General features: G+C 62.9%; 46 protein-coding genes, 1 tRNA gene and 4 pseudogenes (2 of these 51 running past the window's edge). 22 read left to right on the forward strand and 29 right to left on the reverse strand.

All coding sequences use genetic code 11. The features are described from left to right. Nucleotides 1-32 carry the 5' portion of a hypothetical protein gene (locus tag CGUA_RS09335; protein ID WP_290195012.1) on the reverse strand. The gene continues 421 nt to the left of window position 1, outside the view, so the window shows 32 of its 453 coding nt (coding positions 1-32); it begins with the start codon at nucleotides 30-32; the stop codon falls past the left edge of the window. Nucleotides 33-761: 729 nt separating this feature from the next. Here CGUA_RS09335 and CGUA_RS09340 point away from each other — a divergent pair. Further along, the gene (locus CGUA_RS09340; RefSeq protein WP_290195014.1) at nucleotides 762-1,373 is read left to right on the forward strand and encodes a DUF1707 SHOCT-like domain-containing protein; all 612 of its coding nucleotides are present in this window, start codon (nucleotides 762-764) and stop codon (nucleotides 1,371-1,373) included. Between the two features lie 28 nt (nucleotides 1,374-1,401). On the opposite strand, the gene CGUA_RS09345 is transcribed toward CGUA_RS09340, so the two are convergent. Continuing rightward, on the reverse strand, nucleotides 1,402-1,566 hold the full coding sequence (locus CGUA_RS09345; RefSeq protein ID WP_290195016.1) for a hypothetical protein: 165 nt from the start codon (nucleotides 1,564-1,566) through the stop codon (nucleotides 1,402-1,404). 328 nt (nucleotides 1,567-1,894) lie between these two features. Between CGUA_RS09345 and CGUA_RS09350 the strand changes: the two genes are divergently transcribed. The 3 genes from CGUA_RS09350 to CGUA_RS09360 all read left to right on the forward strand — a co-directional run bounded on the left by CGUA_RS09350 (nucleotide 1,895) and on the right by CGUA_RS09360 (nucleotide 4,063). Continuing rightward, a complete protein-coding gene (locus CGUA_RS09350) occupies nucleotides 1,895-2,527 on the forward strand; it encodes an excalibur calcium-binding domain-containing protein (RefSeq protein ID WP_290195018.1) in 633 nt (210 codons plus the stop codon). 44 nt (nucleotides 2,528-2,571) lie between these two features. Next, a complete protein-coding gene (locus CGUA_RS09355; protein WP_290195020.1) occupies nucleotides 2,572-3,066 on the forward strand; it encodes an excalibur calcium-binding domain-containing protein in 495 nt (164 codons plus the stop codon). A gap of 94 nt (nucleotides 3,067-3,160) precedes the next feature. Beyond that, the gene (locus CGUA_RS09360; protein ID WP_290195022.1) at nucleotides 3,161-4,063 is read left to right on the forward strand and encodes a CE1 family esterase; all 903 of its coding nucleotides are present in this window, start codon (nucleotides 3,161-3,163) and stop codon (nucleotides 4,061-4,063) included. Nucleotides 4,064-4,085: 22 nt separating this feature from the next. Here CGUA_RS09360 and CGUA_RS09365 read toward each other — a convergent pair whose 3' ends face one another. Beyond that, on the reverse strand, nucleotides 4,086-5,225 hold the full coding sequence (locus CGUA_RS09365) for a trimeric intracellular cation channel family protein (protein ID WP_290195024.1): 1,140 nt from the start codon (nucleotides 5,223-5,225) through the stop codon (nucleotides 4,086-4,088). Nucleotides 5,226-5,325: 100 nt separating this feature from the next. Between CGUA_RS09365 and CGUA_RS09370 the strand changes: the two genes are divergently transcribed. Further along, nucleotides 5,326-6,186 carry a CE1 family esterase gene (locus CGUA_RS09370; RefSeq protein WP_290195026.1) on the forward strand — a complete coding sequence of 287 codons (861 nt, stop codon included), beginning with the start codon at nucleotides 5,326-5,328 and terminating at the stop codon, nucleotides 6,184-6,186. Nucleotides 6,187-6,209: 23 nt separating this feature from the next. Here CGUA_RS09370 and CGUA_RS09375 read toward each other — a convergent pair whose 3' ends face one another. From CGUA_RS09375 to CGUA_RS09395, 5 genes are all read right to left on the reverse strand, one after another. After that, nucleotides 6,210-7,391 (reverse strand): TRIC cation channel family protein, encoded by a 1,182-nt coding sequence (locus CGUA_RS09375; protein WP_290195028.1) that lies wholly within the window; start codon nucleotides 7,389-7,391, stop codon nucleotides 6,210-6,212. Between the two features lie 28 nt (nucleotides 7,392-7,419). Beyond that, nucleotides 7,420-8,457, reverse strand: coding sequence for an ABC transporter ATP-binding protein (locus CGUA_RS09380; protein ID WP_290195030.1), 1,038 nt, complete (start codon nucleotides 8,455-8,457; stop codon nucleotides 7,420-7,422). Further along, the gene (locus CGUA_RS09385; protein ID WP_290195032.1) at nucleotides 8,454-10,118 is read right to left on the reverse strand and encodes an ABC transporter permease; all 1,665 of its coding nucleotides are present in this window, start codon (nucleotides 10,116-10,118) and stop codon (nucleotides 8,454-8,456) included. The genes CGUA_RS09380 and CGUA_RS09385 overlap by 4 nt, the downstream gene beginning before the upstream one ends. Nucleotides 10,119-10,132: 14 nt before the next feature. Beyond that, nucleotides 10,133-11,182, reverse strand: coding sequence for an ABC transporter substrate-binding protein (locus CGUA_RS09390; RefSeq protein ID WP_290195034.1), 1,050 nt, complete (start codon nucleotides 11,180-11,182; stop codon nucleotides 10,133-10,135). Nucleotides 11,183-11,392: 210 nt separating this feature from the next. After that, nucleotides 11,393-11,563 carry a hypothetical protein gene (locus tag CGUA_RS09395; protein WP_290195036.1) on the reverse strand — a complete coding sequence of 57 codons (171 nt, stop codon included), beginning with the start codon at nucleotides 11,561-11,563 and terminating at the stop codon, nucleotides 11,393-11,395. Between the two features lie 145 nt (nucleotides 11,564-11,708). Between CGUA_RS09395 and CGUA_RS09400 the strand changes: the two genes are divergently transcribed. From CGUA_RS09400 to vdh, 4 genes are all read left to right on the forward strand, one after another. Further along, on the forward strand, nucleotides 11,709-13,049 hold the full coding sequence (locus tag CGUA_RS09400) for a PucR family transcriptional regulator (protein WP_290195038.1): 1,341 nt from the start codon (nucleotides 11,709-11,711) through the stop codon (nucleotides 13,047-13,049). 167 nt (nucleotides 13,050-13,216) lie between these two features. Next, a complete protein-coding gene (locus CGUA_RS09405) occupies nucleotides 13,217-14,803 on the forward strand; it encodes an FAD-binding oxidoreductase (RefSeq protein WP_290195040.1) in 1,587 nt (528 codons plus the stop codon). A 63-nt stretch (nucleotides 14,804-14,866) separates the two neighbouring features. Continuing rightward, on the forward strand, nucleotides 14,867-16,321 hold the full coding sequence (locus CGUA_RS09410) for a carotenoid oxygenase family protein (RefSeq protein WP_290195042.1): 1,455 nt from the start codon (nucleotides 14,867-14,869) through the stop codon (nucleotides 16,319-16,321). Between the two features lie 26 nt (nucleotides 16,322-16,347). After that, complete coding sequence (vdh, locus tag CGUA_RS09415) at nucleotides 16,348-17,817, forward strand: vanillin dehydrogenase (protein ID WP_290195044.1); 1,470 nt, start codon at nucleotides 16,348-16,350, stop codon at nucleotides 17,815-17,817. 57 nt (nucleotides 17,818-17,874) lie between these two features. On the opposite strand, the gene CGUA_RS09420 is transcribed toward vdh, so the two are convergent. Beyond that, nucleotides 17,875-18,588, reverse strand: coding sequence for a DUF6308 family protein (locus tag CGUA_RS09420; protein WP_290195046.1), 714 nt, complete (start codon nucleotides 18,586-18,588; stop codon nucleotides 17,875-17,877). 182 nt (nucleotides 18,589-18,770) lie between these two features. Here CGUA_RS09420 and CGUA_RS09425 point away from each other — a divergent pair, with 182 nt between their 5' ends. Then, complete coding sequence (locus CGUA_RS09425) at nucleotides 18,771-20,459, forward strand: chymotrypsin family serine protease (protein WP_290195048.1); 1,689 nt, start codon at nucleotides 18,771-18,773, stop codon at nucleotides 20,457-20,459. Here the strand turns inward: CGUA_RS09425 and CGUA_RS09430 are convergent. Then, on the reverse strand, nucleotides 20,456-21,856 hold the full coding sequence (locus CGUA_RS09430; protein WP_290195050.1) for an NAD(P)H-binding protein: 1,401 nt from the start codon (nucleotides 21,854-21,856) through the stop codon (nucleotides 20,456-20,458). The genes CGUA_RS09425 and CGUA_RS09430 overlap by 4 nt on opposite strands. A 334-nt stretch (nucleotides 21,857-22,190) precedes the next feature. On the opposite strand from CGUA_RS09430, the gene CGUA_RS09435 reads away from it, so the two are divergent. Then, complete coding sequence (locus CGUA_RS09435; protein ID WP_290195052.1) at nucleotides 22,191-22,607, forward strand: CPBP family glutamic-type intramembrane protease; 417 nt, start codon at nucleotides 22,191-22,193, stop codon at nucleotides 22,605-22,607. Nucleotides 22,608-22,711: 104 nt separating this feature from the next. Here CGUA_RS09435 and CGUA_RS09440 read toward each other — a convergent pair whose 3' ends face one another. The 4 genes from CGUA_RS09440 to rfbB form a co-directional block, all read right to left on the reverse strand. After that, complete coding sequence (locus tag CGUA_RS09440) at nucleotides 22,712-23,071, reverse strand: DUF6308 family protein (RefSeq protein WP_290195055.1); 360 nt, start codon at nucleotides 23,069-23,071, stop codon at nucleotides 22,712-22,714. Nucleotides 23,072-23,577: 506 nt separating this feature from the next. Further along, a complete protein-coding gene (gene rfbA / locus CGUA_RS09445; protein WP_290195057.1) occupies nucleotides 23,578-24,447 on the reverse strand; it encodes a glucose-1-phosphate thymidylyltransferase RfbA in 870 nt (289 codons plus the stop codon). Continuing rightward, a complete protein-coding gene (gene rfbD, locus CGUA_RS09450; protein WP_290195059.1) occupies nucleotides 24,447-25,757 on the reverse strand; it encodes a dTDP-4-dehydrorhamnose reductase in 1,311 nt (436 codons plus the stop codon). Before rfbD ends, rfbA begins: the two co-directional genes overlap by 1 nt. Nucleotides 25,758-25,760: 3 nt before the next feature. Then, nucleotides 25,761-26,756: a dTDP-glucose 4,6-dehydratase gene (gene rfbB / locus CGUA_RS09455; RefSeq protein WP_290195061.1), complete on the reverse strand. Its 996-nt coding sequence runs from the start codon at nucleotides 26,754-26,756 to the stop codon at nucleotides 25,761-25,763. 515 nt (nucleotides 26,757-27,271) lie between these two features. Between rfbB and CGUA_RS09460 the strand changes: the two genes are divergently transcribed. Then, complete coding sequence (locus CGUA_RS09460; protein WP_290195063.1) at nucleotides 27,272-27,595, forward strand: transposase; 324 nt, start codon at nucleotides 27,272-27,274, stop codon at nucleotides 27,593-27,595. Nucleotides 27,596-27,626: 31 nt separating this feature from the next. Then, a complete protein-coding gene (locus tag CGUA_RS09465; protein ID WP_353959850.1) occupies nucleotides 27,627-28,112 on the forward strand; it encodes a DDE-type integrase/transposase/recombinase in 486 nt (161 codons plus the stop codon). A gap of 480 nt (nucleotides 28,113-28,592) precedes the next feature. Here CGUA_RS09465 and CGUA_RS09470 read toward each other — a convergent pair whose 3' ends face one another. The 3 genes and pseudogenes from CGUA_RS09470 to CGUA_RS09480 form a co-directional block, all read right to left on the reverse strand. Beyond that, nucleotides 28,593-28,904, reverse strand: a complete 312-nt coding sequence (locus CGUA_RS09470; RefSeq protein WP_290195069.1) for a transposase — start codon at nucleotides 28,902-28,904, stop codon at nucleotides 28,593-28,595. Nucleotides 28,905-29,100: 196 nt separating this feature from the next. Continuing rightward, nucleotides 29,101-32,094, reverse strand: a complete 2,994-nt coding sequence (locus tag CGUA_RS09475; RefSeq protein WP_290195071.1) for a glycosyltransferase 61 family protein — start codon at nucleotides 32,092-32,094, stop codon at nucleotides 29,101-29,103. 179 nt (nucleotides 32,095-32,273) lie between these two features. Further along, nucleotides 32,274-32,514, reverse strand: a pseudogene (locus CGUA_RS09480) (NAD-dependent epimerase/dehydratase family protein); the annotation flags it as partial. Nucleotides 32,515-33,348: 834 nt separating this feature from the next. Here CGUA_RS09480 and CGUA_RS09485 point away from each other — a divergent pair. From CGUA_RS09485 to CGUA_RS09495, 3 genes and pseudogenes are all read left to right on the forward strand, one after another. Next, a complete protein-coding gene (locus CGUA_RS09485) occupies nucleotides 33,349-34,050 on the forward strand; it encodes a hypothetical protein (RefSeq protein WP_290195073.1) in 702 nt (233 codons plus the stop codon). Next, entirely contained in the window at nucleotides 34,050-36,296 is a 2,247-nt protein-coding gene (locus CGUA_RS09490; RefSeq protein ID WP_290195076.1) for a glycosyltransferase, read from the forward strand. Before CGUA_RS09485 ends, CGUA_RS09490 begins: the two co-directional genes overlap by 1 nt. Nucleotides 36,297-36,394: 98 nt before the next feature. Further along, nucleotides 36,395-36,766: pseudogene (locus tag CGUA_RS09495) on the forward strand (transposase); the annotation flags it as partial. Between the two features lie 42 nt (nucleotides 36,767-36,808). Here CGUA_RS09495 and CGUA_RS09500 read toward each other — a convergent pair. Next, complete coding sequence (locus CGUA_RS09500; RefSeq protein WP_290195078.1) at nucleotides 36,809-37,006, reverse strand: integrase core domain-containing protein; 198 nt, start codon at nucleotides 37,004-37,006, stop codon at nucleotides 36,809-36,811. A gap of 465 nt (nucleotides 37,007-37,471) precedes the next feature. Here CGUA_RS09500 and CGUA_RS09505 point away from each other — a divergent pair. Beyond that, a pseudogene (locus CGUA_RS09505) lies at nucleotides 37,472-38,713 on the forward strand (IS256 family transposase). Between the two features lie 54 nt (nucleotides 38,714-38,767). Here CGUA_RS09505 and CGUA_RS13200 read toward each other — a convergent pair. The 3 genes from CGUA_RS13200 to wecC form a co-directional block, all read right to left on the reverse strand. Further along, nucleotides 38,768-39,220 carry an IS3 family transposase gene (locus CGUA_RS13200; RefSeq protein WP_353959862.1) on the reverse strand — a complete coding sequence of 151 codons (453 nt, stop codon included), beginning with the start codon at nucleotides 39,218-39,220 and terminating at the stop codon, nucleotides 38,768-38,770. Beyond that, a complete protein-coding gene (locus CGUA_RS09510; RefSeq protein ID WP_290195080.1) occupies nucleotides 39,111-39,542 on the reverse strand; it encodes a transposase in 432 nt (143 codons plus the stop codon). The genes CGUA_RS13200 and CGUA_RS09510 overlap by 110 nt, the downstream gene beginning before the upstream one ends. A gap of 261 nt (nucleotides 39,543-39,803) precedes the next feature. Beyond that, entirely contained in the window at nucleotides 39,804-41,057 is a 1,254-nt protein-coding gene (gene wecC / locus CGUA_RS09515; RefSeq protein WP_290198366.1) for a UDP-N-acetyl-D-mannosamine dehydrogenase, read from the reverse strand. A 619-nt stretch (nucleotides 41,058-41,676) separates the two neighbouring features. On the opposite strand from wecC, the gene CGUA_RS09520 reads away from it, so the two are divergent. Next, nucleotides 41,677-43,287: a glycosyltransferase family protein gene (locus CGUA_RS09520; protein WP_290195083.1), complete on the forward strand. Its 1,611-nt coding sequence runs from the start codon at nucleotides 41,677-41,679 to the stop codon at nucleotides 43,285-43,287. 95 nt (nucleotides 43,288-43,382) lie between these two features. Here the strand turns inward: CGUA_RS09520 and CGUA_RS09525 are convergent, their stop codons facing one another. Together CGUA_RS09525 and CGUA_RS09530 are read right to left on the reverse strand one after the other, a co-directional pair. Continuing rightward, nucleotides 43,383-44,201: an ABC transporter ATP-binding protein gene (locus CGUA_RS09525; protein WP_290195085.1), complete on the reverse strand. Its 819-nt coding sequence runs from the start codon at nucleotides 44,199-44,201 to the stop codon at nucleotides 43,383-43,385. Beyond that, nucleotides 44,191-44,898: an ABC transporter permease gene (locus CGUA_RS09530; protein ID WP_290195087.1), complete on the reverse strand. Its 708-nt coding sequence runs from the start codon at nucleotides 44,896-44,898 to the stop codon at nucleotides 44,191-44,193. Before CGUA_RS09530 ends, CGUA_RS09525 begins: the two co-directional genes overlap by 11 nt. Before the next feature lie 401 nt (nucleotides 44,899-45,299). Between CGUA_RS09530 and CGUA_RS09535 the strand changes: the two genes are divergently transcribed. After that, the gene (locus CGUA_RS09535) at nucleotides 45,300-46,244 is read left to right on the forward strand and encodes an alpha/beta hydrolase family protein (protein ID WP_290195089.1); all 945 of its coding nucleotides are present in this window, start codon (nucleotides 45,300-45,302) and stop codon (nucleotides 46,242-46,244) included. Here CGUA_RS09535 and CGUA_RS09540 read toward each other — a convergent pair. The 5 genes and pseudogenes from CGUA_RS09540 to CGUA_RS09580 form a co-directional block, all read right to left on the reverse strand. Beyond that, nucleotides 46,231-47,406, reverse strand: coding sequence for a glycosyltransferase family 4 protein (locus CGUA_RS09540; protein WP_290195091.1), 1,176 nt, complete (start codon nucleotides 47,404-47,406; stop codon nucleotides 46,231-46,233). The two genes, CGUA_RS09535 and CGUA_RS09540, sit on opposite strands and share 14 nt — an antisense overlap. A 377-nt stretch (nucleotides 47,407-47,783) precedes the next feature. Beyond that, nucleotides 47,784-49,082: a glycosyltransferase family 4 protein gene (locus CGUA_RS09545; RefSeq protein WP_290195093.1), complete on the reverse strand. Its 1,299-nt coding sequence runs from the start codon at nucleotides 49,080-49,082 to the stop codon at nucleotides 47,784-47,786. Nucleotides 49,083-49,618: 536 nt separating this feature from the next. Continuing rightward, nucleotides 49,619-49,984: a DUF6640 family protein gene (locus CGUA_RS09550; protein WP_290195096.1), complete on the reverse strand. Its 366-nt coding sequence runs from the start codon at nucleotides 49,982-49,984 to the stop codon at nucleotides 49,619-49,621. Between the two features lie 41 nt (nucleotides 49,985-50,025). Further along, nucleotides 50,026-51,400: pseudogene (gene fmdA, locus CGUA_RS13205) on the reverse strand (formamidase). Nucleotides 51,401-51,539: 139 nt separating this feature from the next. Then, nucleotides 51,540-51,616 (reverse strand) — tRNA-Ile (locus tag CGUA_RS09580). 167 nt (nucleotides 51,617-51,783) lie between these two features. Between CGUA_RS09580 and CGUA_RS09585 the strand changes: the two genes are divergently transcribed. Beyond that, nucleotides 51,784-53,907 carry a beta-glucosidase family protein gene (locus CGUA_RS09585; protein WP_290195100.1) on the forward strand — a complete coding sequence of 708 codons (2,124 nt, stop codon included), beginning with the start codon at nucleotides 51,784-51,786 and terminating at the stop codon, nucleotides 53,905-53,907. 91 nt (nucleotides 53,908-53,998) lie between these two features. Here CGUA_RS09585 and CGUA_RS09590 read toward each other — a convergent pair whose 3' ends face one another. After that, complete coding sequence (locus tag CGUA_RS09590) at nucleotides 53,999-54,574, reverse strand: DUF6308 family protein (protein ID WP_290195102.1); 576 nt, start codon at nucleotides 54,572-54,574, stop codon at nucleotides 53,999-54,001. 76 nt (nucleotides 54,575-54,650) lie between these two features. Between CGUA_RS09590 and CGUA_RS09595 the strand changes: the two genes are divergently transcribed. Further along, complete coding sequence (locus CGUA_RS09595; RefSeq protein WP_290195104.1) at nucleotides 54,651-56,435, forward strand: alkaline phosphatase D family protein; 1,785 nt, start codon at nucleotides 54,651-54,653, stop codon at nucleotides 56,433-56,435. A gap of 168 nt (nucleotides 56,436-56,603) precedes the next feature. Next, nucleotides 56,604-57,671, forward strand: the 5' portion of a protein-coding gene (locus CGUA_RS09600; protein ID WP_290195106.1) for a DUF418 domain-containing protein. The gene runs 252 nt beyond the window's last position; 1,068 of the gene's 1,320 nt are visible here — the first part of the coding sequence; its start codon is at nucleotides 56,604-56,606; the stop codon falls past the right edge of the window.

The following is a 57,671-nucleotide window of genomic DNA, read 5'->3' on the forward strand; positions in this document are numbered from 1 at the left end:
GGGCGTGCTGGGACATGTGTAGGTGTCGTCACGACAGGTGTCCTTTCATGATGCGTAGAACGCCACCATCGAAATGATGAAGGTGACGTTCAAGACGAGGGTCGTCTTCCCCAACGGCCTCAGATCTTCGCGTCATGAACGGGATTTGCGGAGTGTAGGTCCGGTCATCCCGTTAGACACTTGCGATTCTGGTCCCTCGTGAATCACTCCAGCAACCGTCAAGTACTACTTGAAGCCCCCATTTGCTCAACCTTTACTTGAGGATTACGCCCGCGCAATTACGTCCGTGGCACCCGCCATCGGAAGGGACGGGAACGACCCTTCGCAGCGCACCGCTCCCCCGAGGGCGCGCAGAAAAGACCTCCGCCATTATGGGGGACATCTTCGCGTCGATAAGCCGCGACGCGCCAGCGGGGCTGAAAGAATTCCCCCGGGCCCCACCCAATCGGTCGTGGCCGCGATGGACAGGGACGTGGCGGCGCAGGAGGAACCACGTCAGCGCGACTCCGGTGAAGGCGGCGCCGGAAGCGAGGAGGTGGCGCACGGTGATCGCGGTGGCGTTCGGCGAGGGCGCTGGTCCCCTCGGCGTCGTCGCCTCATCCCCTCCCTCGCGGCTCGGGCAAAGACCGCTGGTCGAAGCTGTCGATATCTCGTTCTGCTGGTTAAGGCCGAGCCCTTTATCCAGCGGTCTTGTCCCCGCTGCCGCCGACCCCGGCCCACGTTACCCCCGGACAGCGCCGGTTCCGCGGTATCCTCACCGCATGACTGATGGCCAGATCTTCAACGCCGACCGCAAGCACGCGATGCGCTTCGTGGACCAGGCGCTCAACGAGGGTCGCATCGATATCGAGGACTACGACGAACTCACCAGGGCGATCGTCACCGCCAGCAGCCAGGCGCAGCTCGACTCGATCATCGAGCGCGCCCAGCGCCTGTCGACGACCGACGTCGCCCGCCCCATGCCGGCCCCGACCCGGCGCGCCACCGCTCCCCCGGCGGTTACCGAGCCAGAGATCATGTCGACGTGGTTCGGCAACCTGCGTCGCGAAGGCCGCTGGCTTGTCGTCGACGGTTCCTCCTACACGGTGTCGATGGGCGAGCTGCTGCTGGACATGCGCGAGGCCACCGCCTCGCACCCGCAGGTGACGATCACGACCAACGCCTACGGCGGCAACGTCTGCGTGGTCGTCTCCCCCGGCGTCGGCGTCGTCAACCGCATCGACACCGTCCTGGCGGAGAAAAAGGACAAGTCATCGCCCCATCAGCCGGGCATGGCCGTGATCACCTTGACCGGGAGCTGCGTGCTGGGCACCGTCAAGATCATCTCCCGCGAGCCCGGCAGGAAGCTGCCGTTCGGTTTCGTCAACCTGTAGTCGAAGGAAACCGTGAGCCCCTTCGGCATCACGTGAATCTCTTTGAGCTCGGGCCGGCGGACAGCTCGCGTGACGCATCGGTGGCCTGGATCTTGACGTTACCGGCGGCGAGGTCGACCACGCCCTCGCCCAGCCTGAGGGTGACCGCACCCGGAGTGGTGACGAGCGCGGATTCCAGCGCCCCCGGTTGCACGGCATCGCGCCACCACCAGCAACCCCCATGGGTATGAGTACGTAGTCTTCGCCCTACCCAGACGCGTTGTTCCCCGCTTTGCGATGAGATTCTTCTTCTGCTCGCGGGCACCTGCCTCGTTAATCGGATGTGCACTGGGGCGCTGCCTCCACCGACCCGCCCGGGCTTCCAATGACACTTCCCCGACGACGGGTAACCGCACCCTCCGCCGCCGCGCATCGATAAAACACGAAAATAACTTTATAAACAGCTGTCAGTAAACGGGGGTAGTTTTGCTTTTTCTGCATAAAAGCTTCGAAAAGGCTGTCAGCTGTGCCATATTTAGCTCATGCACAAGAAACTCCTCGCTTTGTCGCTTGCCGCGGCGCTGTCCTTCAGTGGCGTCACCCTCGCCCACGCAGAGTCGGCCGACTTCTCCAGCGGTTCGGCTGACTCCTTCTCCGAACAGTCCGCTGAACTGTCCTCCGCCGATGGCGCGTCATCAACGGAATCGGCGTCCGCCACCGAGGACGACGAGTCGATCGCCAGCTCCGATCTTTCGTCGCTGAGCTCCCAGGAGGACGCATCCGAGTCCACCAGCTCCGCCACCGGAGTCATCGGCGTCCTCGCGATCCTCGGTGCGATCGCCGGCGGCACCTACTGGGCCGTCACCCAGGGCTTCATCCCGAATCCGTTGCCCGGGCTCATCCCGTCCCCGCGCCAGGCCGCCGCACCAGCGCCGGCCCTAGCCCCTGTTCAGGCCGCTGCCCCGGCACCCGCACCGGCCCCGGCACCTGTTCAGGCGCCCGCCCCGGCACCGGCCCCGGCACCGAAGCCTGCCCCCGCTCCGACCACCACGTACGCCAACTGCACTGACGTGTGGAACCGCCTCGGTCGCCAGATCTACCCGCGCGACCCGGGCTACAACTACCGACTCGACCGCGACAAGGACGGCGTGGGCTGCGAACGCGACCCGCGCTAAATCCCCTCCCCCATCAACTCCTCGCACTTAGGACCCCTCACGTGATGAATCACAATCGTTTCTTCGGACAGTCTCTTGACCGCGGCAAATTGGGCGCGGTCGCCCTCAGCGCACTGCTCGCCGGTTCCCTCCTGACCGCATGCGGTTCTTCCGCCGCCGATGAGGTTCCTGTGACCGTGACGTCGACGATGACGGCGTCTCCGACCACGGTGTCCACCACCGTCACCGAAACCGTGACCAAGGTCAGCACCGTCACCGAAACCGTCACCGAAGAACCGGTTCCCGCCGGGGACATCGACGTCTCCGGCGCAGGTGCTGACGCCCTCGTGAACGAGAATCCGCCGGTGATCGCGGGCTTCGCGGCGGTCCCTGAGCCCGCCCCGGCGCCAGCGCCAGCACCCGTGCCGGCGCCCCAGCAGAGCACCTATTTCCAAAACTGCTCCGCGGCCCGTGCGGCCGGCGCGGCTCCGGTGTACCGCGGCAATCCCGGTTACGGTTCCCACCTGGATCGTGACGGCGACGGGGTCGGTTGCGAGTAGCCCGGATGAACCCCATCAGCATTCTTCGCTGATGGGGTCTATTTGTTACCTGAATCACCAGCGGGCACGTTTCGCCGCGGTTTAGGCTCGACCCATGACGCCACGCACTCGCGCCCTGTCCGCGGCCATGGCCCTTGTCGCCAGCGCAGCAATCGCGCTGAGCCCAGCCGTCGCCACCGCCCAGACCTCCAGCATTGACCCGCAGACGTCCTCGCAACTCCTAGCGCAGCTCCCCTTCCCTCCGTCGATTACCCGTTCCTTCACACAGGGCGCACACCACCGTGAGTACCACGTCGCCCTGCCCGCGAACTTCAACCCGTCTCGCAGTTACCCGATCGTCATCGGCTTCGGGGGGTACACCGACACCGCCGCCAGCTTCCGCGGTTATGCCGGGCTGGAGGGGGCCACCGGCGGGGAGGCGATCCTCGTGTTCGCGCAGGGCGTCAACAATGCCTGGGCCGGGGCGCCCTACTCCGCGACCACCCTGGCCGAGGACATCGAGTACACGCGCAGGGCGATCAACGACGTCGCGGCGAACTTCTCGGGTGACGCGGGCCGTGTGTATGCCACCGGCCTGTCCAACGGCGGGGGTTTCGCCGCCGCGTTGAGCTGCCACGCGCCCGAGCTCGTCGACGCCGTGGCCTCCGTCGCCGGCGCCTATTACGACCCGACCGTCACCGGCTGCAGTCACGCGGCGCAGGTGCCGACGCTGCTCATGCACGGCACCGCCGACGGCCTCGTCGCCTATGAGGGCGGTTACCGCCACAACGCCCATTACATGGGGGTGGAGGCCGCGCTGGCCGGGTTCGCCGCCCGCAACGGCTGCGCCTCGGGTCCGCTCAACCCGAGCTGGGAGTACGCCGGTTCGACCACCCTGCGCCCGGGTTCCTGCGCCACCGCCACCGAAATCGTGCGGGTTGAGGGCGCCGGCCACACCTGGTTCAACTCCCCCGCCGCGGAGTACGTCGCCTGGGACTTCTTCCGGGCGCACGGCTGATACCCCGGGGCACCTCCCCGGGTCAGCGGCGTTCGTCGAATTTGCGCTCCAGCCGCGCGATCAGCTCGTCGGTGAGTTTCTCGTTGGCGAGGATCCGATCAATGAGGTCCTCACTGAATTCCTCGCCCCCGGCGGTCTCCTCCGCCGCCTCCCTCAGCTCCGGGGTCGCGGTCGGGGTGTCCCGGCCGGTGTCCTCGTCATAGGAGTCGTAGGAGTGGCCCCCGAGGTCGAAACCGATGTTGTGCGTCACCGCGCTCGATCCCTCCTCCGGCGTGTCCACGCCCGCCGCCCCGGGTTCGCCGGTGATGTGGTCGAGCAGTTCCTGCGCCCGGGTCTCTGCCTCCACCGGGTGCATGCCCCGGCGCTGCTGCTTCTCGACGCGCCGTCGCAGCGCCTTCTCCATCTGGTGGTGGCGCCACTGGCGCAGCCCCCGGGGTTCCAGGCGGCGCGCCACGGATCGGCCGGCGCCTTCGGCGACCCTGACCGCGTCCTCGACCAGGGGCGCGGCCTTGTTCACCGGCGCCCACTCCGGGTCGACGCGCAGGCGCCAGCCGGCCCAGTAGCCGTACATCGAGAGGATGAAACTGAGGATGGGCCCGAGGATCATGCCCAGCCACAGCAGGCCGAACTGCTCGGAGATGAGCACCGTCGTGCCGGCGACGATCGCCGGGATCACCGCCGGCTGGTTGCCACCGAAAACTCCCGGGACGCGCCCGGTGACGATGTCGCGGATCATGGAGCCACCGGTCGCGGTGAAGACGCCCATCAGGATGCACGCCAGGACCGGCAACCCGTAGCTCATCGCCTTGACCGCACCGGTGGCGGCCCACAGCGCCGAGATGAGCGCGTCGCCGTGGACCTGGAACCGGTCCCAGAGCGTGCCCTTGAAGTAGACGAAGCGGGCGATCAGCGCGCCGGTGAAGGCGAGCACCAGATATTCCGCGTTGGCCAGCGCGGCGACGGTGCCCTGGTTGATGAGCACGTCGCGGATCATGCCGCCGCCGAGCGCGGAGAACATCGCGATGAAGAAGAAGCCGACCAGGTCGAAGCCCCGCTGTCGGGCGATGGTGCCGCCGATGACGCCCATCAGCAGGACGCCGACGACGTCGAAGATGCGGTACATCGCCAGGATCTGCGGGTCGACCTCTGCTGCCACGTTCATGAGGGTCAGGGTACGCCCGGGTGGCCCGGACCGGGCGGCTCCCGCCGGCCGGGCTGTACCACCCTTGCCGATCTCCCCCACCCCATTTACCCTCTTTGCTATGACGCTCCCGTCGACTACCCTGCCCGCCGTCGTGGCCCTGTCCGCCGCCGCGGCGGTGGCGCTCAGCCCCGCCGTCGCCGCCGCCCAACCCCCCGGTGCCTTCGACAGCGTCCAGCACTCCCTCCTCCTGGAGGAGCGCTACCGCGACTACACCGCCGTCCTCCCCACCGACTACGACGAAACCCGCGCGTACCCGATCATCCTCGCCTTCGGTGGCTACGGTGATTCCGCGGCGAGCTACCGCGAGTACGCCAACATCGAGCAGGCCGTGGACGGCGAGGCCATCGTCGTCTACGCCCAGGCCGTCAACAACGCCTGGGCCGGCGCCCCCTATGCGGTGACCACGATGGACGAGGACGTCGACTATGTCCGGGCCGTCGTCGATGACGTCGTCGAGAACTACTCTGGTGACCCCGAGCGCGTCTTCGCCACCGGGATGTCCAACGGGGGCGGTTTCGCCGCCGCGCTGAGCTGCCACGCGCCCACGCTTGTCGACGCCGTCGTCGCCGTCGCCGGCGCCTACTACAACGAGTCGGTCACCAACTGCCGTTTCGCCCAGCGGGTCCCCACGCTGCTCGTGCACGGGGCCCACGACGAGATGATGTCCTTCGGCGGCGGCTACCGACACGGCGCCGCGTACCTCGGGGTGGAGCGGACGCTGAAAAACCTGGCGACCCGCAACGGCTGCGTCCCGGACAGTCTCCATGAGCGCTCGGCCGACGAAGGCACCACCACCTTCAGCGCGGACAACTGTGAGGTCGACACCGAGATCCTGCGCGTCGACGACTACGGACACACCTGGTTCGAGGACCCGGAGGCGGAGCGGGTCGCCGTCGACTTCTTCCGTCGGCAAGCGTAGGCGCCGGGGACCGTCCGGCCCGGCTACAGGGAGTCCCCGGCCTCGTCGGAACCACGGTCCCCGCGTGAGGAATCCCGGTCCCGGCGCTCCAGCAGTCGGGTGTGCCCGCCCTGGCCCGCCCCCTCGGTGCCTGTGTCTGTGTCCGGGTCCTGGTTCGGGCGGTGCTCCTCCTGCCAGGCCAGCCATTCGCTGATGAAGGCTCGCTCGGTGGTGCGGCCGAGCTCGCTGTCGTCCTCGTGCAGCTGGCGCAGCACGTCCTCGAAGCGGTAGCCCGTCGCGTTGTCCGCGGCGCGCCCCGCGATCGCCTCGTCCTGCTCGGCCGTCACCGAGTCCGTGTGCAGCGCCGGCTGCGTGTCGCTGCCCTCGTCCTCGCCCTTCTCCTCGCTCCTGTCCTCCCCCGCCTTGTGGACGATGCCGATCTCGTGGCGGATTTCCCGGACGCTCCGCGGTTCGATGTCCGCGGCCTTCTCCAGGGCCCTGTCCCCGACCTTGTCGGCGACCTGCTCCACTTTCTCCGCGGCGGCGTTGGCCGGCGCGAAGTCGGGGTTGACCGGCAGCGTGATGCCGAACCAGTAGGAGGTCAGCGCCAGCGCCGAGCCGGTGACCGCGCCGAAGATCATGCCCAGCACCGGCTCCTCGGCGTAGTGGAAGGCGGCGTACACCGCCGCGGCCAGCAGCGCCGGCAGCACCATGAGCTGCTCGCCCCGGAAGATTCTCGGCCGCCGCCCGGTGAGGACGTCGCGCATCATCGATCCGCCCGTCGCGGTGATCACGCCCATGAACAGCGCCGCCGTCACCGGCAGATCCCAGGTCAGCGCCTTCGCCGCGCCGGTGACCGCCCAGGTGCCCATGATGACGGCGTCGGCGTGGCCCTGGATGAGGTCCCAGGTCCGGCCCCGGAAGTGGGCCAGCCAGGCGATGATCGCGCCGACCGTCGCCAGGACGAGGTACTGCGGCTGCGCCATCGCGGCGACGGTGCCCTTCTGGATGAGCATGTCGCGGATCATGCCGCCGCCGGTGGCCGAGATCAGCGCGATGAAGAAGAAGCCCACCAGGTCGTATCCCTTGTGTCGGGCGATCGTGCCGCCGACGACGGCCATGAGGAACACGCCGATCAGGTCGGCGGCCTGGTAGATGTTCTGGATTTCGTCCTGGTAGGCGTTGGCGTTCTCGAGGAACTCTGGGGTGAGTCGTTCCGGGTTCATGGAGCGGATGGTAGCCGACGCTCCCCCGTCACTGCCGCCCGTACACCAGCGGCCGCCGGATGATCACACCGACGTTCTCCCCGATCTGCGGCCGCTGCCCCGCCAGGTTGGCACGGAAGGAATGCTCGCCGAGGCTGACGGTGATGCTGAAGAACCCGCGGTCAAAGAGCACCGAGGTGATCGTGCCCTCCGCCGACCCCGGAGTGCCCGGGGGCACGATCTCGACGGCCGAGGGAAGTACCGCGATGTCGACGACACCGCCGGCCGGCCCGACCAGCTCCACCTCCGGCAACGCCCACGACATCGACAACGTCGGCGCAGCCACCCGGCCGTCCTGAACCACACCGGCCACGACGCCGGCGTCGGCGATGAAGGAGGCGACCTGTGCGGTGGCCGGGGCGCGCAGCAGTTCCTCGGGGGTCGCGACCTGCCGGATTCGCCCCTCCGAGAGCACCACGATGCGGTCGGCGATCGCCAGGGCTTCGGCGCGGTCGTGGGTGACGTGCACGGTCGTCAGCCGCTGCACGGCGGTCAACGACACGAGCTCGCGGCGCAGGCTGTCGCGCAGGGGTTCGTCGAGGGCGGAGAGTGCTTCGTCGAGAAGCAGCACCCGGGGGTTGGCGACGATGGCGCGGGCCAGGGCGACGCGCTGGCGCTGGCCACCGGAGAGCCGGTCAGGCCGGCGCGCGTCGTAACCGGAGAGTCCGACCAGGTCCAGGGCGTCGCCCACCCGCCGCCGGATGTCGGCGCGCCCCACCTTCGCTCGTTTGAGCGGGTAGGCGACATTGTCGGCCACCGACATGTGCGGCCACACCGCGTGCTGCTGGAAGACCATCCCGAGGCGACGCTTCTCGGGTTCGACGCCGGCGACGTCCTCGCCGCCGATGCGCAGGGCGCCCGACTCCGCCTGAAGGAAGCCGGCGATGGTGCGCAGCAGCGTGGTCTTGCCGGAGCCCGAGGGCCCGACCAGGACGATGAACTCCTCGGGGGCGATGCGCAGGGTGATCTCGTCGAGCCCGACGGTGCCGTCGGGGTACACCACGCGCAGGTCGTGCAGGTCAATCATGGTCTTTCCTTCCTGGACCGGGTCCTGAACCGGGTCCGTGCCCGGGCCTGTGACCGCGCCCGTGCCGTGCCGCCGGCCGGGCCGCGCACGGTCAGGGCGAGCGCGATGATGCCGATGAGCGCGAACATCAGCGAGAGCGCGGACGCCTGGTTGTAATCCCCCGCGGACTGGAGGTTGAACAGCTGCACGCCGAGCGTCGTCGTGCCCGGGGCGATGAGCAGGATGGACACCGTCAGCTCGCGGATGGCGGTCACCGCCACCAGCACCGCGCCGGAGACCGCGGCGGGGACGGCCATCAGGCCGGTGGTCTGGAAGATCGCGCGGGCGCGGCCGGCGCCGGCGGCGCGGGCGGCCTCCTCCACCGCCAGCGGGGTCTGCGTGAGCGGGGCGCGCACCGACTGCAGCACCAGCGCGGTGAAGGCGCAGACGTAGGCGCCGAGAATCACCCACCGGGTGTTGTAGATTCCGGTGTAGCGGCCCAGGATCAGCCAGCCGACGCCGATGATCATGCCCGGCACGGCGGTCGGCAGCAGCACCGTCAGGGTCATCGCGGCGTTGACGGGCCAGTTCACGCGGGTCACCAGGACGCCGACCAGCCAGCCGAGGACGCCGCAGATGAGCGCCGCCCCGGTCGCCAGCAGCAGCGAGTTGGTGAAGCCGTCGACGGTGCGCGGGTTCTGCAGCGACTGCACGAAGTTGTCCAGGCTGATGTTGGCCAGCGTGAACGGCACCCCCGGGGCGGGCAGCAGCGCGCGGTAGAGCAGGCCGAGTACCGGGGAGAGCGTCAGGGCGAGCGCGGCCAGCCAGGCGGCCACGGAGACGGCCCGCCGGGAGCGGCCGAGGGGGAACTGCGTCGCCGCGCCGGTGTCCTGCAGGCTTGTCGACGCCCGCAGCGAGACCACGTGGTCCAGGACCACCGCCGCCACCCCGAGCAGGAGCAGGACGATGCCGATGGTGGAGACCACCTGCAGGGGGTTGGCGACGAGGGAGGAGTCCATGACGCGGTAGATCATGGTCGCCAGGGTCTCGAAGCCGGCGGGTGAGCCGATGAGCGAGGGAATGCCGAAGTCGGCGAGGTTGGACACCGCCGAGAGCGTGAAGGCGCTGAGCAGGGCCGGGCGCAGCAGGGGCAGGGTGATCGTCCGGATCACCTCCCCGGTCGAGGCGCCGGCCACCCGCGCGGCCTGCTCCAGGTCCGAGGGGATGGCGCGCAGCGCGTTGGCGACGATCACGTAGACCACCGGGTAGGTGTGCACGGTGAGCAGGAAGGCGACGCCGTCACCGCCGTAGATGTTCCACACCTCGGTGCCGGCCAGCGCGTTGAGGCCCTGGCGGGGGCTGAACAGCTGCAGCCAGGCGATCGCGCCGACGAAGGGGGGAATCAGCAGCGGCGAGAGCAGGAACAACCGCAGCAGGCCGCGGCCGTGGACGTCGGTGCGGTCGACCAGGAGGGCCACGGCGGTGCCGGCGACCACCGCCCCGGCCGCCGAGACGAGCGTGGTCCACGCCGAGTTCCAGGCGGCGGTGGCCACGTTGAGGTCGTCGAGGACGGGCAGCTGGTTGCCGCCGAAAGCCAGACCGACGACCAGGCCGAGCGGGGTGAGGATCAGTCCCGCGATGATCAGCCAGGTCGCCAGTCGGAGGGTGAGGAGGGTTTTCACAGGTTCGGTCGGGGTTACTGCATGGCCTTCTGGAAGACCTCGACCGCGTTGGCCTGGTCGGCGATGATGGTGTCGAGATCCATCTCCATCAGGGCGGTGTCGGCGAGTGCCGGGGTGCCGGCCGGGGTGCCGACGTCCTCGCGGACCGGCAGGTAGTTCTGCTCGACGGCGAGCTCCTGGCCCTCCTTCGAGAGCAGGAAGTTGATGTAGCGCTCGGCGGCCTCCTGGTTCTCGGAGTCGGCGAAGACGCCGGCCGGCTCGGTGATGTAGGGGACGCCGTCGGTCGGGTAGATGACCTCGATCGGTGAGCCCTCGGCGGCCAGGTCACGGACCAGGTAGTCGACGACGACGCCGAGCGGGTGCCCGCCGCCGGCGATCTCCTGGGAGGTCGGGCCGTTGGAGGCGGCGATCATCGGGTTGTTCTCGCCGAGCGCGATGATCCACTCCTCCCCCAGGTCCTCGTTGTTCTTCCAGGCCGAGGCGTTGAAGGCCGCGGCGCCGGAGACCGCCGGGTCCGGCATGACGATCTGGTCGCGGTACTTCGGGTCGGTCAGGTCGGCCCAGGAGGCCGGCAGCTGGTCCTGCTCCATCACGTCGGTGTTGTAGGCGATGACGGTCGGGATGATGCGGGTGCCGACGTAGTAGCCCTCCTCGTCCACGGCCTCGTCGATGATGCCGTCGGTGTTGACGTCCTGCAGCTCCGCCAGGTCGCCGCTCTCGGCGTAGCCCTCGAAGGTCGGGGCGTCGGCCGCCCACAGGACGTCGGCCCCGATCGTGCCGGTCTCCTTCTCCGTGGCGATGCGGGCGTTGAGGTCGCCGGTGCCGGCGCGGTAGACCTCGACCTCGATGTCCGGGTTGGCCTCCATGAAGGCCCTGTTGATCTCGTCGACCTTGGCTTCGGGCTCCGAGGTGTAGACGGTGAGGGTGACGGTCTCGCCCTCGGCCGCGGAGCCGCTTGTCGACGCCGCGTTGTCCTCCGCCGGTTCGGCGCACGCGGCGAGCAGGAACGCGGACGCGCCCAGGGCGAGGACGGACGGGAGTGAACGGTGGGTGAAACGGGACATGGGAGGCCTCCGGGAAAGAAAAAGTCACGAACGGGCAACCGTCGTCGACGGCTGTTCGGCCCCTGACAGTATCCTCAAAGTTGCAAGTATTCTCGGCAATGACCGTGACGCTTCGCCATTTCCCCTGTTCGGGGGCCTACACGCCGCCGGGAATTGCCCGAGAGTTAACCGGCCCGTCACCTTGAGTGCCCGCGCCTGGGACACAGTCGCTCAGCCCTTCCGGTACTCCATCCACACGATGACCTCCATCGCGCGCAGCACGCTGATGCTGCGGGGCAGGCCGGCGCGCCCCATCACTTCACCGAGCCGGGACTCTGACCCCTGATTGGCCTCGGCGCCGTCCTCGAGCCAGGACGCCCGTGCCGGAGGTGAGGCACCCACAGGCTCCCGGCGAAAAGCGGGTGTGATCGACCCTCTGAGCCCCACAGTTGTGCCCGGCCAGGAGCGGGAGCACGGCATCTGGCGTCCCCACCCCTCGGGTCCGAAGCGTTAAGCTCAGCTGCACTGCCCGACGAAGGAGGAGTCCATGAACATTCCCCATCCACCGCAGCTGACGTGGCTGGACGATCTCCGGGCAAGTGATTCGCCGGTGGGGCTGGACGATCTTCTCGACACCACGACGGTGGCCACGGTGCGCAAAGTCCTGCCTGAGACGGTGATCACCTGGGCTCTGGCCACCGCGGCCCAGGTCGCTGACGAGGTGGAGGAGCTACGTCGCTCTGGTTCCATCGTGGTCAGGCCGGAGACCCGGAACATCGAGCGCCTGGCGTGTGCGGCCGGGGTGTTGACCACCGTGGCAAGTCTGCGCTCGGGAAAGCCGGTCACGCAAGCGCCGGATGAGATGCGCCGTCAGGTCAGGGCAGCGTTCCATCGGGGGGCGGATCTGTCCTCGATCATCAGGTTCGTGTGGTCCCACCATGCCCGGTTTCAGGAGAAACTGCTCCTGGCCCAGCGCGAGCTCGCCCCCGCCACAGGCAGTGGCGCTCAGCTGCAGGATCTGCACACCAGGATGCACCAGATCCTCGAGGCCTATATTTCGGCCATCGACGCGGAATTCCACCATGAGCAGGACCGCTGGCAGGGTGGGGCGCCCGCCCAGCGGCGGGCCCTAATAGAGGAAATGCTGGCCGGTCAGGAGCACCCCGACGACCCGGAGAGCCGGCTGGGGATCCGCCTGACGGAGCCCTACGTTTTCGTGTGGCTCCGTACCGCGGACGGAGTGATGGAGGAGCGACAGCGGGAGCAGGTGCGTCTGCTCCGCAAGCAGGTGGGTGATCAAACCGGGGCCAGCGGCGGATTCAGTCAGGATTTGGCGGATGACGTCCTCCTGTGGTGCCTGACGTATTCCCGGGACCTGTCGGCGGGGGGAGAGAACCCGCTGAGGAATATCCGCTTTCCCGCGGGCCTCCGAATTGCCGTCGGACCCGTGACAAGGGGGGTGGATAGGCTGTCCCAAGCCCTGGCGGGGGCGGAGCAGACCCACCGGATCTCCCGGCACCCCGCCCGCCCAGCGGTGGGAGGGGGTGCCTCGGACGTGCTCTTCCACGAAGACGTTCGACTGCTGTCAGTGCTGAACCACTCAGAGGACGAGCTGGCGGATTTCGTGGGCCGTGTCCTCGGGGCTCTGGCTGATGACACCGCGAAGAATGCCGATCTTCGGCGCACCCTCCTGCTATACCTGCTGCACGGCCGCAGCCGCAAGGAAGCCGCCAAGCGCCTGCACATCTCCCCCAACACGGTTGCCTACCGGGTGGAGCAGGCCCGGGACCTCCTTGGGGACGACTGTCACGAGACGTCCCTGGAGATGTTGCTGGCGCTGCAGGTTCTCGACATCCTTCCCGGGCTCACCTCCACGGAGGTCCGCTAAGCGGTATCTCCCCCACCCTCTTACGACACTGACAGCAGCCTCCGAGCTGCCCGATTGTGCTCGCACGCCAAAAACCAGAGTGATCTCTGGCCCTGCAGATGCTGGTCTATAAGCTCCGTCACAGTCACACTGTTCTCCAACACCTACACGAGAGGAGAACAGGCGACATGACGCTAAAGACAGACAAGCATCTAGCGACCTTAACTGAGGAGCTGCGGGAGGCCGCTCGACGGTTTCAGGACATCGTCGGCATCGACGCCGTGTTGATCGCCCCGGAAGACGTCAAGGAGTTCTGCGACCCTTACGCCGGGGAAGAAGAACAGCGCTTCCGCCCCTCCTTCGTGGTTCAACCGGACTCGGTGGATCAGGTCCAGCAAATCGTGTCCACGGCGGCTGAACTGGGCATTCACCTGTGGACGAGTTCCACCGGGCGCAACTACGGTTACGGCGGTTCCGCCCCGGTGGTCAGCGGGTCGGTCGTACTCAACTTTCGCCGGATGAACAAGGTCCTGGAGATCAACGAGGAAGCCGGGTACGCCCTCATCGAACCCGGGGTCCGGTTCTTTGACCTCTACGAGGCGATCAAGGCCGGCGGCCACAAGCTGTGGATCTCCGTACCGGACCTGGGCTGGGGCTCGGTTACCGGCAACGCCCTTGACCACGGTTACGGCTACACCGTGCTGGGCGACAACGCCTCGGCGGTCTGCGGCATGGAGGTCGTGCTGGCCGACGGGCAGGTCGTACGCACCGGGTTCGGCGCTATCCCGGGAAGTCCGATGTGGCAGCGGCACAGGCGCGGTTTCGGCCCGGCGCTGGACTCATTGTTCATGCAGTCGAATATGGGCATTGTGACCAAACTGGGGATCTGGCTGATGCCCGAGCCGGAATCCTTCACCACCGGTTCGGTCATCTGCGCCGACGAGGCCCGCATCCCGGATCTCATCGACGCGCTGCGCCCCCTGGTCATGGACGGCACCATCCAGGGCCACCCACTGATCACCAGCGCCCCCGAACCGCCGGAGGGCCAGCGCCCGCATCCGATGGACGACACCTCCACCGGCTCGGCGCTGTACAAGCTGGCGGCCACCCTGCCCCCGGGCCGGATCAACGCACGGATCGCCTTCTACGGCGCTCCCTCGGTCAATGACGCCAAGGAGCAGATACTCCGGGAGGCCGTGCAGGATATTCCGGGAGTCACCGTGGACCTGCGGACCTATCCCGGTACCGCCGGTGCCGAGGACATCCATCCCCTGGATCTCGTACCGGCCGGGGTCCCCAACATGTTCCTGCTGGACATGATGCACAAGCACTTCGGCCAGAACATCGGGCATGTCGATTTCTCCCCGGTCCTGCCCTTTGACGGGCAGGCCGCCGCGGAGCATGAGGCCTTCGTCCAGTCAGTTCTGCGCGAGGAGGACCTGGTGGCCGCCTTCGGCTGGATCGTCAATCCCCGCTCCCTGGTGGGGGTGTGCATGATCTTCTTCGACACCAACGATGAGCGGCAGGCCGCCGCCGCGCGCCGGGTGGCGGGCCGGATGCTCGAGTTCGCCTCCGAACGGGGATGGGGAGAATACCGGGCCCACCCCGATCTCATCGACCGAGTCGTGGAGGACTACCGCTTCAACGACCACGCCCTCCACCGGCTCTATGACCGCATCAAGGTCGCCCTCGACCCTGAGGGAGTGCTCTCTCCGGGCAACCACGGCATCTGGGGTGGCGGGCACCGTCCTCAGCCCGCATTACCTGCCGTCTAGCAACCGCCGCCGGTAACCCCCGTTCACTACCCAGCCATATCCGACCATTGAAGGAGAAACCCCATGTGGGCAACCGACAATAAGTTCCTCAACGGCCCGTTCACCCCGTGGCACGAGGAAACCGAGGCCTTTGACCTGGAGATCATCGGCCAGATTCCCGACGACCTGGACGGTGCGCTGTTTCGCACCGGTTCCAACCCCAGGTTCAAACCCCGAAACACCGACCGCTACCACTGGTTCGAGGGCGACGGCATGGTCTACGCCGTCTACCTGCGTGACGGCAAGGCCGCCTACCGCAACAAGTACGTGATGACCGACGCGCTGAAAATCGAGATGGACGCCGGCGAGGCCATCTACTCCGGATTCGTCAACGGAGGCACCGCCCCGGCACTGCCCGAAGGCGCCCCGCCGATGAAAAACGTGCCCAACACCAACGTCGGGGTTCTGGCCGACCGCCTGCTGGTCTTCTTCGAGGGCGGGCTGCCGCACCAGATGAACCCGGAGACGCTGAGCACCCACGGCACCTACGATTTCAACGGGGAGGTGCCCTACACCTGCACGGCGCACTACAAACTCGACCCGGACACCGGCAACATGCTCTTCTACGCCTACCAGGGCAACCACGTCACGTGGTACGAGGCAGACTCCCACGGCAAGATCGTCGACACCTTCGCCTTCGACACCAGGGCACCGTCGATGTTCCACGACTTCGCCGTCAGCAAGAACTACGCCATCTTCTTCGTCACCCCCTCTCTGTTCCTCGGGCCCAACATCCCGCAGGGCAAGCCCGGTGTGGTCTGGGATCCCTCGGCCACCGACGGTGGGGTGGAGATCGTCGCGATGCACCGCACCACGCACAAGGTGACCACCTTCCGCATGGAGGAGGCCTTCTTCGCCACCCACTTCTTCAACGCCTACGAAAAGGGCTCGAAGATCATCGTCGAGGCCCCGCGCATGGCCAACCACTTCGGCACCCCCGTCGAGCGCCTGGGCACCCCGCTACATTCCCACGAGTGGTTCGACGACGCGATCCCGTGGCGCTGGGAGCTCGACACCTCCACCGGTGCCGTCACCAACCAGCCGATCAGCCACATCGCCGGGGAATTCCCGCAGATCAACCCGAAAAAGACCGGCCTGGAGCATTCCTTCGGCTACTTCGTCACCACCCGCGGTGTGGCCGCCGACACCATGAGCGACGGCCTGGCCAAAGCCGATCTCAAGCGTGAGACCGTCACCGTCATCGAGGGGCTCAACGACCTGACCAACCCGTCTGAGCCGATCTTCGTACCGCGAGAGGGCTCCGAGGACGAGGAGGCCGGTTACCTGCTGTCGATCTGGTGGAACCGGGCCACGAAGCTCTCGGAGTTGTGCATCTACTCCACCGAGGACTTCACCCGAACTCCGCTGGCGCGCATCAAGCTTCCCGGCCGGGTGCCCTTCGGCTTCCACGGCAGCTGGTCGGGCCGGGACCGGATCGAAGAATCCCTCCAGGTCCTCGCCGCCGAAAGCAAGAACTAATCCCCATCACCCAGAAAGGCACCACCATGACCACCACCACTGCCCCCGCCACCTTCGCCGGTACCGAGACCACCACCCATCTGATCGCCGGCACCTGGCGGGCGGGTTCCTCCGAGCGGGTGACCGCCGACATCAATCCCTGGGACGGCTCGGTGCTGACCGAAATCCGCCAGGCCTCCACCACTGACGTCGACGACGCCTACGAAGCCGCCCGCAAGGCCCAGCCCGCCTGGGCCGCGCTCACGCCGGCTGAGCGCCAGGCGATCATGTACCGGGCGGCCGAGCTCATGGAACAGCGCCGCGACGAGATCGTCGACTGGCTGATCGCCGAGTCCGGCTCCACCCGCAGCAAGGCCAACCTCGAGGTCACCCTCGCTGTGGCCATCACCCGGGAATCCGCCTCCTTCCCCGCCCGTACGCACGGACGGACCACGCAGTCGAACACCCCCGGCAAGGAAAACCGCGTCTACCGCGTGGCCAAAGGCGTCATCGGGGTGATCAGCCCGTGGAACTTCCCGTACCACCTGTCCATCCGGTCGGTCGCCCCAGCCCTGGCCCTGGGCAATGCGGTGGTCATCAAGCCCGCCAGCGACACTATGGTCACCGGCGGCATCATCCCCGCCCGCATCTTCGAGGAAGCCGGCGTTCCGGCCGGGGTGATCAGCACCGTGGCCGGCGCGGGCTCCGAGATCGGCGACCACTTCGTGACCCACCCGGTCCCGGCCCTCATCTCCTTCACCGGCTCCACGCCGGTCGGTCGCCGGGTGGGAGAACTGGCCATCAACGGTGGACCCATGAAGCAGGTCGCCCTCGAGCTCGGCGGCAACGCCCCGCTCGTCGTCCTCGACGATGCGGATCTGGATGCCGCCGTCCAGGCCGCGGCGGTGGGCAGTTTCCTCCACCAGGGGCAGATCTGCATGGCCGTCAACCGCATCATCGTCGACCAGTCCCTCTACGAGGAGTTCCTGGAGAAGTTCGAGGCGGCCGTGAAGAACCTGCCGGTCGGCGACCCCTCCGCGGAGGAGACCTTCATCGGTCCGGTCATCAACGACAGCCAGCTCGACGGGCTGAAGAAGAAGATCGAGACGGCGAACCGGGAGGGCGCCCGCACCGTCCTGGCCGGCCCGGTCGAGGGCAGGCTGGTTCACCCGCACATCTTCGCAGACGTCACCCCGGACATGGAGATCGCCAGGGAGGAGATCTTCGGCCCGCTGGTCGGGGTCCTTAAGGCACAGGACGAGGAGCATGCGGCGGAGCTGGCCAATGACACGGAGTTCGGTCTCAGCGCCGCAGTGTTCACCACCGACCTGGACCGGGGCGCCCAGTTCGGCTTGCGCATCGAGGCGGGAATGGTGCAGGTCAACGATCTGACCGTCAATGATGAACCGCACGTCATGTTCGGCGGGGCCAAGAACTCCGGGCTGGGACGCTTCAACGGCGACTGGGCCATCGAGGAATTCACCACCGACCGGTGGATCGGCGTCAAGCGCGGTTAACCGGGAAATCGGGCGCCGCCCGGCGCCGCCCCGCTCCCGCACCGGGCAGCGGGGCGGCTAACGGTGCTCCATCCACACGATGACCTCCATCGCGCGCAGCACGCTGATGCTGCGGGGCAGGCCGGCGCGCGCCATCACCTCGCGCAGGTTGTTCAGCACCATCTTCCCGTAGTCCGTGCGGAACGCGTAGTACAGCGGCCACATGAAGGTCTTGTTCTCCTCGGCCTGGAACCCGCGCTTGATGTCCTTGTCGAAGGCCGGCACCAGTCGCGGGCGCTTGCGCGCCATGATCGTGGCACTGGTCAGGAAGGCCACGTCGCTGTACCAGCGCAGCGTGTACTCCAGCTCGCGGACCGCGTCCACCACGTCCTGGGTGATGTTCCAGACGTCAACGTCGTTCGGGATCTTCGCCAGCAGCGAGTTGAAGTCGTCCGGGCGCCGGTCGAGGATGTCGATGAGCACATTGGCCGGCATCGCCAGGCCCAGGTAGCGCACCGGCCCCAGGTCGTCGGCGGTGAAGGTGTCCGGATGCGGATCCGAGGCCCCCGGCTCCCGGTCGTCCCAGCGGTCGTAGTAGGCGCCGACGAAGCCGAATACCGACATGTCCGAGCCCTTTTTGAGCGGCGACTCCAGGGCGGAGCGCGACTTGCGCCACCCCAGGTCCGGCCGCGGGTGCAGCCGCAACCCGTAGTAGTCCTCCAGATGCTGCCGGGCCCGGTCGGAGTTGGCCGGGTCGAGAATGGAGGGGAACGTCACGGTCTCGACTGTCATACACCCATTATTGCCCACCTGCATGGCGGAAACAGGCATTTGCCCCGTCCGGGACTCCCCCAGCCGGGCCTGCCCCGCCCCCGACGCCCACCTCCGCGTGCCGACGCCGTCGGCCCCACCTCTCACCCGCGGGTCCCGCCGGATAGGGTGTGGAGGCCGAATTTCTCACCAAGGAGACCCCCTTGCCCCAGAACCTTGCCCTCCCCCGCCTACTGGCCCTATTCTTCGCCACTCTCATGCTGCTCGGGATCACCACCGTCCCGGCGGGCGCGCAGCCGAACTCGCGGGCCCGGGTGGATCAGGGCGAGGAGCTGGTCTTCGTGCTGGGCGGCCAGGCCTATGCCTGCCAGGCGACGTGGATCGATCACGCCGCCGCCCGGATCTGGACCGCGGGCGGCTGCGGCCCGGACGGGGCGAGCATGCGGGCCCAGGTCAACGGCGACTGGGTCGAGCTGGGCACGGTCACCTCGCTCTACCCCGGTGACGGGCTGCGCGATTTCCTCGGCTATATCCAGCTGCGCCCCGGCCAGGCCAGCCTGCTGGGAAGCAACGCCCTCGAGCCGGCGGCCACCGGCGTCGTCGCCCCCGGCTCCGAAGCCTGCGTGGCGGCCGCCTCCGGCAGGCAGCACTGCGTGAGAGTCACCGGCTCCGACGCGGAGCTGCTCACCCTGGGCAGCCTCGGTTCCGTCGCCGACCCCATCTACCCCGGCGCGCCGGTCACCGTCGACGGCCGGCTGGTCGCCTCGCTGGACTGGCTGGCGCCCCTGGCGACGGCGACGGTGCTGCGGCCGGTGGGGCGGGCGTCGACAAGCGAGCCGAGCCTGCAGTTGATGAACCTGCAGTGGGACGCGAGCCTGAGCTACCCGGCCGGTTACGGGGACCCGGTCAACCAGGGCGACACCCTCGGGGTGACCACCCCGGCCGGTGAGGATCTGATCTGCACGCTGGGCTACGTCGACAAGCTGAGCGGGCGGCTGTACACGGCCGGGCACTGCGGCGGCGACGGGGCGCACCTGTACACCGTCGACGGCAACGGCGTCTCCGAGCACTACCTGGGCACGCTGACCACGGACTTCGACATGAGCGCCCCCTACGTCGACGCGAGCTTCGACGAGGACTACGGCTACGTCGAGGTGCCCGCGGATCGCGTCGGACTGCTCGGCGAGAACTCCCACTCCGGCGATGCGATGATCCTGCCGAGCCTGCTGGCCGTGGGCCAGATCCTCTACGCCCTGGGCCAGACCACCGGCGCGGTCATGATCACCGAGGTCATGGGCACCCTCAACAACATCATCATGTCCGTCGACGGGCAGATGCCGCGGCCGGGCGATTCCGGCGGCCCGGTGTGGACGGTCATCGACGATCAGCGCTACTTCGTCGGCGTCATCTCCGGCAGCAACGAGGACACCGGCGTCAACGTCTCCTGGCTCGAGACCGCCGAGTACGTCGACCCCGCCATCAACTACACCGACGAACTCATCGACGAATGGCTCGCCCAGGAACTGGCCGCCGCCGATGCCGCCAGCCCCACCCCCGTCCAGGTCACCGTCGGCGGCCTCGTCGGGGTGGCCGACAACCCCTCAAGCTGGCGACTTGAGGCCACCTGCACCGTCACCGCCATCGACCTGGAGAACAACCGCGTCCACGTCAACCCCGGCTGTCCCGGCGGGCGCATGGTCACCACCGAGGACGGCGTCTGGGCGCTGCAGGAACTGGGCCCGCTTGTCGACGCCTCGGAGCCCTACATCCAGGTCCGCCCCGACAAGGCGCACCTGCTGGCCGGCGGCGCGGCGGCGCCCGAACCGGTCCCGGCCGAGGAGCCGACGGACGACGTCCGCGCCGCGTCCTCCTCGCTGGGCAGCTCCCGCTAGCGGCGCCAGGCGCCCACGAGTTCGCCGGCGGCCACCGCCGCCACCGGCGTCAGCAGCACCCCGCGCTGTGAGCGGTGGGCCCAGGTGTGCCGCACCACCTCCCCCAGGCTCAGGGCCGCGCCCGCCCCGGCGAGCAGACCCAGCCAGCGCGGTCGCCCGGGGGCCTGCGCCAGCGGGCGGACCGCCTGCAGGGCCACGGCCAGCGCGCCCAGCGAGGCGTAGGCCGGCAGGTCATTGTTCCTGTCCTTCTCCACCAGATCCCCTATCACCAGCGAGGTCTGCCAGGCCAGGTCGAAGCTCAGCCCCGCCCGCGCCGCCAGCCGCAGCCGGCCGGGGCGGGCCCCGCTGCGCCGCTCCAGGGCCGTCTCCGTCAGCGCGCCCGCGGCGACCAGACCGGCCACCGTGCCGAAGAGACGGACCCAGCGGCGGGTGTCGATATCGGCGGTGGCGGCGCGGACGGCCTCCTCAAAACTGAGCAGGCCGCCCTCCGGCACGCCGACGAGCGCCTCCAGGTCGCGTTCCTTGACCACCGTGTCGTGCAGCAGCGAACCCAGCAGCGGTTCCAGCAGGCCGGGGCCGATCGGGGTGATCAGCGCCATCCAGTGCGTGGCCAGATGCGGGGTGGCCACCGGGGCGATGACGATCGGGTGCGGCGGCAGGCCGACGGCGCGGGAGTAGCGCTGCATCATCTCGGCGTAGGACAGGGTGTCGGGTCCGCCGACGTCGAAGGTGCGGTTGAGCCCGGGATCCAGGTCGGCGGCGGCGACGAGGAAGTGCACCGCGTCCCTCGCCGCGATCGGGGTGATGCTGTTGCCGATCCAGATCGGGCCGATGGCGCCGGGGAGGCGTTCGGAGAGGTGGCGCAGCAGGGTGAAGGAGGAGGAGCCGTCGCCCAGCACCACCCCGGCCTGGAGTGCGGCGGTGGGCACCCCGGAGTTCAGGAGGATCTCGCCGACCTCCACGCGCGAGCGCAGGTGGTCGGACAGTTCCTCGCCCGCCGGGTGGAGCCCACCGAGGTAGACGATGCGGTCAACGTCAGCGGCCGCGGCCTCCTCGGCGAAGGTCTGCGCCATCTCGCGCTCGGCGGCCACGAAATCACCGCCCGACATCGAGTGCAGCAGGTACCAGGCGACGTCGACGTCGGCCAGCGCGCGGGCGACGTCCTCCCGCTCGGAGGCGTCGCCCTCGACGACTTCCAGCTGCCCGGCACCCGCCGTTTCCCCCTCCGGGACGATGGCGTCGGCGTAGGCCATAGCTTCGGCCTTGGCCCGGCTGCGCGAGAGGGCGCGGACGGCCCAGCCGTCCTCGAGAAGCGCGGCGGCGACCTGGCTGCCGACGTAGCCGGTTGCTCCGGTGACCAGCGCGCGGCGCGGTTGTCCGGTGGTGGGGCTGGTCATGGTGGGTAACCTTCCTGCGACGGCGACGAAGTCGCCCCCAGCCTAAACAAGAACGCGGCGCGCCGACGGGTATAACGGGGGACATGACCTCGCCCGCCACCGACGCGCCCTACCCGCGTCCGGCAGACACGCCCCGGCCGGCCGTCTTCATCCTCGGGCCGGCGGCCACCACCGCGGCCGGGCTGCTGGCCGCGACCCTGGCCGAACCCGCCTCCCCCGCCTTCTACACCGGCACGGTGATCTCCGCGCTGGCGCTGGTGGCCGCCTGGGTACTCGGCGGCGACCACCGGGTGATCGACACCGCCCGCTGGCCCGCCCACGCGCTGCGGGGGTCGTGGCCGGGGTCGTGCTGGCCGCGCTGTTCATCGCCGGGGCGCTCGCCGTCGGGCGCATCGAGGCGCTGGCCGCCCCGGTCCAGGAGCTGCTGCTCAACGCCTCGGGCTCGGCGATCGGGCTGACGCTGGTGGTCACCCTGGTCAACGGGGTGGCCGAGGAACTCTTCTTCCGCAACACCGTGCCGCGGCACCTCCCCGGGTTGAACTACCCACTGAGGATCGCCGTCGCGGTCGGTCTGTACGTGGCGGTCACCGCCGCGATGCTGGTGCCGCTGCTGGCGGTGGCCGCCGTGGCGGTGGGGCTTGTCGCCCACCTCGAGGTGCGCGCCACCGGGGCGTTGATCTCGGCGATCGTCATGCACGCCACCTGGGCGATGGGCATGCTCCTCGTACTGCCGGTCGTGCTCGCCGCCTAAACCCCGCTTGCCGACGTCCGGTCAGACCCTGCGGTGCTCCATCCAGGTGATGACCTCCATCGCGCGCAGCACACTGATGCTGTTGGGCAGGCCGGCGCGCTTCTTCACCGCCCGATGTTGTCGAGGACCATCTGCCCGTAGTCGGTGCGGAAGGCGTAGTACAGCGGCCACATGAAGGTCTTGTTCTCCTCCGCCTTGAACGCGCGCTTGACGTCCTTGTCGAAGGCCGGCACCAGCCGCGGCCGCTTGCGCGCCATGATCGTGGCGCTGGTCAGAAACGCCACGTCGCTGTACCAGCGCAGCGTGTACTCCAGCTCGCGGACCGAGTCCACCACCTCCTGGGTGATGTTCCAGACGTCGACGTTGCGCGGGATCCTGGCCAGCAGCGTGTTGAAGTCGTCCGGGCGCCGGTCCAGGATGTCGATGAGCACGTTCGCCGGCATCGCCAGGCCCAGGTAGCGCACCGGCCCAGATCGTCGGCGGTGAAGGTGTCCGGATGCGGATCCGACTCCCCCGGCTCCTGATCGTCCCAGCGGTCGTAGTACGCGCCGACGAAGCCGAACACGGACATGTCCGAGCCCTTCTTGTGCGGCGACTCCAGCGCCGAGCGGGACTTGCGCCACCCGAGATCCGGGCGCGGGTGCAGCCGCAACCCGTAGTAGTCCTCCAGATGCTGCCGGGCCCGGTCGGCATTGGCCGGGTCGAGAATGGAGGGAAACGTCACGGTCTCGGCTGTCATGTGCCCATTATTACCTATGGGCTGGGGTGGAACCGGCATTTGGGTGGTTTTATGGCCCGCGAACCCCCCCCTAGTGAGCAGAATGGACCTCCCCTTCCAGACAGGTCCACAGCCTTAACTGGGGTGGCACCCCAGTTTGGAGCGCCAGTGTCTGCGTTAGATCACTGCTTGAGTTCGTCCCCAGAGTGAGAGCACTCTGGAGTATCCAGAGTCTTAGACCTCAAGCCCTCCTTACTGCGACGAAACAAAATGGAGCAGGTACTTCCCGTAGCCGGACTTTGTCAGGGGTTCGGCGAGAATCCGCACCTGCCCTTCGTCAATGAAGCCCGCCTTGTAGGCCGCAATCTCCGGGGAGCCGATCATCTGGCCGGTGCGTTTCTGCAGCACCTCGACATACGACGAGGCCTCCGACATGGAGTCGATGGTGCCGGTGTCCAGCCACACGTCACCGCGCTGCATCCTCCTGACCTGAAGCTGACCGCGCCGTAGATACTCCTCGTTGACGGCGGTGATCTCCAGTTCGCCACGCGCGCTCGGGGTGATCTGCTTGGCGATCTCCACGACGCTGTTGTCATAGAAGTAGAGGCCCACCACCGCGTGGTTCGACTTCGGGTGCTCGGGTTTTTCCTGGATCGAGACGGCCAGGCCGGTCTCGGGATCGAACTCGACGACGCCATAGCGCTCCGGATCCGAGACCTCGTAGGCGAAGACGATCCCGCCATCCTGGTCCCGGCATGACTGCAGGGTGGTCGTGAAACCTCGACCATCGAAGATGTTGTCGCCGAGCACCAGGGCCACGGATTCCTCCCCGATGAACTCCTCACCGATGAGAAAGGCCTGGGCCAGCCCCTCCGGCTTCGGCTGGACGGCGTACTCAAGTGTTATGCCCAAGTGCGAGCCGTCGCCGAGCAGTCGTCTGAAGCCCGCCTGATCGTCAGGCGTAGTGATAATGAGGATTTCCCGGATGCCCGCGCGAATCAGGGTGCTCAGCGGGTAGTAGATCATCGGCTTGTCGTAGATCGGCATCAGCTGCTTCGAGATCGCCTGCGTGATGGGATACAAACGCGTGCCGGAACCGCCGGCGAGAATAATGCCCTTCATTAGTCCGCGCTCCCTCCGATATAGGTTTCGAGGCTTCGGCGCCAGTCTGCAGGAGTGAATCCGGTTTCCTTGATCTTAGACAGGTCGAAGATTGAGTTCTTCGGCCTGATAGCCTGCGGGCGTCCTGCTGCGTATTCCTCTGTTGAAACCGGAGTCACTTCGAGCCCTTCGGCGCCAACCAGCTGATAGGTCGCGGAAGCCAAGTCGAACCAGGTGATTTCATCGCCCGAGTTCGAAACGTTGTAGACGCCGTACTCCGGGCGCTCGGTCAGCAGGTGCACGATGCCCTTGGCCAGGTCCTCGACGAACGTCGGCCGGCCCCGCTGATCATCGACCACCCGCGGCTCCACGCCGCGCTCAGCCAGCTTCATCATCGTGCGCACGAAGTTCCCGCCCGCACCCACCACCCACGAGGTCCGCACCACATAATGCTTGGGCGCCGTGGCCGCCGCGGTATCCCCCGCAGCCTTCGACGCCCCGTACAACGACAACGGGCTGACCGGATCCTCCTCGGTATACGCCCCGTCCTTGGTCCCGTCGAAAACATAATCGCTCGAGACATGCACCAGCGTGAGGTCATGCTCAGCCGCAATCCTCGCCAGCCTCGCCGGCCCCGTCGCATTGACCGCCCACGCCCGCGCCCGGTCATCCTCCGCGCCGTCCACATCGTTGTAGGCCGCGGCATTGATGATCGCCGCGTACTGCCGCCACGGCCGCGCCGGCGGATCGGTGATGTCGAAGTCGGCGCGCGAGCAGAACTCCGCGTCGGGAAGCAGCGCCTTGAGCGCCGTTCCCAGTTGACCGTCAGCCCCGGTGACCAGCACCCTGCGCGGGGCAACCGCCTCCGCGGTGGCCGGTGTGGCCGCGTCCTTGGCCGAGACATGGACCGGCTGAAGCGGCCAGTCCACCAATGACAGGGAAATGTTGGCGTACTGCGCCTGCGCCGACCAGTAGTCACCGACCAGATAGGTATAGACCGTGTCATCGGCCAACGCCTGGAACCCGTTGGCCACCCCCCGCGGCACGAACACCGCCGCTTCGGGGCCGAACTCATGGGTCACGGTCTCCCCGAAGGTCGGCGATCCTTCGCGCAGGTCATGCCAGGCGCCGAAGACCCGGCCATGGGCCACCGAGACCAGCTTGTCCCACGGCTCGGCATGCAGACCCCGGGTCGTGCCCTTCGCGGCGTTGAAGGAGACGTTCTGCTGCACCGGCGTGAAATCCAGCCAGTCCCCCCGCCAGTTCTCCTTGAACCAGCCGCGGGCGTCCTCATGCACCGCCAGGTCGATGATCTTGAGTCCCTCAATCACGTCTTACTGTCCCCTCTTCGCGTAACCGGCCTCGACGGCGTCCTTGATCGGACGCCACCAGGCCTCATTGTCCCGGTACCAGGCGATCGTGTCCGCCAGCCCCGCACGCAGATCCCCGGTATAGCGCGGTGACCAGCCCAACTCGGTACGCAGCTTCGAGGCGTCCATCGCATAGCGCTGGTCGTGGCCCGGCCGATCGGCGACATGCTCATAGCCCTCGGCGCCCATGAGATCGCAGATCAGCTCGATGACGGTCCTGTTGGTGGCCTCCCCGTCGGAGCCGATGTTGTAGGTTTCACCGCTTCGCCCCCGGGAGAGGATGGCCAGCACCGCGTCGTTGTGGTCGTCGACGTGGATCCAGTCGCGGATCTGCTCACCGGTTCCGTAGAGCTTCGGGGTGCGGCGATCGAGGATGTTGGTGATCTGGCGCGGGATGAATTTCTCGATGTGCTGATACGGCCCGTAGTTGTTGGAGCAGTTGGAGATCGTCGCGCGGACGCCGAAGGAACGCACCCACGCGCGCACCAGATGATCCGAGGACGCCTTCGACGCCGAGTACGGACTCGACGGGGCATACGCGGTGGTCTCGGTGAAGCGGGGATCACCCGGGCCCAGATCGCCGAAGACCTCGTCGGTGGAGATGTGGTGCAGGTACCTGTCGTGGGCGCGGACGGCCTCGAGCAGGGTGTAGGTGCCCAGGATGTTGGTGTGGATGAACGGGGACGGGTCGCGCAGGGAGTTGTCGTTGTGGGACTCGGCGGCGAAATGGACCACGGTGTCGGCACGGGCCACCAGCGAGGAGACCAGCCCGGCGTCGCAGACGTCACCCTCGACAAACTCCACCGCCGAGGCGTCCAGGCCGGCGAGGTTGTCGCGCCGACCGGCGTAGGTGAGTTTGTCGAGGACGACGACGTGATCGGCCGCGCCGCGCTCGATGGTCAGGCGCACGAAGTTGGCGCCGATGAACCCGGCCCCGCCGGTGACAAGCATGGTAGACATGGTTTGAAACTATACTGTGTCGGCGAAAAAGTGTCGCGCTGAGCATTGTGAGCTTGTCTTCACGGATTGCGCAATGTAAAGTTCCCCAGGTTCGAACTTCATTCGCTGGTTGTTATTCACAATATAAACAGCCACCGATCTCGACGAAGATGTCCCCCTCTGCTTATCTATTAGCCCAGTAGTCAGTAGGCAAACGGATATGCAAACCCCACTGTTCAACGAAATGGGGGACTGAAGGTGCGCCTTGTTCTGAATAAGCGTAAGAGAGATAGTGACTCGATCTTGTGTTCAGACCCCAGCTTTTCAGAGCTGCTAAACAAAAAGGCGACGAAGGGGTATCGAGCTACTCCTTGTTATCGTTCTAGGCCCGCTGTAAGGGGCTTACAGATTCCATAAACACCGCAACCCGCCTTATACACCTGATCATCTTACAACTGAATCGCCCGGGCCTGACCCCCTGGTGGTGGACACGCTGAAACCAGCAACATGCTGGGGAAGTGAGGTACCTTTCCACCATGCCACGCAAGACCTACACCGAGCAGTTCAAGCGTGACGTAGTGTCGTTGTACGAGTCGACCCCCGGAGCAACGATCAACGCGATCGCCTCCGATCTCGGGGTCAACCGCAACTCCCTGCGCACCTGGCTCGACGCCTTCGGCACCGGCACCAAAACCAACGCCAACGGCGAAAAAGTCGCCAGCCCCATCGCCGCGCCAACAGCACACGCACTCCCGCGGTGGTGCTTCACGAAGCTCACTCCGGTGCTTCACGATCGTCACCACACCGCTTCACAATGCGCGTTCCTAACACAACACGCCCGAATCAACTGTGGTCGCTGACATCACCTACGTCCGGACACATGCTGGCTGGGTGTACACCGCGTTCGTGACCGATGTGTACTCCCGCAAGATCGTCGGCTGGAAGATCAGCGACACCTTGTACGCCGACCTGGCGGTCGACGCGTTGACCATGGCCATTGCTGCCAGAAGACGTGCGGGGCAGGCCGTGTCTGAGCTTGTCCATCACAGCGACCGCGGAGTGCAGTATCGCTCGATCGCCTACGCCACCGCGCTGGACGAGAACGAGATTGTTGCCTCGGTCGGGCCCCGTGGGGATTCCTATGACAATGCCCTGGCCGACGCACTCAACAGTCTCTATAAGGACGATGTGATCCACAATGCCAACGTCAATCCCGATGCCTGGCAGGGGATCAAAGACGTGGAGAAAGCCACCTTGGACTGGGTCGGCTGGTACAACGCCGAGCGCATCCACTCAAAGCTGGGTAACCGCAGTCCGAATGATTTCGAGGCCCTGTACTGGGCTGATCATGAATCCACCGCCCCTTACGCAGCTTGACCTGAAGCCAATAAAAACAGACTAACTACTCTCTAGAAAACCCGGGACTTGACAGGGCCATGATCTTTATGAATTGAGCCATGGGAGTGTCTCCTTGGCGTGAAACCTTGTCGCAGCCCCGCGGGGTGCGGGGCTGCCACCAAGAAGACTCCCGCCAAATCACCGGCGCTACCGGGTGCGTGGAAGGGGCCTACCAACTACGCGGACATCCCCGACCAACAACCCCGAAACGGCAAACGCTTCTCCACGCCCGGCTTCTGGGCTTGCCCGCATCATGCAGGTCAGCGGTGATTCTCGGAGCACCATAGGTACCACGCGAGCGGTCATTCAACCAGCGGACCTGCTCATCCAGGTCTTGTTGGCGCGCACGGCGTCTGCCGAGCGTGTCTCGACGTTTCGACCAGGCGTAAAACCCGGACCGGGATACTTCCCGCGCCCGTGCCATCATGGTGACCGCGTAGCTCGCCTTCTCTTGTGCCATTAGCTGAAACCGTTCCGGTGTTGTTGCTTGGCGGCGGAGAAGGCGCTGGCTTTTCCAAAAAACTCGTTTTCTGCCTTCAGGTCAGCGACTTCCCTGCGTAGTCGGGCGATTTCTGCTGCTGTCTCCTCCGGTGACGGCTGACCGTTGTCGGAGGATGGGCGCCGGACGCGTTCTTTTTTGACCCAGCTGCCGAGCAGTTGTTCGCCGAGATCGAGTTGTCGAGCGACTGCTCGGATCCTTTGTCCGGTATCGAGGACCAGGCTCGCGGCGTCGCGGCGGTATTCCTCGGTGTATCGACGTCGTTGTCCCATGTGAACATCCTTCCGCAGGGCACGATGGCCCCGCTAGTTCGGTGTCCACGAAAAGAGGGTAATCCCATTCTTCGATGCTCTTTCGACCAGGGTTCTGACCTCATGTAAAAATACGCCATTTTCTGCACGAGAAGGCTACCTACGACTCGCACTTGAGAATGATCGACTACTGAACCCGCACGAATTCTGTCGCGAGCTAAGTCAGGAACTTTTCAAAGATCGCTTCAAAATCTTCTTGAGAAACGGAAAAATCACTGTTCAAACCGGCAGCGGGGTATTCCGCCTCCCCTTGCAGGGCTAGGTAGGAGCCGTCCTTGTGACAGACGATATCGTAGAAAAAGTCGTGAGCCATAGACCCACTAGCCAAGGCCAGAACCTTCACTTTGTCTGGACTAAAAGCCAAGTTTGAAAACGCGGCACCCATGTTGCCCGCCACGTATCTGGCACCCTTAAATAAAGATATCTGCTCAGTCAGAGTCAGTTTTTCAGGGAAAACACGTTTGAACCCTGCAGATGCGAAAGTCGGCCAAAGAATATCTTCGTTCGCAAGCTTTCGCCGAGAATAGGCATTTCTGCTCAAGTAGATGCGTTCGTCGGAACCTTCCGGAACCGGCTCAGCAATACTTTCCAGGAACCGTGTCGCTTCGGGTGCCTTAACTACTGGGTGGTTTGACAAACTGCCAAGAATTACCAAGGACTCATACTCTTTTGGCGAGCCATTGTGTTCTACCACATCATTTTCGGAAAATCCGGCAAGGCGGAGACTATCTGCCACTACTTTCGACATCGCTCCCTTTGGGGGATTAACGACGATGAGAGGGTCATCTTGGAGATTCAGGGACTCTAGTAAATAGAGGCGAGCCAATGAATCGTACAACCAGTGTCCATAGTTGGCGTCCCAGACTGATTTCAGCAACACCATTTGCCTACCGGGAATCGCTTTAATTCTTTCAGTTTCGGACTGCCGAGTAGTCATCCACACTCTCCGATTATCATGCTGTAGTAGCCCAGAAGATTCTGGGACGTTTCGAGCACAATTGAGAGATTCGTTTAGAATCTTACGGCTAGCATCTACCACTAGGCCTCCACCAAATACCGTTGCACCTCGCACCCTCCCCGAGGCCACCGAACCTAAACCCGCGGAACTATTTGACGAGATTTCATCGAAGGCCTTTTGGACCGTGACAGAGGCGTTCATAATTTCTGAAGGAATCCTGCTGTACTCCGCAGTCTGGATTACAGAAACTTCTTTGCTAGCTGATGCGATAGAATCTACCTTGAACGCTTCCCCCGCATCGTGGCGCTTCTCCATCAACATCGACTGCCTAATTAGCTGAACTGAACTTACAGAACACCTAAACAGTCGATCTAAATTGTCCGCGGCCGGCTTTGCCGCACTACCGGCGACCAGTTGATCGACCAAGTCCATTACAGAGCGATAAGCGCTGGCTTCCTGATCCGCAAACCTGTTCTCCCCCTCCCCAAAATTTGTTTGGAGATCTTCCAGAACATACAGGCCACCGGGCCTAAGAACCGGAAACAACTGACGGAATGCACTTACTTGGTGAGACCAACGGTGACTTCCATCATCTATGACTACATCAGGGAATACGGAACCGGCGAGGTCACCAAACTCTACGGGCGAGAAATTGCCAAGCTGAAAAACTTCTACCCGTTCCATATGGAACAGATCTGGGTGAGGGTGAGTATCTGCTACTACCAGACGCACTTTGGGAAAATATTGCAACCAAGTCTTGGCTGAATTAGAAGTTCGCCCACCGATTTCAAGCAGTGTGAAAGCTTCGTCCCTCCTGTGCTCGAGGGCCCGTTCATAGTGCACTAAGTAGTCGTGGATGAGAGAGGATTTATCATTGTTCCAGGCCCGCCCGATGGAATCTAGACTCGGCCTTCCCGTGTTCGCGTCGCTGGATACGTTCATCTCATCAGCCTCTTTCTTAGATGCAGGAATCGGAGTCCGTTGAACAGTTGGATTTACTTCAAGGCTCGCGGTGCTTCGGACACTGGTTCCCAGCAGCTGCGCGCCTTCTTGGGTCTCGACTAGAATTTTTTCAAGGATCAAAGTGTCCTCTCCGAACTCCCAAGATCGAAAACCGACCGCATCCACTTTGCAGTGCGGCGGCAATTTCAGATCGACCTTTACTGTTGTTCTCCCCTCGTCAAGCACGAGATAGCGGAACCACCTAATCGACCCATTTTTCGAATAACTTAGATTGATATCATCAAAGTCGCTAACCAGGGCACCCTTAATTGAAAAACTAACTAAGGCGCCCCGCTTTGACGCTTCCGGCGCTCCAGCTAGAGAAATAGTAAGTCTGCACGAGTCTGTTGGGAACGGCAGTCCGACCCATTTTAAATTGGAACCGAGAATTAGGGGAGATTCAGCAGAGATATCGGAAAGATTTATCGTCCCATTCTTCTCATCGGGATGAGCGCTCGCTAAGGTCTTAGAGCCGTGCCCTCTCCCTTTGATCCCATGTCCTAGTGGCGCAGGTTGCTGGGATAAATTTCTGATTCTTGTCGCTAGCTCTCTAACGGGAATACTCGTGTGCCCTAATACGACAGGATGGGCGACAATTCGTAGTTCACCGATGTGATCCAGAGTCTCCGCAATTTCGGATAGGGACCTAGCGAACGCTCCCGCTAGGGGGAAAGTAAAATCTTTACGGTTGGTAATGAGTTCAAGACGGGGAGCATGACTCCACAGACGGATACGTTCAATCAGCTCTACTCGCTCTGGGAACTGCTTTCGTATTTCCTCCCAGGTTAATCCACTAAAAGCCTCGGTCCTTATAGCCTCCAGCTGGGTGGTTTGCGCAGAATCCGTCGCCCGCAATGGGGCAATTTGCGCTAGAGCGCTGGAACCCACGACAGTCGTTGCGACCTGAGCAGCGAGAAATCCTCCTTGGGAAATGCCGTAAAAAACAATGTTTTCGGCCCGGATATTGAGGCGTCCCGCTGCGTCCAGTGCTACCTGTCGAAAAGCATCGACTGAATCAAACTTCTCATGTAGCCCGTATGTTGCAAATCGCGTGCCTCGGGTCTTCAACGATGGATCAGAAAGACAAAGCATGTGCATATCCGGAAAAAGTTCCGCGTGCTGCCACATCTGATAGTAAACTTCTCGCCGGATAAGACTGTTTCCTTGGGCTGCGGGCAAGATGACCAGCAACTTTGTGGCTTCATTCCTTCGCAACAGTAGAGCGCTAACGGGCGGCGTTCCCGTTGGAGAAGTCCTCACTTCCGATTCATAGAATATGTCATTCTTTAGCTGTCTAAAATCAACGGATTCCCACCCAAGTGACGGCCAATTTATCTTTTGATTCAATCCGGCCTACTTCCTCATACGAACTCATTGTGCGATTCGGCGGCGAAACGAACCACAAACTCACTTTCTCCGACCAGCTCATCCACGAGCGGTGCATCACATATATCGTCTTTGACGCAGCAGGCCAGCGAGATTCTCTCGGTTGCCTGCGTAGGTCAGTTTATCGATGACAGTGACGGAATATTGGGGGCGATGCTCCAGCACGTGCCGTACGAAATTCGCCCCGATAAACCCAGCTCCGCCTGTAACCAAAACTTTCGTCATGCTCGAGGATGTTACTCCAAGATCCTCGACATGGCTCATCCACAAATGATGCGGGCGAAATCCGGCGAAGCATTGGGGCGTTACCGCAGGAAATCTTTGCGCCAACATCGGATAAGCTCCAGAAAGGCATTTACAATGCGTTCATTCACAAGCGAATCGGTAAACCGGCGCATCCAAGGCTTACAGAATAGGCCCAGGTCATGACCGAAGCTTAAAGGATCGAGGTACGAGACCGAATCCAGCCTGAAAGACAGATCACAAGTAAGGCACAGGGTGCGGCCAGGCTGCTTTTGGGTCATTTCGGATGGCTCCGGTCCCGTACTCCCATTATCAGAGTCTACTTTCGAGGGTCGGGCCCTTCTCCTGCGGAGGCCTGCCACCGGTCAGTCGGTTAATCAACCTGCCCGGTCAGTACATTTAAGGTTTACCCCATTAGAGTTGGCCACGCGTCCAGTCCGAGCTGACTCCAGCGGGGGCGACTGCGGGATGGTACTTTAACCTCTCGATGCGTTGGCAAGTTCTGGAATTATGAGGTTCTTCTACAATTGCAAATTAAGCTTATTTCATCGCCTTGTCATTCGATCCCCGATGTATGTAAGCCTAGGCTGGGCGATAGGTCCGGTCGGCGCATGTCGTTCCCGCCCGTCTAAGCAGGAGAGACAGATTTGCTCATCGTAACCCTGATTCCAAACGCTCGATCATAACCAAGGTTGTTTCACCACCAAACATTTGCAGGGCGAAATAAAGATAATGAAGGATCACCCATTGAGACCTACTGATGCTCTCCAAGATCAAGGTTCGAGAATCGCGGACTACGCATTCATCGACCCTGGCATGCATACTGAAATCGATTTCAGCTTTCTTCCGTCTGGGACGCGAGTTTTCTCCCCAGGTTCAAGTATCGCTTCGGTGTCTGCACCACGCCGTATCGTAATCGCTTCGGACAATAGCGACATGGTTCTAGCAATGGCGACCGAATGGCTGGAAATCGCTGGTTCGGCAGTAGAGATTCTATGGAATCCAGTCTCGAACCCTGATTTCGCATACTCGATGATCGGGTTATCGGAAACGGCTTCCTATTCTGCTTTTTGGAAATCGAATCTTACGGCCCATCTCGCGGTAGCGAATGCGGAATCAATCTTGACCGTATCCTCAGCGAGCCGATTGACTCCAGCCACGGCGCGACTCCTCGAAGATGCTGCAAATGAGAACGTTTCTATTCCACCCAAAACATTCAAGCAGCTCGTCTGGAGGTATTCTTATCTGCTCGACCAAATTGAGACCTTATCAAATCAGGTCGAGACGCTTCGAAAAAAACTGGATCAAAGCAGCAAAGATGCAGTGGCACGTGAGGTCTTGTCCTCGAAGCAGGCTGAAATTGGAAAACTGACCTCCGTCAATCAAACCTTGGTCAATCAACTGGACGAAATCAACGGGAAAATGTCAGAGTTAGATGCGCGGTACGCCAGGCTTGCCGAATCGAAGTTGGGCTCGCTTACCCTCAAGTACTGGGCATTTCGCAAGAGGAATAAGTAATGAATGATATCGAGCACAACGTCCGCGCCTACGACCTCCTGCATGACGAATCCGCCCGGAATGCGGAGCGGGATTGGCTATTAAAGATACAGAAGCGCGGATGGATAAGTCCGTTAGCGAATCGAGATTTTGCGCCGGGAGTCTCGGTTATCATTCCGGCTCATAAGGCAGTCGACACTATCGGCATCACGATCCGTTCTCTGCTCAACCAGTCACTGCCTTACGCTCACTTCGAAGTCATCGTAGTTTGCAACGGTGAAGATGACGGGACGTCAGCTGTCCTGAACAACATCGGGGAAGCCCATTCGGAATTCGGCCTGCGGATATTCCATTCCGACATTGCAAATGCAGGGTCTGCCCGGAATATGGGGCTGTCGCTCGCCCGCCATGAGTATGTCACATTCGTCGACGCGGACGACGAGGTCGAGACTAACTTTCTGTCCCAAAGTCTCAGCCTAGCTGATGAACACTTAGTCGTCGCAAGCCCAATTGTGAACTGCACGAGTGAAGGAGTTAAAGAGGAAGATAACTCCTTAAACAAACGAATCGCCGGCGCGGCCGACACGACTGTTGCGTTGGAAGACGTACCATGGTTACTTGGCTTCAATGCGTGCAAACTGGTCTCTACACGCGTCTTATTGGGTCTCCAGTACCGTAGTGATCTTGTCAGTGGGGAAGACCTAGTGTTTTTTGCGAACCTATTGTCAGTCCCAGGTTTACAGGTAAAATTCCCAGCCACGGGCAACGAAGCAGCGTACATCCGCCATTTGCGTCCGGATTCGATATCACGGCAAACCGAATCTTTTGACTTCAATGTGAGACAGCGGGTCGATTGCATCGCAGCGCTTCGCGACATACGGGTCGACGACAGTAAACTGAATGCTCGGAACACGCTTGAAAACGCTCAGTTGGGTTTTGTTAAACGCTATCTAGCCTCCCGTCCGCAAGACTCCTCAAAACTGGAAGAATACCTTGCCCAAACAGGTTTCTTAGATTTTCCATGGGAATCGATAAACGCAGGAACCGCTAGGGATCTCGCTATCTCATATTGTTTTTCACCGTTTTCTGACACCTCGGCAGTTGTGGCAGAAAAGGCCATTGCAGAGCGAGGTCGAGTTGTAGATGTCATATCAAATGATATGTCGAAAGTTCGTAAGAAGGACCACTCAGTGTCCTTCCTGGCTGCTCGATGGATTGATCGCCATATCGTAGTCGACACTCCACCGTCTTTCGCCGGGTGGGAGCCAATTTCGAAGTTTGGCGAGAAGGCGTTTGAGGAAGCGGAGAGGCTTTCACGTCAGAAGGGTGGCTATGAAACTTTGTACTCTCGGGCGTTATGGGTTGGTTCTCACGTGGCGGCTGCCATGTTCAAGAATCGTCACCCTGAAGTCAAATGGACCGCCGAATTTTCAGATCCCCTACGTTTCGGCGTCGAAGGGCAACGCAGAGAGGGGGCCTTCACTAAAAATGCAGTCTCCGATACTCTCTTCCGAATTCTGGTTTCACGTGGGTGGGAAAGCCTCGAGGTTGAAACATTATTCGACCTTGTGGAGGCAGCAACGATGCTCCTAGCGGATGAAGTAGTCTTCACAAACGCCAATCAAGCCGACTTCATGTTGTCGCATTATCCCGCCCCATTCGCGCAAGCAGTTCGAGACAAATCGATCGTCCGGCCACATCCCACCCCACCTAATGCGTCATACTATGCGGTGCTTTCGAAGCACTCCGTCGCCTCAGACCGGGTAAATATTGGCTACTTCGGGTCCTTCTATATAAACCGTGGGCTCGGTGACTTGTTCACTGCTTTGATAAACACCAGCGCAGCGGAGCGCAGGAAGGTAGCCGTCCACATCTTCTGCAACGCGGTAGAAGAAGCGCGAACACAAGTGAGGGACTGGGGACTGGGCGACGTAGTCAGTGTCAATCCTTACCTCCCCTATATGGAGTTCCTGAACGCCTCTACAAAATTCGATGTTTTGTTGGTCAACGATGTATCACGCGGTCCTCACTTGCCCGTCAATCCTTTTCTCCCATCGAAATTGTCAGACTATCGAGGAGCGGGAGCACGAATCTGGGGTCTAATAGATCTTGATTCTCCACTTTCTAGAGAGCATATTGACTACAAATCAACAGTGGGGAATTCTCGAGCCATTATGGAGACACTAAAAGAAATAATCTCAGACCACTTCGAACGTAGCAGCCCATCCATCGGGGTGAGTTCAACCCCAACCTCATCCCTTACTTGACCGACAGCTTGAGTTTTCCGGACGAGCATTTCCTCCTTCCATCTAGTAGTATTTCGTTAGCGCTTGTGGATGGGGTCACAGCGCCGTAATGTCCGATTATGGGCACGAAAACCACCCTCCACACCCCAGATGACCTGCGCAATTTCGTTGCCGAGGTCTTCGCCTCCTTAGTCCGCAAGGACCAACGAGCCACCAGCACCTTCTACCTTCAGGGACTGATGCTCGAGGGCCGGCGGAAATCCATGCAACCCATGGCGCAGCGCTTGGGCATCGATCATCAACGACTCCAACAGTTCGTCTCCACCTCACCCTGGCTGGTCGAACCCGTAAGAAAAACCCTGGCCACCAGCGCGATTGCCCTGATGCACCCGGATGCCTTGGTCGTCGATGACACCGGCTTCGTTAAAGACGGATCAGCCTCCCCCGGGGTGGCCAGGCAGTACTCCGGCACCTTGGGCAAGGTCGGCAATGTGTCAAGCCCCGGGTTTTGTAGAGGATGATTTACTGGTCGATCAGGCCGCGTAGGCCTGACGATTGTGCCATTCCTGATGGGCTTCCCGCGGCGGGCGATACCCCAGCGCGGAGTGCAGCTGGCGATTGTTGTACCACCCGATCCACGTCGAGGTCTCCACGATCACATCGGTCAACGCCGGCCCGGTCCGTCGGTCGATCAGCTCGGCCTTGAACAGCGAATTCAACGCCTCGGCCATCGCGTTGATGCTCCGATGTTTGTCAACTCGCAGTTTCGGCTTGTCGTGGGCTGGCCTTGATGAGGTGATAGACCTCCCGGATGACATAGCGTTTGAGGCAGCGAATAATGTCACGTTTACTCTTACCCTCCGCCGTTCGTCGGGCGACGTACGCCTTCGTAGGTTCGTGATGGCGCATACGCACGATGACCGTCCGGTAGATCGCCGCGTTGAGCTGCCAGTGACCGCCGTGAATATTCGCTTCACTGGGGTCCACCGGCCGGGTGTCCGGGGGCCGGCAGGCTGAGGACGCGTTCGTAGACGTCGGGGCCACTCGTGGTGCGGTCGGGGGCCACCATGCTTACGGGTTGCGTCCTTTAGCGTGGTGTATCTGTAACTGCCGGTGACGACCCCAGGGAAGACGTGGGCGACCACCCAAGTCACCTTTCGACTCAACTCCTACATCTCCTCGAAAGGGAACCCACGATGGCCGCTGGCCCTTATTCTATCGACCCGACCGCCTACCTCGACGAACTCCTCGCCCACGCGTCCCCGGACCTGATGCGCGAGATGCTGCAGGGCTTCATCAACCAGATCCTCTCGACCCAGGCCGACCAGATCTGCGGCGCGCACTCACGCCACCGTCAGCGATACACGAACGAACACCCGCAACGGGTACCGCCACCGCGCGTTGGATACCCGCGTCGGCACCGTCGACGTCGCCGTGCCCAAGCTCCGGACCGGTTCATTCTTCCCCGACTGGCTCCTGGAGCGCCGCACCCGGGCCCAACGCGCCCTGACCACCGTCATCGCCACCTGCTACCTGAAGGGCGTGTCGACGCGTCGGATGAATGACCTGGTCGCCAGCCTGGGCATCACCAACCTGTCGAAGTCGCAGGTCTCCGAGATGGCCAAGGACCTCGACTCCATGGTCGAGGACTTCCGCACCCGACCGCTGGATACCGGCCCCTACCTGTATCTCTCCTGCGACGCGCTGACGATGAAGGTTCGCGAAGGCGGGCGGGTGGTCAAGACCTCGGTGCTGTTGGCCACCGGCGTGAACGCGGAAGGCTACCGTGAGTTGGTGGGCATGCAGGTCGCCACCGCCGAGTCGGTGGCCCCCTGGACCGGGTTCTTCCGCGACCTGAAAGCACGGGGCCTGAACGAGGTGTATCTGGTCACCAGTGACGCGCACCTGGGGATCCAGCACGCCCTGGGAGAGGTGCTGCCGAATGCGTCGTGGCAGCGGTGCCGGACGCATAACGCCCAAGAACCTCTCCGGGCTGGTGTCGAAAACCCAGTGGCCGACCTTGTCGGCGATGTTCCACACCATCTTCCAGCAGCCCGACGCTGACGCCGTGTGGGCCCAGGCCCGCGAGGTGGTGGCGTTTTGTGAGCAGAAGTTCCCGCACGTCGCGCACTCACCTGGAGGAAGCCCTCGATGAGCTGCTGGCGTTCACCCACGCGCCAAAGGCGGTGTGGACGAAGGTGTGGTCGAACAACCCCACCGAGCGGCTGAACCGGGAGATCCGTCGACGTACCGACGTCGTCGGGATCTTCCCCAACCGCGACGCCGTCATCCGACTGGTCGGTGCCGTGCTCGCCGAGCAGCATGATGACTGGATTCAGCAGAAGCGCTACATGTCGCTGACGAGCCTGGAGCAGACCAGGGCGATGATGACCGCCAACGTCATCGACGCCGACGAATCTGATCAGGAGGTCGCATGAACCAGCCGCAGCACCGGGCACGTGCCGGTCCCTGGGACCGGCACGCTGCTTGTTTTATCGAAAGGCAAAAACACCACTCAAAAGGACTTGACTGTAGGTGATATCCGCGACCCACAACATATCCGGCGCGGTGACGCAAAAGTCCCGGTCGACCAGGTCCACCGGACACTGCTCGGCGTCCGCGCTGCGCGTCGATGGTCTTTTCTGCCGCCGCCGGATCCCCACCAGCCCGTCGGCAGCCATGAGGCGCTCGACGGTGCAGCGGGCGACGTGACCGCAGGCGCCCTCGCGGTTGATCTCCGCCCACAGTTTCCGGGCGCCGTAACAGGAGTAGTTGTCGTCGAAGATGCGGCGTAGCGCCCGGGTGATCTTCCTGTCCCGGAGGGACCGGGCTGATTCAGGCCGTGATTTGTGGGCGTAATACGTGCTCAGGGCAATCTTCGCGCTGGTGGTAGCCAGAACACGGATGATGGGCTCGACCCCGACCTGGGCACGGTTGTCGTCGATGAAGGTGACGATTACTTGGGTGGGCGGCCTGGCTCCGCCGCGAAAAAGCCGAGGCCTTCTTGAGGATATCGTTGGCGCGTTTGGCTTCCGCGAGTTCGGCCCGCAGCCGGCGGTTTTCCGCTGCGAGGTCGATTGATTCGGCTGGTGTGTCGATCCCGGACTGTTTGTGGGCGCGCACCCACACGCGCAGGGTTTCTTTGCTCAGCCCGAGCTCGCCGGCGATGCGGGTGATCGCGCCACGGGCGGTGTCGGGGTTGGCTTGGGCGTGGAGCACGAGTTCGACGGCTCGTTGCTTGAGCTCTAGGGTGTACTTCGAGGGCATATGTAGGGTTCCTTTTTCCAATTCCCTACCCTCCATTAAACCCGGGGCGAACCAGGTTATCAGGAGATACAGGGCTCGGAATCAGAGGAGACTCAATCGCCCATATGTTCCGGCAGATGGGCGCACCTTGGTCGATCTATCGAACTAAACAGGAGTGAAAATGATTGGTTAGGGGTCCGACTGCAGTCCAGGCCGGGCCAATTCTTCGTCGACTGCAATCCACTCTTGGTTAGACAATTCTCCCCGAATGTCAGAAAAATTTCAGCGCCAGAGCCCTTTAGTGTCTACTACCAGCTTTTCCTTGAGGGAGGCCGCTGTTACTTCTCTAAACTCGCTATGGTCGACAAGGACCACCACCACCTCCGATTCTTCAATAGCTTGGTCCGCACCCACCAGCTTTACATTCTCGTAGCCCGCAAGCGATGTCGGCAGGTCAGAGATGTTCGGTTCCACGGCCAAGATCTGGGTGCTAGGAAACCGTTCTGCCATCGTCTTCGTGATCTCTAGCGAGGGAGACTCCCGAAGGTCATCTATATCAGCCTTGAAAGCCAAGCCTAAGGCGGCAATACTCCTTGCGTTCACATCTTTGATTGCAGTAGCGACCTTCTCCACTACCCACCCCGGTTTACTGTCATTGACTTCTCGGGCTGTCCGAATCAAGCGTGCTTCGTCCGGTGCCGTAGAGACGATAAACCAAGGGTCAACGGCGATGCAGTGGCCACCCACCCCGGGACCGGGCTGCAAGATGTTCACGCGCGGGTGGTGGTTTGCGAGTTCGATAAGTTGCCACACATCGATACCTAACTTATCGCACACTAGTGAGAGTTCATTCGCGAACGCAATATTTACATCTCGAAAAGAATTTTCAGTAAGTTTAGCCAGTTCCGCTGTGCGGTCGTTAGTACCTAGAAGTTCACCCTCGCAAAACGAGCTGTACAACTCGATCGCTCGCTGAGTCGCCTTTTCACTCATTCCACCGATGATGCGGTCGTTGGTTTTCAGTTCCTGCATGGCATTCCCAGGAAGAATCCGCTCCGGGCAATGGGCAAAGTAGATAGTTGGCTTTCCCTCTCGGTTTTCGTCGCCGTCTGCCACCAAATCTGGCCGAAGTTCCAAAACACGGTCTGCCATGCTGGCCGTTGTCATGGGGGGCGAGGTCGACTCAAGGACAATGAGTTCGTTTCCCTTAAGCATCGGGGCTATGGCCTCCGCAGCAGAATAAATAAACTTCATGTCTATGGCGTGCCCGTCCGCGAATGGTGTCGGGACCGCGATTATGAACGCATTGGCATGTGGCATGTCGGTAGTGGCCCGGAACCTACCAGATTCAAGCGCTCTCTTTAGCTGGCCTTCGAGGTCAAGTTCCACGATCGTCACTTCGCCACGATTGATCTTTTCGACCTTCTCAGTGTCGACATCAACCCCGATGACATCTAGACCACTATTGGCCATCACGACGGCAGTGGGCAGACCGATGTATCCCAGCCCTACGAATGCGACCGATTGAGACGCCATTATCTTCCTTACTTTTGCGAGATGACAGATCATGCGACTATTGCGGCTCGGATTTTGACTCCGTGACTGCTGCATTGACTTACCTGTTATATCATCGTAACCGCTTCTTTGCAGGGACTGACTCTAGATGTCAGCTGTTCTCCTTCGATTTCTCCTGGAGTCCACTCTGGTTGCGCCGTTCGACCCGCCAACGATTGACCAGTAATGAGCGATGTTCTTCTGAAGCCTTGTGCCCCAGTTTATCTGAACTAGTATTTTCTGAGAGTGTGCTAACTCCCCATTTAGCCAGCTCAGTCGGAACGAAAGCGATTGGACTTTGTCAGTGAGTAATTTTCCCCAGATTCGAAGCAAAGCTGATATGGCTTTAAGTAAAGCTTCCAAACGCGTCAAAAGGATGTTTCTCTCACACGCTCCTCGGCCCGCAATCGATGTCGCGAAAGCCATTCGTGATGCAGCCTTGGGGACTCACGTCAGATCGACATTATCTGAGTTCCCTAGATTTTCTTCCGGGAGTCCCGGTGCCCCGTCTAAAACTGAACCCCGCACCGCCCTTCGTGTTGCGACGATAATGGACGAATTTTCTTATACTGCATGGGAAAGTGAGTTTACCCTCATCCCAGTGACCCCTGATGGCTGGAAAAGCGAGTTGGCCTCCGGGGTGGACCTCCTCTTCGTCGAATCCGCGTGGGCGGGTAACGACGGCGCCTGGCAATACCAACTGACTGGAACTCGGGCACCCAGCCAACCCTTGCAGGATCTTCTTCAGCACTGCCGCAGGCTCCAAATACCGACGGTCTTCTGGAACAAGGAAGACCCGCCCCATTTCGACGACTTTTTGGCGACGGCGAAGTTGTTCGACACCATCTTTACTACAGACAGTAACAAGATCGACGCTTACCAACGCGAAGTGGGCCACAACCGGATCTTTGCCCTTCCGTTCGCGGCCCAGCCGAGGCTGCACAACCCGGCTCGGAATGGCATCCAGTATGCGAAACACGATGTCGCGTTTGCAGGAACGTACTTCCGCCACAAGTTCCGTGAACGCCGAGACCAAATGGATTTGATATTGGGAGCTGCGTCTGATGTAGGTGACACTCACGGAATCGGTTTCACCATCTTCTCGCGCCATGCAGGGAAAGACGAAAAGTACCAGTTTCCCGCGCCTTTTGATCGCTGGGTGGTTGGTGCACTCCCCTATTCGCAGATGCTCGCCGCCTACCGAGGTTTTAAGGTGTTCCTCAACGTCAACTCGGTCGTCGACAGCCCCAGCATGTGTGCGCGACGGATATTCGAAATCAGCGCTTCAGGCACTCCCGTCCTCTCCACGCCGAGTGCAGCAATTACCGAATTCTTTCCGGAGGACGAGGTACCCGTAGTGCATTCACGCGAGCATGCTCGTCGCATGATTCGAGCCCTCGTTTTGTCGCCCGAACTGCGCGAACGAATTGCACATCGGGCGCAACGACGAATTTGGGAAAACCATACCTATCATCACCGTGCGTTAACGATTGCAGACAAGGTCGGTTTTGATGTCGAAGTAGATGAACCCGTGGAAGTGAGCATTATTTGCTCTACCAACCGGGACGCCTCGCTGGGGCACCTCCTCGATCAAGTCGCGCATCAGATCTATCCGAATGTCGAGCTCGTTGCCCTCGGCCATGGTATCGACTTCGACGATTCCCTTCGCGACCGGGCGCGCGACCTGGGTATTCGCCTGACTTTGCTCTCTGCGCCGGCAGAAATATCCTTGGGCACATGCTTGAACCAACTCGTCAATGCCTCTAACGGTCAGATCATTGCAAAATTTGACGACGACGACTACTACCGTCCGAATTATCTCCGCGACCAGGTTTCCGCACTCCGCTGGTCGGGCGCCGACCTAGTCGGGAAGGCCTCTATCTACCTCCATTTAGCAGGCGACGACCTCTTGGTTCGTCGCTGGCACAGCAAAGAGCATAAGTGGTCGAACTTCGTTGCGGGGGCGACTCTGGTTGGTTGGAAACGAACATTCCTTGACACCCGATTTCAAGAGCTTGGCGTGGGAGAAGACTCCCAATTTCTCAAGGACCTCGAGGACCAAGGAAAGTACGTATATTCCGCCGATCGGTTCAACTACATGGCTACCCGCAACAGGGCAGGCACTCATACATGGAACATCAGTGATGCCGAGATCCTTTCATACTCCACTGTCGAATCGATCGGACTTAACTTGAGTCACATCACTGTATAAGGCCTTATTCTCAGCGACGCCACCACGATCCACAATTTAGGGAAACCTCCTCTAGAAACCGGGATGTCCTCACCTCTGGTCGCATCACCAAGGCGTCAGCGGATCACTTCGGAGTCGAATACGATTTGGGGAGGAATATAATCCCGGCGAGCTTGTTCCAACAGCTTTTCCGCCTTTTCCATGTCGCCTACCGTCCTATGCTGGACCCAAGTCCTGTAACTCTCACAGACCGTTTCAGAATCATTATCGGCAACGATGGCGCCGTTATGCATCCAAATCGCCCGCTCGCAGGTTTGCTCGACGGACTTTGCCGCGTGAGATACAAAAAACAGAGTGCCCGCGCGTTCAAGCAGCTTCTTCATCCGATCTCCAGCGCGACTGGCGAAGTTGGCGTCACCGGTTGAAAGCGCTTCGTCCACGATGAGAATTTCCGGTGATGCAGCGGTTCCGATGGCAAAATTGAGGCGAGCCGACATCCCCGAAGAATAAGTGTTAAGAGGACGGTCAATGGCTTCTCCCAGGTCCACCAGCTCCACCAGCTCAGGGTAAATTTCGTCAATTTCGCTCTGCTCCATGCCCAACGCTAGACAACCGAGTTGTATGTTCCTGGCCCCCGAAACCGCGGGGATTAGTGCTGAAGATACCCCCAGTAGACTCGGGTGTGAGCTGGTAAAGATTTCTCCCCGCGTCGGACTGTCAGTTCCCGCGATCATTCGCAGCAAAGTTGACTTGCCCGATCCGTTCTGACCTAAAAGGCCGATGGATTCACCTTGACTAGCTACCAGGTTGATGTCAACATTCGCTCGAACCCTCTCGCGTCGTCTTTTTCTGTTCGTAGAAAATGAACGGAACTCTTTAGTGACCTGGCGACATACCACCGTTGGGTCACTCACGCTTTGATCGTTAGCGGACATTTGCGTACTTCCCTTCGCCTCGCCAAAAGAAGAGAAAACCAAGGAGTAGCGTGCCAGCGCCCCATGCACTGAGAACCAGCCAATCAGTCGCAGTGGGAGCCTGGCCGTACATCACGGCGTCGCGCACGGCGGTCAGGAACCGGTAGGCGGGGTTTTCCTCCATCAAGAATTTCAAGGTTGGTTGGTCGACGAATCGCTCTACCGAAAAGAACACACCTGAAATGAAAAACCATGCCCGGGTCGCAAGATTGATCATCGTCTTCATGTCCGGAATTTGCGCGGTAATACGGGCGGACATGAACATCAAGCCCGTTCCAAAAAGTTGGATAAGTAGGAACAATGGGAGAACCAAAATGATCGTCCCGTGAATCGGTTCCCCCCACTGCGCAGCTAAAGTAATGATTATCGCCACGGCTCCCGGAATAAGAGAATCGTATGCTTGACGGATTGCTCTGGAAAAGACGAGGGCGGCCGCCGGGAAGTCGAAGGCACCTAACATCCCGCGGAACGACTTAGTCAGCCCGATTCCGCTGGTCAAAGGCCCTCGCATCATTCCGAAAAACGTGATGCCGATCATGAGGTATCCGATGAAATTATCGATTCCTCTGGAAGTCTGCAGGATAAAACCGAAGATGAACCCGTACATCAGACCATCGAGTAGTGGCGACAAAATCAGCCAGGCGCGTCCGAGAATCATGTCACGATCCGTTTTAAACGCTCGCGAACGTGCATCCAGCCAAACAAACCGACGGCGGCTCCAAATCTTTCGCAAGTAGTTGCGGAGGGTCGGACGCGAGCTCAGCCTGCTCAGGCGAGCATCGTTGACGAGGACTAGTTGTGAAACCTGATCAGACGATTCCTGCTCGGCACCTTCCGCTAGCTCACCTCGTTGTGGAAGCGTGCCCATAGTGGTTCAGCCACCTTTCAGTTCGAGACATCTTGCGCAAATACCTAGAGAATCGGGAGCGCCCGGTTACTTTACCCTGACATAGAACTAGGTCAGACCGGAACCTGCGGGTGTGTTCGGCTCCTTTCTCCGAATGATTATATAGTTGGACGATATTCATTCGACTTGAACAAGTGCCGGGGAGGCCGACAGTGCAGAAACGAGTGTTAGGGGCTGCGCGCGCCACATTAGGGAAGTGGTGGTCGGATTATCTCCAGAAAAAGGACTTCTTTGTTCCGTCGTTAGATCTGACCACCCGCCCCCGAAATAATACTGTAGCCGTCGACAACTCGCGTTCGTTCGCTGATGTGAACGCCTTCCATGCCAGCCGACCGAGTTCGGGTGTCTCGACGGTATGGCACCGTGGTCTGCCGATCGATATGTCAATGTCTTTGAAGAAGGGCGCGCCACTGATCGTTGTCTTCCATGGGGCCACGAACGTGGATGTGCGTCTGCCTTGGTTGTCTGGCTTGGGGATTACAGCCGCGTTAGAGACGTCCCGACTGTCGATTTCTGACCCTAGCCTCTACATGGATCCCGACCTCAATCTCTCCTGGTTTTCCGGGTCTCACATCCAGCCGGATCTGATCGATGTACTAGCGCAGATCATTAAAAAAGTCACAGTCGCCACCAGCGCTCGAAGAATCGTGCTCTTCGGTGGATCCGGGGGCGGGTATATTTCTCTCCGACTGATCGAATACTTCCCTTGGGCGACTGCTGTTGTGATGAACCCACAGACCGACATCGAAAAGTATCATGAGAAGCACGTGCAGCGTTACGTGGATCTGGCTTGGAAAGGCGACCGCAACCTACTGCGTTCTTCATCCGGAACTACAGTTTTTGATAGCGTTGAAGCTGCCAAGGGCACTGCCAAAGTGGTCTACCTTCAAAATAGCAACGACACGTTCCATCTCGCCGCACACCTAGCACCGTTCCGTGAACGTTTCGGAGGAACTGAAAGATTCATACTGCTCGAAGAGGCTTGGCGCGACGGGCACACTCCGCCACCAAAAGAAGATATTACGAAGATTCTGTCAGCAGCGGCTAAAGATGACTGGCAGGCATTGACGGACCGGCTGGGGTTCAAACAGCTTTAGGATTGCTCAAAGAGTAATAAAGATTACGGTATCGTTGACCATTTTCCGCCCAGGTACGCGATCCGGCCCACTCCGAGCCACGTGGCGCTGTTACTGCTGCTGCCAAGATCCCCTGCGCCAGCGCCCGCGGGTCCTCGGACAAAACGAACTCAGCACGCCCTCCTGTCACATCTCGAAGCGCTGGTAGGTCGCTAGCGACTACGGGGATATCGAGTGCCATCGCTGTCAGCGGCTTAATCGGCGTCACGGTCCGCGTGACCTTCGTATCACGCCGTGGCACAACAAATACGTCCAGCGCGGCGTACCAGCGCCAGATATCTTCATTCGGTTGGCGACCGACGAATTTAATCCGATCTGCTACGCCGAGTATCTTGGCCTGCTCTTCCAACGCCGGCCTCGCTGCACCATCGCCGACGACAAGCGCTTCGTATCGCTGAGGAAGCAACGGCAGTGCGTCAATAAGGGTGTCGATCCCCTCGTAATCGACCACTGCTGTCACAGTTCCAACTAGAGCAGTGCCTTCATCCAAGCCAAGTTCCCGACGGATAGCCTTTTGATCGAAGCGTCGGCCGATAATGCCTGCGTCCACAGCGTTTGGCACGACAGTGATCTTTTCAGCTGGAATGCCACGATCAACCAGCTGGCGCTGGGATACCTCGCTGAGGGCGATCACCGCGTCGGCAGCGACCATATACTGAGTCTCCTGCTCATGCGCTAAACAAAAGTACTCAGCGGTCTCGGATTCCGATTGTTGTTCTTTCGGTTGCCGAGCGAGCCAGGTGGACTCGAGTTCTCCGCGGATCTCGTAGACCCAGGGAATACGTAATCGCCTCGCAGCCTCGGCTACGACCATGGCATTCGTGTAATCCGTCGTCGTATGCAGGATCGTCGCGCCAAATTTACGGGCTTCAGCCACAACTTTTTGGACGGCGAGAGAATTGCGGTCAGCCAGTCTAAACGGGTACCAGCCCGGCAACAGGCGTCGGTAAATGACCCCGTCAATGAGCTGTTGCGCCGCCCTGGGGATCTTGCCCACCAAGACGGGATACCCCAGCCGAGTTACCGCCTGGGCTTTGATTCCTACTGCTAGTTGGCACTTGAGCACCTCGTGTGAACGGACGGTGTACCCGGATTGGGTGAACGGCTTGCTATTGGTGAGCACGTGAAGGACACGGTGTTCGCCCGCGCTCCGCAGCTTGTCTCCGTTGGCGACTGGCGGGGGTGTCGTGAGCTGATCGAGTCGTTCTAGCGTCCGCTTGGCCAGTTGAATATCACTGCAACTCGCTGCTCGCCCCTGATCGGCAACGTGCTGGATTCCAGCAGTGAGGTGACCAGCGTCGATAAGCTTCCTTGCCTCCGAGACGGGGCCCTCGGCAACGCGGCTGAGCAGCGCTGACGGAAGCGCGGAGAGCACTGGGTTGTCCGACTGTCGGATGCGTTCGGCAAGTTTGCCTGTGAATCCTCGTGGATCTTCGGATATGAGATTCCACGAAGCGCTGGCCAACAGGGACGTTACGCGCAGCAAATGAGTTGGAGAGATCATCGGTTTGTCGCACGTTCGACGAGACTGAGCAGCCGTTCCGGCGCGATTGATTCCCGCTGTTGTCGAACCCACTGTGGTCCATCGCCGTTTATTTTTAACCGTTCGGGGTGCGTGGCGAGTTCCATCCACAGTTCGGCCAGCGCCTGGGGGTTCTCAGGTTCCACGATGTCGCCGGCTCCGTGGGTCAGGATGAGCTCAGCGGCTTCGCCGGCAACGACGCCGGAGATGTGCACCTTTTGCGCCATCAGCTCGTAGGTCTTTGACGGCACCGCTCGGCTCAGCGGCTCCCAGTCGGTCAGATGTACCAGGGCGGTATCGGCCCAGTCGTAAAACTCGCCCATCTCCTCGGCAGGGTAGCGGCGCTCGAAGGATGCGTTGACTCCGAGCTCGCGGGCTTTTGTTGTGAGCTGTTCACGCGCCACGCCCGCGCCAACAAACTGGAGGTTGATCGCCACGCCTTGATCCTGGGCGATCTTGGCCGCCTCAAGGGCGTTGGAAAGATTCTGGGCCCGGCCGAGCGTTCCCGCGTAGAGGACATTCAGGCCGTCGTCGTGAGTTCTCTCCAAATCAACGTTGCGATCTGAGAGAGGGGGAAAGACATTCCGGATGGTGACGCACTCGGGGCTGGCCCCGTCAGTGTGGAGAGCCGTTCGCTTCTGCAGCTCATCCGCAAGGTGACTCGAGGTCACCGTGATCCCCGCCGCATTCCGCAACGCGTCATTCAAGACTATTTTCGTGGTTACGCTGACCACCTGCAGGGGCCCACGCTTCAGCACCTTCTCTCGCAGTGACGTCGTGCCGGTGCCCTTGTTCCACTGGTCAGATTGTTGCAGCAGGTCGGGCCAGGCATCGCGAAGGTCGATGAGATACGGACGTCGCATTATTGTCGCCACGATTCGGGTCGCCGCTGCGGTGGGCAGCGCCGGGACGGTGCCGATGATGAGATCTGGTTTGTAACCCCGGAGGTCGCCCTTCTTGCGAGCCGCGACCCAGACGGCCCCCAGCGCCACCGTCGCCTGGTTGATCGCACGTTGCGTCAGCGAGGGGCCGGCCGGGAAGAACCCGCTGCGGATGATCCGCTCTCCCGATGGGCCTTCTTCTGGTTCCAGCGGTACGCGCGCTTTCCGATCCGCCCACCACCGTTTCAGTTCGATCTTGCGCTGGTAGTGCGGTGGCGGGGCGATGACGGTGACTTCGTGGCCGGCGTCGACAAGAATCTTGGACAGCCACGTCCACCGGCGCTGCGGGACCCCGTTCTCCGGGTACCAGTACTGGGAGAGCATGAGGATCTTCACAGGGCAGGTACCACTTTCACGGGATCGAAACTTTGCACATACGGAGATTACCCCAGAGGACAGTGTCGATGCCGTGGACATCCGCCCGCGTGGCTGGCGCAGCAGCAGGTTGAGCCCCCTGAGCCAGCTTTTTGAACTCTTTACCCGCCGCGATGCTCGGGAGTTACTGCCGGTCCGCCTCATACCTGGATCGCCGACATTTCGATGCTCTGGCTAGTGGCCCAAGAATAGTTCGCGGAATGGCGGTCACTGGTGTACGGATGGAAGGCCCTGCGTAAGCAGCTGAAACCTACGCAGAGTCAGATTCCAGTAAGGAAAGATTCTGGGTCGTCACGGACTCTGCATTCTGCCCGCCAAGGGCCTCCCTCACGTCGGGCAATTGGTTCATGGCCCGGAGCGGGAACGTGCGGGTGTCAAACGCCAATTTCTTAGGCTTCCTTTTCGATCTGCTCTTTCCAAGCCCGGAGTCCTTGGGCGTTCAAGTTAAATTTGCGAGAGCGCCTTCGGTTGCGACGAGTAGGGTCCCGCACTTCGGCTCAGCGATGCCGGGCAAGCACATAACCAACCGCGCCCAGGCCCAGCATCGTGGCGGCCGCGAAGCGTTCGTCGAGCCAGACTCCGCGGACGCGTGGAATCAGCTCCGGGAATTCCGCCTGCAGCCCGCCCGTGCCCGGGTAGAGGAAGGCGCTGGCCATCGAGGCCCAGAACAGGGCCGGCAACGCCGCGCCAGCGGCCTCGTCACCGCGACCGTGCAGGGCGTAGAGCCCTGCCCCACCCAGCAGCGCGCCCAGGGAGATGGTCTGGGCGTCGTGGAAGCGGGCGTGCGGCGGCCAGTTCGGGTTGAACAGGTGGGTGCGGTTGGTGTCGACCACCGCTCCCCCGACGGCGGTCGCGGTGGCCACCGTCGTCAGGATCCTTCTTCCCCACTGCCTCGATGTGGCCATCACTTGCCGCCGAAGAGGCTGCGCAGCTTGCCGAAGGCCGTCTCCAGCGGCCGGGCGGCATCCCCGCCGAGGCGGCGGGCCGCGGGCAGCAGCGCGGACTTGTCCTTCGGCACGGCGCGCAGGATGTCCGTGTCGTCGAGGTCCTCGCCCCTGGCCCGGGGTGGGTGCAGGTCACTGACCACCTGGTGCGGGCCGTCGACGCTGGGGTGGACGTCGAAGTCGAAGATCCCGGTGGGCAGGTACAGGGTGGCGCAGGCGTTGGGGAAGTCGACGACGCTGGACAGGTGCCCCTCGATCGGGGCGGCGCCCAGCAGCAGAAAGGCCTGCTCACGGGTGTATCCGAAGGCGGTCAGGTAGTCGATCGCCTGCAGGCTGGCTCGCTGATAAGCGACGTAGGGGTCGAGGTGGCGCTGCTTGCCGTCCTCGGTGCGGAGATTCCGGAGAACGCGATCCAGTCGTCGTGGCGCGGGGGCTGGTCGCCGGGGACGAAGAAGGCTTGGCCGTTGATGTTGAAGGTCTCCATGCCGCCCGGGATGAGGTCGACGTGCAGTTCGACGAAGCCGCCCATCTCGATAGCGCCGCACAGGGTGATCTCCCCGTCGCCCTGGGAGAAGTGCAGGTCGCCGACCGAGAGGTTCACACCGTAGACGTAGACGGGGTAGAGGACGCGGCTGCCGCGGGTGAGGCCCTTGATGTCCTGATTGCCGCCGTTCTCGCGCGGTGGGGTGGTCTGGGCGGCCACCATGGCCACTTCTCCGCCTCGTCGTCGGGCAGATTGCCCAGCAGCGCGCCGTTGGGAGCGGGTGGCAGAGCCAAGAGCGGGACTTTGAGCGGGCTGCGTGCGATCAGCTGCGTTTCGCGGATGTTCCAGCGCGCCAGCAGCTTCTCCGAGAGTGCGGTGCCCATCACGGCGGGATGCTGTGTGTGATCAACTCTTTGTAGGCCAGCTGAGCAACAGATTTCGGCCGGATCAGCGGCTGGTTTCCTGCAGAAACCCGCCGCCGTGGCCCGGGGCGAAGATGCCGGTGTAACCCCAGCCCTCGCCGGCAAGCTCACGGGGGTCGGTTTCGGCGGCGTCGGAGCTGGGGCCGACGTCGACGATGTCGACGACCATCAGGTCACCGGGTTTGGCGCCCTCGATGTGGACCGGGCCGGATAGCGGATGGCCGATGTGGAAGGGGGCGGTGAGCACGTCGTGGGCGTCCTCGTCGTTGTGCACGTGGCCGTCAAACCAGTCGCGGCAGTCGACGCGGAAGGTCTCGCCCGGGCGGACGGAGGCCACCGCCGGGATGTCGGGGGCCAGCGGTTGTGTCCGAGGGGTTCCTGCAGGTGGAACGGCTTGTCGGGGTCGAGGGAAAACAGTGTCTTGGTCATAGCGCCCATGGTAAGCACCGGGTGTGACCGACGCCATGGATTCGGCGGGGCCGGCAGCAGGAGGGTGCGACCTTGCACGCCCGAGGCGCCCACTGGAAGGCGGCAAGATGCCCGCCATCAGATTCGGGATGACGGGCGTTGGTGGGGCCAGCGGGGCTCGAACCCGCGACCAGCGAATTATGAGTTCGCGGCTCTAACCGACTGAGCTATGGCCCCAGCGAAGCAGTATAAACCCGCCACTTCCCCTTCCGGGAATCAGCCGGCCCGTGCTTCCTTCCCAGGTCCTTCAGCGGATGAACACCCAGGCGGTACCCACAGCCGGCTTTCCCACTATCGTAGGCAGAAGTACTACCAACCCCGACGCACCAAGGAGAGTCCAACCCATGACTACCTCTGATCGTCCCTGGATGGATGAGTCGCTGAACGACCGCGAGCGCGCGGAAAAGCTCGTGGAGAACATGACGCTGGAGCAGAAGATCGCCCAGCTGCACGGCGGCATGACAACCATCGATATCTATGCCATGACCAACGAGGTCCACAGCGAGGAGGACATGGAGCAGCTGGCGGCGCAGATCAACGTCGAGCGCCACGTCAAGCCGCTGGCGGAGCTGGGCATCCCCCGCTTCCGCATCACCAACGGACCGGTCGGCGTGGGTATGGGCGACGGCAATGACGCCCCGCACGCCACCGCCCTGCCGATGACCATCGGCGTGGCCGCCTCCTTCGACACGGAGCTGGCCTCGAAGTACGGCGACATCATCGGCCAGGAGACCGCCGACGCCGGCCAGCACGTGCTCGAGGGCCCGGCCGTCAACCTGCACCGCACCGTGACCGCCGGCCGCAACTTCGAGTACTTCTCCGAGGACCCGTACCTCTCCGGCGCGATGGGCGTGGCGGTGGCCACATCCATTCAGAACCACGACATCATCGCCATGGGCAAGCATTACGCGGTCAACGACCAGGAGTACGAGCGCTTCCGGACCAACGTCGAGCTGGACGAGCAGACCCTGCGCGAGCTCTACCTGCTGCCCTTCGAGATGCTGGTCAAGGATGCCCAGATCGCCGCGATGATGTCCGCCTACAACCGCGTGCGCGGCACCTACGCCACCGAGAACCGCTACCTGCTCAACGACGTCCTGCGCCACGACTGGGGCTTCGAGGGCTACGTCCAGTCCGACTTCTGGTCCACCCGCTCCGCGGCCGCCTCTCTCAACGCCGGTCTGGACCACGAGATGCCCGACGCCAAGTGGCTCAACGAGGACAACGTCAAGTCCGCTCTACAGGACACCTCTCTGGAGATCGAGCTGGTCGATCGCGCCCTGGTGCGCCGATTCACCCAGATGTTCCGGTTCAACCACTTCACTACCGAGTACAACCCGGTCGACATCGACGGCGAGAAGCACGGCCGGATCGCCCGCGAGATCGGCGCCCAGATGGCGGTGCTGCTCAAGAACGATGAGAAGATGCTGCCGCTAAGCAAGGACGCCGGCTCGGTCCTCATCGTGGGCCAGGAGAAGTTCGCCAAGTACGCCTGCCAGGGCGGCGGCGGCTCCTCCAAGGTCAAGCCGATCTACATGGTCGATCCGGAGCCGGGCATGCACGACGTCATCGCCGAGCTTGGTGGCTCCGCCGAGGTCTCCTCCTTCATCGTCGACACCGACCTGGCCAACCTGGACCAGGCCACCGAGGCCGCCGCCCGGGCCGACGTCGTCGTGGTCATGGCCGGCCTCATCGCCACCGAGGGCGCCGACTCCGCCTCCATGCTGCTGCCGAACGAGCAGAACGACATGGTCGCGAAGCTTCTTGAGGCCAACGCCAACACCGTCGTCGTCCTCAAATCCTCCGCCCCGACGGTCATGCCGTGGCTCGATGATGCCGCCACCGTCCTCGAGGTGTGGAACCAGGGAGTTGAGGACGGCCACGTTGTCGCCGACCTGCTCTTCGGCGCGGTCAACCCCTCCGGCAAGGTCCCCACCACCTACCCGCGCACCGAGCAGGACTGGCTCGGCCACGGTCACCCGGAGCGCTACCCCGGCACCGACGAGGGCGAGGGCTACAACACCATCCGCTACTCCGAGGGACTGGAGATGGGCTACCGCTGGTTCCAGGCCAACGGCGTCGCCCCGCGCTTCGCCTTCGGCCACGGCCTGTCCTACACCGACTTCGAGCTCTCCGACGTGGTTGTCGACGGTTCCGCCGACGGCGTGAAGGTCAGCGCGACCCTCACCAACACCGGCGACGTCGCCGGCGCCGAGGTCATCCAGGTCTACCTGGGCATCCCCTCCGACGGCCAGCCGCCGAAGCGCCTCGTCGGCTTCCAGAAGGTCTCGGTCGAGCCGGGCGCCTCCGAGAAGGTGGAGCTCGACATTGACGCTTCCGCCACCCACCACCCGCTGGGCGTGTGGGACGTCGTCGCCCACGACTTCGTCGTACCCTCCGGTGAGTTCACCGTCTACGTCGGCACCTCCTCAGAGGACGACCGCAACGTCTCGGCCTTCACCGTCTGACGCTGGTCCGCCCCGCCCCTCACCGTGAACGGTGAGGGGGGCGACGCTTTCGAGAGCGCCGGCCCGCACAGTTGACCCCTAAATACACGGCTTACGCGGAGTCCACCCCGAAAAGTCCGTCACGCCCGATCATCCGGGCGAGAGGCATCAGGTAGGAGCCGGCTCGGATACCGAAGGCCCTCTTCACGTTGCTGTCGAACACGCACGTCAGGCGAGGCCGCTTCCTGGCGATGATCTTCGCGGATTTCACGTAAGCGACACCGGCAGGTTCACGCAATTTCCTCTGAAGCTGACTCACCCCTGCGTAGAGTTCCTCATCCATGTCCCACAGGTCTACCTCTGTGGGAATCTGCACGAGCAACCGTGAGAGTTCGCCCGACTGGCGGTGAAGAAACTCGACCCCCGCCGCCGACGGGATTCTCACGCTGAGATACTCCATCGCATACAGATCTGCCGCGCCGATTATGTCCGGCTCACGAACCGCATCACCGGGAGCGCGGTCGGACCATTCGTCGAAATACGCTCCCAGAAAGCCTGGGCCCAGATTCTCGTAATCAAGCCTGCCCGCGTAGTAGCGACGCATAAGCGTAACTAGGGCGTCGTGATTCTGCGGAGTCAGCCAGGCGGGCAGTGGCATCGAGTCTGCCGGGGTCGCCGAAATCTTCATGGCTCCACGCTAACCGACCACAATCAACCCCTCATTTGCGCTGCGAACTCCCCGATTCTGGCCCATGATGTGATCCATGAACTCTCCGGAGCGTGGCCGTCAGGGCCTCAGCCGCCGTCGTGTCCTGCAGTCCACCGCCGGTGCTGTGGCGCTTAGCATCGCCGGAGCGCCGGCGGCCCAATCCCAGCTGTCCTCGAACGAGGGTTCCTCCCTCAGCGATGTTCGGGATCTCGAAGCCGCCAAGGCACGCCAACCCGAGGCCTATCCCGTGCAGCCGCTCCCCTTCCGCCACGGCGTCGCCTCGGGTGATCCGCTACCGGACACGGTCATCCTGTGGACCCGGGTGACCCCGGGCGAGGACGCTGTCCCCGGCTCCGGCAGGGGCGAGGATGTTCGGCTGCGCTGGGAGATCGCCACAGACGAGGCTTTCACCCGCATCATCGGCTCGGGTGAGACCGTCGTGACGGCCGCCACCGACCACACCGTGCACGTCGACCCCTGGGGCCTGGAACCCGACACGGAGTACTTCTACCGTTTCACCGTGTTCACCGGCAGGTACACCGGGACGGTCTCCCCCGTCGGTCGCACCCACACCGCGCCGGCGTTCGCCGCCACTGTCGAGAGCATGAACATCGCCGTTGCCTCCTGCGCGAACTGGGAGTCCGGCTATTTCGCCGCCTACCGGGACATGGCGGCGCGCGGCCGCGCCGCGGAGCTGGACCTGGTGGTCTTCCTCGGCGACTACATCTACGAGTACGGCCCCGGCGAGTACTCCGGCTTCGGCCCATTCCGCCTGGTCAAGCCGGCGCACGAGGTTGTCACGCTGGCGGACTACCGCATGCGCTACGGCCAGTACCGCACCGATGTCGACCTGCAGTCTGCGCACGCCGCGCTGCCGTGGGTCGTCGTGTGGGACGACCACGAGACGGCGGACAACTCCTGGTCCGGTGGCGCGGCGAACCACCAGCCGGCGACCGAGGGCGACTGGCTCGCCCGGCGCAACGCCGCCATGCAGGCCTACTTCGAGTGGCTGCCGATCCGCGAGACCTCCCCGTCCCAGCAGGGCCATATCTACCGCTCCTTCAGCTACGGCGACCTGGTTGAGCTGACCATCATGGACCTGCGCACCTACCGCGACAGCGAGGCCGCCTCCTTCGACCTGGCCGGCTACGACGACCCGGGGCGCACCATGCTCGGCTCCGAACAGGCCCAATGGCTGGCCGGCAGGATCCGCACCTCCGCAACGACATGGAACGTATTGGGCACCTCGGTGATGTTCTCCCCGATGAACCTGCTCACGCTGCAGCAGGACGAACGAACGCGACCGGTCGCGGATTTCCTCGCCGAGCATGGGATTGGGTCGGCTCAGGGGTTCCCCGGGGTGCCGCTGAACTCCGACCAGTGGGACGGCTACGGCGCCGCCCGGGCGGCGCTGCTCAAGCTGCTGGCGGAGAAGGGGTCGAACGTGCTCATGCTCACCGGCGACATCCACACCGAGTGGGCGCACGAGATTTCCCACGGCGGCAGGATCCTCGGCGCGGAACTGGTGGGCTCCTCGGTCTCGGCGCCGAACATCGACGAGATCATCGGCGCCCCGAAGGAGAATGCCGTCAGCCACCTGGCGGAGTCCTACCTGTTGGCCGCGAACCCGCACCTCAAGCACGTGGAGCTCGACCACCACGGCTACGCGGTCGCGCGCCTCTCCCCCGACCGGGTGCGCTTCGAGTTCTACCGCACGCCGGACGTCACCAACCAGGCGGCCGAGGTGGCGCTGGCGCACTCGATGTTGTGGGTGCAGGGTGCCGGGTTCACGGAAGGCATGGCGCAGGCGCTGCCGGTGGGCTCCTCGGCGGCTGGGTAGCCCGTCCAGGGGACACCACCAAGACGGGGCACCGGGGCACCGTGCGGAGGACGAACCGGTGTGGGGACCTCCGAAGGTCGGGGTCTCCCCTGATGCGGGTCGTGGCGCCCAGCCATAGGCTGAGGGCGCCGACCCCGGCATTCCCCTCATTTGAAAGCGACGGCACCCATGTCCCAGATAGACGCACCTCCCAGACAAAGAATCATCGCCCCCGACATAGCCCGTGGCCTCGCCCTGTTCGGCATCGCCTGGGCCAACCTCTCCACCGCCTGGGCCGTCGTCCCCGCCGAGGTCCGCGGCGCCGGCTTCGGCGGGGTCGGCCCCTTCGGGTTTCTCGACGAGGTCGCGGTCGTGCTCTCCGCGATGTTCGCCCACGTCCGGGGACTGCCAATGTTCACCACGCTGCTCGGCTTCGGGATCGGGCTGATCGCCCTGAGCCTGGCCCGGCGCGGGTACCCGCAGCGCGAGATCAAGAAGGCGCTCGCGAAGCGCGAGATCAAGAAGGCGCTCGCGAAGCGCTACGGCTGGCTGGCGGCCTTCGGCGCCCTCCACGCGGTCTTCCTCTTCTTCGGCGACATCATGTTCACCTACGGGGTGCTCGCGATGATCGTCATCCTGCTCCTCGGGCGCAGCGACAGGACGCTGCTGCGCACCGCGGGCGTGATCTGGTTGGCCATCACGGTGGTCACCATCGTCGTCGGCGCGCTGGTGCCGGCAGAATACCTGGGCCAGGATCTAGGCCAGCTGCTGCCGGACTTCCCCCACTACCCCTTCTACGTCCTGTTCGGTGCGGGCTGGCTGCTGATCACCGCGGCCAGCCTGCCGATGACGGCGCTGTCCCTGCTGCCGGTGATGCTGGTCGGGTTCGTGGCGGCGCGTCAGGGGGTGCACCTCCACATCGACAGGTACCGCCGGGTGCTGTGGGCGGCGGTCGCCGTCACGGTGCTCGTGATCCTCGGCGTCGGCCTGCCGATGGGACTGGCCGCGCTCGGGATCCTGCCCGGCGAGTGGTCGAGCATGCTCATGATCCTCAACCAGGTCTTCGGCGTGCTCACGGGCCCGGGCATCGCGGCGGCGATTCTGCTGGCCTGCGAACCGCTGGAGAAGCGGCGCCGGGCCGGCGCGACGCTCGCCCTGCCGCTGCGGATGGTGGCGGCGCTGGGCAAGCGCTCGATGAGCGGCTACCTCGCCCAGTCGGTGCTCTTCCTGATCATCTGCCTGCCGTTCACGCTGGGC

It is taken from the genome of Corynebacterium guangdongense (assembly GCF_030408915.1).
Lineage (GTDB): Bacteria > Actinomycetota > Actinomycetes > Mycobacteriales > Mycobacteriaceae > Corynebacterium > Corynebacterium guangdongense.

Coding starts and splice junctions, on each gene's coding strand:
- CGUA_RS09340 (WP_290195014.1), top strand. CDS start 762: ATGACTGATGGCCAGATCTTCAACGCCGACCGCAAGCACGCGATGCGC.
- CGUA_RS09350 (WP_290195018.1), top strand. CDS start 1,895: ATGCACAAGAAACTCCTCGCTTTGTCGCTTGCCGCGGCGCTGTCCTTC.
- CGUA_RS09355 (WP_290195020.1), top strand. CDS start 2,572: ATGAATCACAATCGTTTCTTCGGACAGTCTCTTGACCGCGGCAAATTG.
- CGUA_RS09360 (WP_290195022.1), top strand. CDS start 3,161: ATGACGCCACGCACTCGCGCCCTGTCCGCGGCCATGGCCCTTGTCGCC.
- CGUA_RS09365 (WP_290195024.1), bottom strand. CDS start 5,225: ATGAACGTGGCAGCAGAGGTCGACCCGCAGATCCTGGCGATGTACCGC.
- CGUA_RS09370 (WP_290195026.1), top strand. CDS start 5,326: ATGACGCTCCCGTCGACTACCCTGCCCGCCGTCGTGGCCCTGTCCGCC.
- CGUA_RS09375 (WP_290195028.1), bottom strand. CDS start 7,391: ATGAACCCGGAACGACTCACCCCAGAGTTCCTCGAGAACGCCAACGCC.
- CGUA_RS09380 (WP_290195030.1), bottom strand. CDS start 8,457: ATGATTGACCTGCACGACCTGCGCGTGGTGTACCCCGACGGCACCGTC.
- CGUA_RS09390 (WP_290195034.1), bottom strand. CDS start 11,182: ATGTCCCGTTTCACCCACCGTTCACTCCCGTCCGTCCTCGCCCTGGGC.
- CGUA_RS09400 (WP_290195038.1), top strand. CDS start 11,709: ATGAACATTCCCCATCCACCGCAGCTGACGTGGCTGGACGATCTCCGG.
- CGUA_RS09405 (WP_290195040.1), top strand. CDS start 13,217: ATGACGCTAAAGACAGACAAGCATCTAGCGACCTTAACTGAGGAGCTG.
- CGUA_RS09410 (WP_290195042.1), top strand. CDS start 14,867: ATGTGGGCAACCGACAATAAGTTCCTCAACGGCCCGTTCACCCCGTGG.
- vdh (WP_290195044.1), top strand. CDS start 16,348: ATGACCACCACCACTGCCCCCGCCACCTTCGCCGGTACCGAGACCACC.
- CGUA_RS09420 (WP_290195046.1), bottom strand. CDS start 18,588: ATGACAGTCGAGACCGTGACGTTCCCCTCCATTCTCGACCCGGCCAAC.
- CGUA_RS09430 (WP_290195050.1), bottom strand. CDS start 21,856: ATGACCAGCCCCACCACCGGACAACCGCGCCGCGCGCTGGTCACCGGA.
- rfbA (WP_290195057.1), bottom strand. CDS start 24,447: ATGAAGGGCATTATTCTCGCCGGCGGTTCCGGCACGCGTTTGTATCCC.
- rfbB (WP_290195061.1), bottom strand. CDS start 26,756: ATGTCTACCATGCTTGTCACCGGCGGGGCCGGGTTCATCGGCGCCAAC.
- CGUA_RS09460 (WP_290195063.1), top strand. CDS start 27,272: ATGCCACGCAAGACCTACACCGAGCAGTTCAAGCGTGACGTAGTGTCG.
- CGUA_RS09470 (WP_290195069.1), bottom strand. CDS start 28,904: ATGGGACAACGACGTCGATACACCGAGGAATACCGCCGCGACGCCGCG.
- CGUA_RS09485 (WP_290195073.1), top strand. CDS start 33,349: ATGCATACTGAAATCGATTTCAGCTTTCTTCCGTCTGGGACGCGAGTT.
- CGUA_RS09490 (WP_290195076.1), top strand. CDS start 34,050: ATGAATGATATCGAGCACAACGTCCGCGCCTACGACCTCCTGCATGAC.
- CGUA_RS09500 (WP_290195078.1), bottom strand. CDS start 37,006: ATGGCCGAGGCGTTGAATTCGCTGTTCAAGGCCGAGCTGATCGACCGA.
- CGUA_RS09510 (WP_290195080.1), bottom strand. CDS start 39,542: ATGCCCTCGAAGTACACCCTAGAGCTCAAGCAACGAGCCGTCGAACTC.
- wecC (WP_290198366.1), bottom strand. CDS start 41,057: ATGGCGTCTCAATCGGTCGCATTCGTAGGGCTGGGATACATCGGTCTG.
- CGUA_RS09525 (WP_290195085.1), bottom strand. CDS start 44,201: ATGTCCGCTAACGATCAAAGCGTGAGTGACCCAACGGTGGTATGTCGC.
- CGUA_RS09530 (WP_290195087.1), bottom strand. CDS start 44,898: ATGATTCTCGGACGCGCCTGGCTGATTTTGTCGCCACTACTCGATGGT.
- CGUA_RS09585 (WP_290195100.1), top strand. CDS start 51,784: ATGACTACCTCTGATCGTCCCTGGATGGATGAGTCGCTGAACGACCGC.
- CGUA_RS09590 (WP_290195102.1), bottom strand. CDS start 54,574: ATGAAGATTTCGGCGACCCCGGCAGACTCGATGCCACTGCCCGCCTGG.
- CGUA_RS09595 (WP_290195104.1), top strand. CDS start 54,651: ATGAACTCTCCGGAGCGTGGCCGTCAGGGCCTCAGCCGCCGTCGTGTC.